We start from the raw sequence: 57,671 nt of genomic DNA on the forward strand, positions 1-57,671 counted from the left end.
CATTTGTGCTGAGTGTATCAGGATCAGATTCTTTGAATGCTTTAGTTGCCGTTAAGGAATCATTAAGGAAAATACCAAAGAAGGGCATTGGCTATGGTATGCTGAAATATTTGACATCGGACTTCCAAAGTAATCTGGTTCCGAGTATTGAGTTCAATTATCTGGGAGATTTCGGAGATAATGTGAGTAACAGCTCTGATTCGTTATTTTCGTATGCCTCAGAGAGTATTGGATCCAGCAGTTCGATAGAAAACAGCAAAGATATTTTGCTTGGGATCTCAGGTATGCTGGTTTCGGGACGTCTTTCGATGAATATTGGTTTTAGCAGCGGATTGTATGATGATACTACGATTCAGGCTCTTGCGGATTCCTACCAAAAGAAACTTACTGTACTTATTGAGAGTTTAAGTTCAGTAAAAGAGAGCCGATTGACGCCATCTGATCTGACCTATAAAGATTTAAGTATAGAGGCCTTATCGAGAATAAATCAGGATGACAGTTTAGAAGATGTTTACAGGTTATCGCCTTTACAGCAGGGTATTTATTATCACTGGCTCTCTGACAGATCCTCACCGATGTATTTCGAGCAGATGTCTTATAGGATAAAAGCCTTTGATCTTACTGTTGATTTGGTAAAAGCGGCGTACGATCAATTAATACTGCGCCATGGAGTCTTGCGAACAGGATTCAGTTATGACTTGGCTGATGAGCCTCTTCAGATAGTAAGAAAGAATGTTCCGAGTACATTTTCCTATAAATGTAAACTGGAGGAATCAGCATTGGAAGATTATGTGGAGCGCATTAAACTGGAGGACCGTGCCTTAGGGTTTGATTTGGAATCTGCATCTCAGATGCGTCTGCTGTTATTGGATTTGGGGAACAATGATTATGAATTCATATGGAGCCACCATCATATTTTGACAGATGGCTGGTGTATGAGTATTCTGATCAAGGATTTTTATCAGATATTGAATTCTCTTTATCAGAACAGGCCACTAGATCTTCCCAAGCCTGTTCTGTATTCCAGCTATATTAAGTGGCTGGACAGTACCGATAATAATGCTTCGATGGTATATTGGCGTGACTACCTGCAAGGGTATAGTAATATTGCAGAGATTCCTTTTAAGCGACAGTTGCTCTCGGAGGATTTTTACTCAGAATCCAGAGAAAGAGTCACCATAGAAGGTGAATTATATAATAAGGTGAATGCCTTGTGTACTCAGACAGGTATTACCCAAAACACCTTTGTTCAGGCAATCTGGGGTTATCTGCTCTCGAGATACAATAATACAACTGATGTTGTTTTTGGTTCAGTTGTATCGGGTAGGCCAGGTGAACTCGAAGGGATAGAGGATATGATCGGCTTGTTTATCAATACAGTTCCTGTGAGGATTCAATATGGTGAAGGGGACCGTGTGGCTGATCTGCTGACAAAAGTTCAAGAGCAGTCCATCTCTGGCAATGCTTACCATTATTCGAATTTATCGGAGGTAAGTTCACAGAGTGAACTAGGTGTCAACCTGATCAATCATATAGTGGTATTTGAGAACTATCCGGTTCAGGATATTATACGGGAGGATGTTCAGAATGCACAGCAGGGCAGAGACCAGGAGTTAAGGATTGAATCCATTGCTGCATTTGAACAGACTAATTTTGATTTTAGCATCATGGCCAATCCGTCTTCTGATTCACTGGATATTGACTTCAAGTACAACAAGAATAAATACGATCCGGAGCTGATGGGTACATTATCAGGTCATGTTTATACTTTAATAGAGCTGTTTACTGCTGATGCCCAGGCTCAATTAACGTCATTGGACTATTTAACAGAAGCGGAAAAGTCACAGCTGTTGTTTGAATTTAATGATACAAAAGTTGATTATCCAACAGATAAAACCATGGTTGATCTGTTTGAGGAGCAGGCTGAAAGAACCCCTGATAATGTAGCTGTTGTATTTGAGGGCAAATCACTGACGTATCGTGAACTTAATGAGAAGTCGAATCAGTTTGCACATTATTTAAGAGAGAATTACAATATCAAACCAAATGAGCGTATAGGAATTAAAATAGACAGGAGTGAGCTGATGATTATTGTCATTTTAGGTATTTTAAAATCTGGAGGAGCTTATGTTCCTATTGATGTAAATTATCCTGATGCCCGTGTAGCTTATATTGAAAAAGACAGTAGCTGTCAAGTAATTATTGATGCTGCAGAATGGTCAAAATTTGAAAATACACACGCTATTTATTCAAAAGAGGATATTGAAAAGGTCAATGTTCCTAGTGATCTCCTTTATGTTATTTATACCTCTGGAACCACAGGTAATCCTAAAGGAGTAATGATTGAGCATAGTTCTTTGATTAATCGATTAGATTGGATGCAGAAGGCTTATAATTTATCCGATAAAGATGTTATTCTTCAAAAAACCAGTTATTCATTTGATGTTTCTGTATGGGAGCTTTTCTGGTGGATATATAATGGTTCTCAATTGTGCATATTAAAACCTGAAGGACACAAAGATCCTAAAGAAATAGTTAATTCTATTGAGAGATTTAAAGTTTCGGTTATTCATTTCGTGCCGTCTATGTTATCTGTGTTTATGCAATATTTGGAAGAGCACAACTTAGAAATAGCTCGATTAAAAAGTTTGAATCAAGTTTTTGTAAGTGGAGAAGCACTAGGTATAGATTTAAACAATAAATTTTTTAGTTATTTTCCTAATACGGCGTTAATGAACCTTTATGGACCAACCGAAGCTACGATTGATGTGACTTCGTTTGAATGTTCAGAAAACAAAACAATTATTCCGATTGGGAAACCGATATCCAATACACATCTTTATATATTGGATGATGCTATGGAGCTTGTTCCAATCGGAGTTCGAGGCAAGCTTTATATTTCAGGTTCAGGACTGGCAAGGGGTTATCTAAACAGGGAAGAACTGACGGCTGAGAAATTTATCAGCAATCCTTTTATAGCTGGTCAGAAAATGTATGATACGGGTGATTTGGTGAGGTGGCTTCCCGATGGGAATATAGATTTTTTAGGCAGGAAAGACAACCAGGTGAAGATCAGGGGTTTTAGGATTGAGCTTGGAGAGATCGAGAGCGTAATTCTGGAGTATTCGGATATAAATCAGGTTGTTGTGGATGCCAGAAACATAAATGATGATAAAGTGCTTGTTGCTTATATAGTATCGGATAATCTGGATAAATCCGAGCTGAGAGCTTATTTGGGAAGTAAACTTCCTGATTATATGATTCCTAGTTTTTTCGTGGAGATTGATGCTGTTCCGCTGACCCATAATGGAAAAATTGATCGTAAAGCATTGCCAAAAGTTTCTGAAAATGATATTATCAAGGCAGACTATACTCCAACAAGACATGAGATAGATCAGAAGCTGATAACGATATGGGAAGATGTCTTAAAGGTTTCTCCAATTGGAATTACTGACAATTTCTTCGAATTAGGAGGTCATTCGTTAAAAATGATGAAAATGCGATATTTAATAAAAACAGAGTTCAATATTTCTTTGCCTTTTGAATTGTTCTTCAGCAATATTGAAGGGATTTCCAATTATATAAAGCTGACACAAAAAAGAGAAACATTAAGTATGCACTCAAAAACATTTGAATTATAAAAAACAATAAATTTCCAATGATAAAAAAGGTTATAAAAATTGCCAAATTAATTGGTAATACACCAGTTTTAAAGCTAGATGATGAGTTTATAGATTTGTACGCTAAATTAGAGTTTAAGAATTTTTCAGGAAGTATAAAAGACAGGGCAGTTAATAATATAATTCATAACGCCATTTTTGAGCAAAAAATAGATATGAACACTACTATAGTAGAGTCAAGTTCTGGAAATTTTGCTATTTCACTCGCACTGCACTGCAAGTTCTTAAATTTAAAATTTATTGCTGTTGTGGATCCAAATATTAATGAAATAAGTTTAAAAACTCTTCAATTATTAGCAACAGAAGTGATAATGATAAAAGATATTGATGAAACCGGCGGGTATCTTTTAAATAGAATTGCAAAAGTAAAGGAAGTTTTAAAACAAACACAAAATTCATTTTGGACTAATCAATATGAAAATGAAAATAATTATAAAAGTTACCGTTTATTAGCCAACGAAATAATTCGTGATTTTGAAGAATTAGATTATTTGTTCGTACCAGTAAGTTCATGCGGAACCATAGTTGGTCTGTCCACTTACTTAAAAAGTAATTTCAAGGACCTTAAAATAATTGGTGTTGATGTTGAAGGATCGATGATATTTTCTGATAAGAAAAAAAGGCGTAATTTATCTGGACTAGGATCCAGTAAGAAAAGCCACTTCAGGATTAATGAACTCATTGATGATTTCATAATTCTTAATCAAAACGAGATCAGTGATGGGTGCACTGAGCTGCTGAATCAGCATGCTTTGTTTGGCGGCGCATCTTCGGGCGCTTGTTATAAAGGAGCACAAAAATATCTTAAGAATAATGATACTGGCTCTATATTTCCCAAAGCAATGATTTTGATTCCTGATTCTGGTGTCTCCTATATTGATAATATTTACAATAAAGAATGGGTCGAAAAGTTTTGTAAAATAGATGAGATGAACTTTGAAAATAATTAATAATTAATAAAAAATAAAGAGTTTATGCTTTACTTAAATACTAAACAATTAACTGCTATAAAACCAGACTGGCATCAGCTTGTAGAATTAATATATAAAACAATTACCATAATGGGAGATGGGGAGTTTGATCAGCCTATTAAACCATATTTGAGATTCGGAGATAAGACCAACAGGATTATTGCTATGCCTGCATTTGTGGGCGGATCAATTAATATGTCAGGAATTAAATGGATTGCCAGCTTTCCTAAAAATTTAAATAAGGGGATGAGCAGGGCTCAATCAGTAACCATTTTAAATGATGTTGAAACAGGTCAGCCAAAGTGTATTGTAAATACAGCATTAATCAGTGAAATTCGTACTGCAGCAGTTTCAGGATTAATTTTAAAAAAATATTTAGAAGAAAAAAGTGAAAAGAAAAAGTTTAGCATAGGAATTATTGGCTTTGGCCAGATCGGCAAAGCTCATCTTGCTATGATCAATCAAATTATGCAAGACAGAATTCTGGAAATAAAACTTTATGATCTCAAGGAGATTCCATGGACAGTAGCTCTAAGTTCAATGAATAATACGGTGAAAATTTGCGATTCATTTGATAAATTGTACGAAAATAGTGATATTATAATCACTACTACGGTATCTGAAAAAAGATATATCAGCAAAAAACCTAAAAAAGGGAGTTTGCATTTAAATGTTTCATTGAGAGATTATCTGCCTAGTTTTAAGAATTTTGTAGATAAAATGATAGTTGATAACTGGGAAGAAGTATGCCGTGAGAACACAGATATTGAGCAAATGTATTTAAATGAAGGATTAATAAAGGAAAAAACATTTAATTTGGTGGATATTTTTTACAAAAATTTGATGCCAAGCATAGCGGAAGATGACGTTATAATGTTTAATCCTATGGGTATGGCAGTTTTTGATATTGCTGTTGGAACTTATTACTATTTGACCGCTTTGGAGAAAAATATTGGAAATTTATTAGACGATTAAGTTTGATTTAAGGCCAATTTGTAGAAATAATAATAATAATAATAATAATAATATAGGTAACAAGTGAATATAAATAAAATAGTTTCTTTATTGCTTGAATTAGAGGAAGATGGTGTAATTATTTTTCTGGAAGAGAATAAATTAAAATATAAAACGGCTGACGATAAGCCTCTAGAAAGTGAAACAATTGATAAAATCAGTATTTATAGAGATGATATTAAATCTTATCTTGAAAGTAAAATCATCTTCCAAAAATCAAATGATTTTTTAGAAAAAATAAATATTCAAACACGGCCTTTAAAGATACCGTTATCCTATTCGCAAGAAAGATTATGGTTTATTGATAAACTTTCCGGCACTGCTAATTACCATTTAAACACGATCTTGCGTATAGATGGTGATTTAGATGTGGCTTTATTTGAAAATGTATTAAGAAAAATTGTCGAGAGGCATGAAGTTTTAAGAACTGTTTTTTATGAAGATGAAGGAATGCCATATCAATTAGTTAAACCATCTAGTGACTGGCATTTAAATTACTCTGAGATACAAGAAGAATCAAATCTTATAAAAATTAAAGAGGAAGAATTAAGAAAACCTTTTGATTTATCTAAGGATTTTATGATCAGGGCTAATTTAATAAAGGTAAAAGAAAGCAGTACACATGTTTTAATTTTAACAATACATCATATTGCTTCTGATGGCTGGTCTATGCCGATTTTTATAAATGAAGTACTAAGTCTGTATCAAAATTTTGAATTTATTTTACCTGATCTGCCTATTCAATATATTGATTACTCTATTTGGCAGAAACAAATTTTATCAGGGGAATTATTAGATAATAAATTAGAATACTGGCAAAATAAACTTAAAGATATTGAACCTTTAAATTTACCAACTGATTTTACAAGACAAAGCATTCAATCTGCTAATGGCAGTAGATTTTCTGTTGTTTTAGATAAAAAATTAACAGCAGAGATTAAAACTTTATCTAAGAATTTTTCTGTTACTCCATTTATAACGATGCTGTCTGCTTTTAATATATTGATGCATAAATACTCTGGAAATTATGATATTTGTATAGGAAGCAGTATTGCAAACAGGAATAATAAAGAAATAGAGCCCTTAATTGGTTTTTTTGCTAATACAGTTGTATTGAGAAGTGATTTGAGCGGTGATATTATTTTTGAAAAGTTACTTCTGCAGGTAAAGAAAACAATGTTAGAAGCTTATGAATATCAAGACGTCCCATTTGAAAAGGTAGTTGAAAAAGTGGTTAAAACACGAGATATGAGTTTTAACCCGTTGTTTCAAATCATGTTTTCATACAACAATAATAACGAGAATGACAATAACAGCAATAATAGCGATAGTGAGTCTATTCAAACTGCTGAACTTAAGATTTTTCATGAACCTTTTGAAAATAACCTTGCTAAATTTGATTTATCATTTGAAATAACAGAAAATGATAGTGAATTCAACATTAATATCGTTTATTGTAGTGATTTATTTTTAAAGGATACAATAAACAGAATAATTGTCAGCTTTGAGCAAATTCTTAGATTTGTTACAAATGACTCAACTCAAAGTATTTCTGATATTGACTGTATAAATTCTGAAGATAAACAGCTTTTGCAGATTGAATTTAATTCTACAGGAGTAGACTTTTCTAATGACAAGACCATTGTTGATTTATTTGAAGATCAGGTTATAAAAACCCCCAATAATATAGCAGTTGTATTTGAGGATATATCCTTAACCTATCAGGATCTCAATGACCAATCCAATCAGTTTGCTCTGTATTTAAGACAAACCTATGACATTCAGGCAGATGACCTTATAGGGATAATGCTCGATAAGAGTGAGTTAACAATTGTAGTAATTTTGGGTATTTTAAAATCAGGAGCAGCGTATGTTCCAATTGATAATAATTATCCGGAAGAGAGGATTTCTTTTATAAAAAAAGATATTAAAAGTAAAGTTATCATTGATGCTGATGAACTGGCTTTATTTTTAAATATTCGTGAAAGTTATTCAAAAAATAATCTTGAGAAGATAAATACCATGCAGAGTCTTGCTTATGTTATTTATACTTCAGGAAGTACTGGTCATCCAAAGGGAGTAATGGTTGAGCATCGTAATAGTGTCAACATGTGTTTAGATCAAATTAAATCTTTTAAGATAACTGAAAAAGATAAAATTATTTGGTTTGCTTCAATTGCTTTTGATGCATCATTTTTTGAAATGACAATGAGTATCAATAGTGGTGCGGCATTATATGTTGTTAATGATGAGATAATTAAAAATAGAGATTATTTTTTTGCATTCTTAAAAGAGAGCGGTTCTACAGTGGTAACTTTGCCTCCAAGTTATCTTGATTTATTTTCAAACGAAGAGATTTCAAGCTCTAAACTAAGATGTATTATAACAGCAGGTGAAGCTGCAAATCCAACTAAGGCTTTATCAATTACAGCGTTAGGGATCGACTATTATAATGCTTATGGTCCAACTGAGTGTGCGGTTTGTGTGTCGATTTACAATGTTTCCAAAAATGATTCAGATAAATCAAATATTCCAATAGGAAAGCCAATATCCAATACTCAAATTTACATCTTGGGTGATTCGATGGAAATGGTTCCGATCGGAGTTCGAGGCAAACTTTATATCTCAGGAGCAGGAGTGGCAAGGGGGTATTTAAACAGGGAAGAACTCACGGCTGAGAAATTCATCAGCAATCCTTTTACAGCTGGTCAGAAAATGTATGATACAGGCGATTTGGCGAGCTGGCTTGCGGATGGTAATATTGAGTTTTTAGGCAGGAAAGACAGCCAGGTGAAGATCAGGGGCTTCAGGATTGAACTTGGAGAGATAGAGAGCGCAATTCTGGAGTATTCGGATGTAAATCAGGTTGTTGTGGATGCGAGAAGTGTCAATAATGTTAAGATGCTGATTGCTTATGTGGTAGCAGATACTCTGGACAAATCACTGTTAAGGTCATTTTTGGAAAGTAAACTTCCGGATTATATGATTCCTGGTTTTTATGTTGAGATTGACAGTATTCCATTGACTTTTAATGGTAAAGTTGACCGCAAGCTGCTGCCAGATGTTGTTGGAGAGGATATTATAAAAAAGGAGTATGTCGGGCCAAGAAATGAGAAGGAGGAGAAATTAATTTCAATATGGCAGGAAGTATTAGGAATTGAAAGAATTGGAATTACCGATAACTTCTTTGAATTAGGAGGACATAGTTTGTTAATTGGTCAAGTAATTAATAGAGCTTATGAACAGTTGGGAATAAAAATGACTTTCAGATCGTTTTTTATGGAACCTACTATTAAAGGCTTGAGTAATGAATTCACGACTGATGAATTTGTTCGAATTCCTAAATCTGTTGAGATGATTTCTTACCCAGTTACAGCATCTCAATCAAGGATATGGATATTAAGTCAATTAGAAGGAGGCTCTTTAGCATATAATATGCCTGCTGCTATTAGATTACAGGGAATAATTGAAGTTAAGAAGTTCGAAGAAAGCTTTAAAGTATTGATTGATCGTCATGAAATTTTAAGGACTTATTTTAAGACAAATTTCGATGGGGAAATTCGTCAGTATATTGTCAATGGGTCAGAGTTAGATTTCAGACTTAGGCACGTAGATTATAGCTTAGCAGAAAATCCGGAGGAATGTGTTGCTGATTATGTAAAAGAGTTTAATCAAGAAGTATTTGATTTGGAGCAGGCTCAACTGATTAGGGGAGTTTTATTTAAATTAAAAGAAAATTCTTATGTTTTTTGCCTGACAATGCATCATATTGTTGGAGACGGCTGGTCTTTACAGTTACTAATATCAGAGATTGTACAAACTTATAACAGCCTTGTTCGGGGTAAAGAAGCTGACCTTCCTGTATTGAATATTCAGTATAAAGATTATGCGGTATGGCTTAATGAAGAATTGAAACATAAAAAACAAGAATCAGAGCAATATTGGTTAAATCAATTTAAAGGGGAACTTCCTGTTTTGAATTTACCAAGTTCTAATGCACGTCCTATAGTGCAGACTTATAATGGCAAAATAATTCGACATGAATTTTCAAAATCATTTTTAGATAAGTTAAAATCATTTTCAAAATCACAGGACGTGACTTTGTTTATGACATTGGTCGCGGGTATCAATGCTATGCTTTACAGGTATTCAGGTCAGGATGATATTATTGTTGGTACACCAGTAGCAGGAAGGGAACATCCAGATTTAGAGAATCAATTGGGTTTATATTTAAATACTTTGGCCATTAGAACCAGGTTCAAAGAGAAAAACAGTCTTTTAGATCTGATAGCATATGAAAAAGAAACTTTATTAAAGGCTTTTGAGCATCAAAATTATCCATTTGATGAATTAGTCGGCAAATTGAACTTAAATAGAGATATGAGCCGTTCAGCATTATTTGATGTTTTGGTAGAGCTTCAGAGTCAGGTTCAGCTTAATAGCATCAGCAGTAATGAAGCGCTTATTGATTTAGACGTAAGCAATTATTCTTTTGAAAATAAGACTTCCCAATTTGATATGAGTTTTACTTTTATTGAGGCAGATGGGATATTTCTGGTAATAGGATATAACACAGATATTTATGATAGTTACTTAATTGATAGAATGTTTCTGCATTTTGAGAATCTGATGAGTGATTTGCTTGATGATCCAGAAAAAGCAATTGAGGAAATAGACTACTTAACAGAGGGGGAGAAGTCACAATTATTATTTGATTTTAATGATACGGCGGTAGATTATCCTAAGGATAAGACTATAGTTGATTTGTTTGAACAACAAGTTACAAGAACGCCTGATCATACAGCGGTTGTATTTGAGAATACCAGCTTGACTTATCGTGAACTTAACCAGAAATCAAATCGGCTTGCTTATTATCTTATAGAAAGCGGAGTCAGTTTAAATTCTCATGTATTTTTTTTCCAGGAAAGAGGTATTGAATATTTAGTTTCTATGCTTGGAGTATGGAAAGCAGGTGGATATTTTACTCCTTTGGACATAAATGCCCCTATTCAAAGGAATAGAGAGGTATTAAAACAAGCAGAAGATTTCTTTATTCTTAGCAGTACTGATTATCAATCGCATCTTGAGGGACTTGGGCCAGATGTATCTGGTGTATTTCTTGAAGCAGCGTATTTGGGGAATTACAGTACAGATAATCTTAATTTAGCTTTAGAAGTTGACTCTTTGGCTTATATTATTTTCACCTCGGGTTCTACGGGTGTTCCAAAAGGAGCGATGGTTGAACATTTAGGAATGGTCAATCATTTATTTGCTAAGATCAATGATTTTAATATTTCTGCTGCGGACAATATAGGACAGACTGCCACTCATATCTTTGATGTCAGCATCTGGCAGTTTATGACCGCTTTATTGGTTGGAGGAAAGACAACTGTTTTAATTGGAGAACAGGCATGGAATCCTCAAAACCTATTTGAGTGTATTGAAAATGAAAATATTACAATAGTGGAGAGTGTGCCTGCACATTTTTCAATTTTATTGGATTTTTTATCAGGTGAATCTCTTTTGCCATCATTAAAAAGTCTTCGCTGTTTGATGATGAACGGGGAGTCACTGCCGGCGGAGTATTGTAAAAAATGGTTTGGTTACTATCCATCGATCAGTATGGCCAATGTATATGGACCAACGGAGTGTTCGGATGATATCACCCATTATCTTTTTGAGAGCTGTTCTGCTGACTGGAAAGGTTCAGTTCCGATAGGAAAACCTATTCAGAACATGAGTATTTATATTTTAGATAATCATTTGAACTTGCTGCCTCATGGCATAGCAGGTGATCTGTATGTTTCGGGAATAGGTGTTGGCCAGGGTTATCTGAATGATATTGAGAAAACACAATTGGCATTTGTGAGCAATCCATTTTTTAGGGAAGGGAGCTTAAATCATAGTGAAAAATTATATAAGACGGGAGATTTAGCCAAATGGGATGCTGATGGTATATTAGAATTTATAGGCAGAAAAGACAATCAGGTTAAAATAAACGGCATACGAATAGAGTTAGGTGAAATAGAAAATGTACTGCACCAGTGTCCGCTGGTAAGCCAAAATGTGTTGTTGATATCTACGGATGAAAATAATAATAAAAACCTGGTAGCCTACATTGTTGCCAATGGATTCTTTTCACCAAAAGAGATTCAGAATTATATGAAAGAATATTTGCCGGAATATATGGTTCCTGGTTTTTATGTTGAGATTGATGCTGTTCCTTTAACACCAAACGGCAAGGTTGACCGCAAGGCTTTGCCGGATGTTTCAGGAGCTGATATTATAAGGAAAGAATATGTTGCTCCCCGTTCCAAAGAGGAGAAGCTCTTGGTGAGTGTCTGGGAGGATGTTCTTAAGCGTGAGAATATCAGTATAAAAGACAGTTTTTATAACCTGGGAGGCGATTCGATAAAAACGATTCAGATCGTATCGCGATTAAAACAACAGGGCTACAGTTTAAAGATCCAGCAGATTCTTCGTGTGCCGGTATTGGAAGATTTGGCTAAACATGTAGAGTTATGCACACGTGATGTCGATCAGTCATTGGTTCTGGGAGAAGTAAAACCTACCCCTATCCAGCATTATTTTTTCAATGATCGAGCCTTTAAGGTTCATAATCATTTCAACCAATCTGTGGTTTTAAAAAGCAGGGAAGCCCTTGATACGCAGCTTATCTCTAAGAGTATTACTGCTCTGCTTGGGCACCATGATGCGCTTCGTATGGTTTATAAATCGGATCAGGGTGTATGGAAGCAATTCAATGAAGGTTTGCCGGAACATGATTTTGCTGTTGATTTTTACGATTTTCAAGATCAGGATAATGCCGAGGATTTAATGGCAGAGAAAGGAGAGGAGCTTCAGTCTGGATTTGATTTAGGGATTGGTCCTTTGTTTAAGGCGGCTCATTTTCGATTACAAGACGGTGACCGTGTGGCATTGATTATTCACCATCTGGTTGTAGACGGAGTTTCATGGCGTATACTGCTGGAGGATTTCACAGCTGTTTATCAGCAATCCCTTTCAGGAGTTAAGCCTAATCTTCCATTGAAGACGGATTCTTTCCAGCGCTGGTCTTCTCTGCAGCAGGAGTATGCATTAAGCGAGAAGCTTCAGGCAGAAAAGCCTTATTGGGAGTCCTTAAACAGTGAAGCTATAGCTGCTTTTCCAATAGATAAAGCAGGGGGTAACTCTAAGGCTGACAGCAGTATTTCCTTTACCCTGGATAAGGATATAACGGAACTTCTGCAGACTCAGATTCATGATGTTTACAGTACAGAGATCAATGATGTTTTATTGACAGGTCTTGGTCTTGCTTTACAGGATGTTTTTGGATTGGATCGAAGTGTAATTAAGGTTGAGGGACATGGAAGAGAGGATATTGTGGAAGATGTAGATATCAGCAGAACGATTGGCTGGTTTACTACAGTTTATCCATTTGTATTGCGTCTTTCGGGTTCAGACTCTTTGAATACTTTGGTTCAGATTAAGGAGTCACTAAGGAAAATACCACAGAAGGGTATTGGCTATGGCATGCTGAAATACCTAACATCGGACTTCCAGAGTAATCTGGTTCCGAGCATTGAGTTCAATTATCTGGGGGATTTCGGGGATAATGCGAGCAACAGTTCAGATTCATTATTTTCCTATAGCTCAGAGTATATCGGCTCAGGCAATTCAGCCTTAAATGAGAGTGAAGTAAAGTTGATTATTTCAGGTATGTTAGTCTCCGGACGTCTTTCGATGAATATTAGTTTTAGCTGTGGATTGTATGATAATACTACGATTCAGAATCTGGCTGATTCCTATCAAAAGAACCTTACTGTACTTATTGAAGATTTAAGTTCAGTAAAAGAGAGCCGATTAACGCCATCTGACTTGACCTATAAAGATTTGAGTATAGGAGATTTATCAAGAATAAACCAGAATAATAATTTAGAGGATGTTTACAGGTTATCGCCTTTACAGCAGGGTATTTATTATCACTGGCTTTCGGATAGATCCTCACCGATGTATTTCGAGCAGATGTCCTACAGAATAAAAGCTTTTGATCTTACTGTTGATTCGGTAAAGTATGCCTATGATCAGTTAATACTGCGCCACGGTGTCTTGCGTACTAGTTTCTCTTATGACTTGGCCGATGAGCCGCTTCAGATAGTAAAAAAGACTGTTCCGAGTACATTTGCCTTTAGACACAAGCCTGAGGATTTATCATTGGAAGATTATGTGGAGCATATCAAACTGGAAGACCGTGCCTTCGGATTTGATTTGGAATTTCCATCACAGATGCGATTGCTGTTATTGGATTTAGGCAATGACGATTATGAATTCATATGGAGCCACCATCATATTTTGACAGACGGCTGGTGTATGAGTATTCTGATCAAGGATTTTTATCAGATACTGAATTCTCTTTATCAGAACAAGCCGCTGGATCTTCCCAAGCCTGTTCTGTACTCCAGCTATATCAAGTGGCTGGACAGTGTAGATAAGAATGCTTCTTTGGCTTACTGGGGTGAATACCTAAAAGGGTATACAGATGCGGCAGAAGTTCCCTTTAAGCGTCAGGATTCAGAACATGATTTTTATTCAGAAGCCAGAGAGACTGTAATAATAGAAGGAGATCTTTTTAATAAAATAAATGAATTGTGTAGCCGAACCGGAATAACGCAAAATACTTTTGTTCAGGCAACTTGGGGTTATCTTCTCTCGAGATACAATAATACAAATGATGTTGTCTTTGGTTCAGTTGTATCGGGCAGGCCTGCAGAGCTCGAAGGAATAGAAGATATGATCGGGCTGTTTATCAATACAGTTCCTGTGAGAATACAATATGGTGAAGGGGAACGTATAGCTGATCTGCTGAGAAAAGTTCAAGAGCAGTACATCTCTGGCAATGCTTACCATTATTCAAATTTATCACAGGTAAGTTCACAGAGTGAACTGGGTGCTAACCTGATAAATCATATAGTAGTATTTGAGAACTATCCGGTTCAGGATATTATACGGGAGGATGTTCAGCAGGCACAGCAGGGCAGAGACCAGGAGTTAAGGATTGAATCCATTGCTGCTTTTGAGCAGACCAATTATGATTTCAATATCATTGCGAGTTCCTCTTCATCATCGTTACGCATAGACTTTAAGTATAATAAAAATAAGTATGATCAGGAGATGATGAGTAAATTGTCAGGCCATGTTTATACTATTGCTGAACAGTTTAGTTCAGATCCGGAGGGTAAATTAAATTCATTAGATTATTTTACAGATTCTGAGAAGTCAGAGTTATTGTTTGATTTTAATGATACAGCGGCAGATTATCCATCAGATAAATCAATAGTTGATCTGTTTGAGGATCAGGTTTTAAGAACTCCTGATAATACAGCTGTTGTCTTTGAGGATAAGGAATTGACTTATAAGGATCTCGATGAAAGATCAAATCAGTTTGCAGCATACTTAATACAAAATTTTGGTATTCAAAATGATGACTTAATAGGTATAAAATTAGAAAAAAGTGAAATTTTAATTGTTTCAATTTTAGGAATTTTAAAAACCGGAGCAGCTTATGTGCCAATTGATCCACATTATCCAGAAGAGAGAATTTCTTATATTAAACAGGACAGCAACAGTAAAGTTGTAATTGATGAAGAAGAATTGGATAAATTTTTCAAAGTCCAAAAGAACTACAGTATAGAGAATAATAATGTAAAAATTAAATCAAGCAATTTGGTATATGTTATGTATACCTCTGGTTCGACAGGTGTTCCCAAAGGAACTATGTTAGAGCATGGCAATATGACTAATTTGATCACTTTTCATAATAAAGAGCTTGAAATACATGCCAGTGACAGAACACTTCAATTTGCAAGTATAAGTTTTGATGCCTCATTTCATGAAATATTTACAACTCTCTTGAGAGGGGGCACTATATATCCAATTGCCGAAATTTTAAAAAGAGATTCGGAGGCTCTTTCGGCTTTTATAAAAAGAAATAATATCAACACTCTTTTTTTACCGACATCGTATTTTAAGTTATTATTGGATGTAGAGTCATTCTATTCTTTAATAAAGTCAAAAATAATAAAGGATATTATTGTTGCCGGAGAACAATTAACTTTAAGTGAGGATGCAGTAGACAAGCTAAGATCAGTAGAAATGAAGCTCCATAATCATTATGGGCCGACCGAAACTCATGTAGTAACTACAATTACGTTAAAAGAGGATTATCTAAGATGCAATCCTTCAATTGGACGTCCAATATCAAATACTCAGATTTACCTGTTAGACGAACAGTTGCAGCCTGTTGCTTTTGGGGTTACCGGAAAGTTGTATATATCGGGATCTGGCGTTGCGCGAGGCTATTTAAATAAGCCTGAGCTGACTTCGGAGAAATTTATAGCCAATCCTTTCATTAAGGGTCTGCGCATGTATGATTCTGGAGATTTAGGAAGATGGCTGTCCGATGGGAATATTGAATTTTTAGGCAGGAAAGATCATCAGGTTAAAGTCAGAGGTTTCCGTATTGAATTAGGAGAGATTGAGAATGTTATTTTACAATATTCAGAATCTTTAAAGCAAGTGGTAGTAGAACTAAAAGAGAATAATCAAGATAAAGCCCTGGTTGCTTATCTGGTCTCAAATGATGTTGTTAATAAATCTGATTTACGAAACTTTTTGCAGGAAAAATTACCGGATTATATGGTTCCTAATTCCTATGTTTCATTGGAAAAATTGCCATTAACTGATCATGGCAAAATAGATCGCAGAGCTCTACCGAATGTTGATGATGCGGATTTTATCAGAAAAGAGTTTGTTGCCCCTAGGAATGAGACAGAAGAGAAACTGGTGTTGATTTGGCAGGATGTATTAGGGATTGAAAGAATTGGAATTACCGATAACTTCTTTGAATTGGGCGGGCACAGCCTGCTGGTTGCACAGGTAATCAACAGGATATACAAACAGCTGGGTAAAGGAATATCGTTTAAGACATTTTTCAGCAGTCCAAGTATTGATGTGTTAAGTAATGAGTTACGTGTCAATAAATTTGTCCCAATACCTAAAGCTCCAGAAATGCCATCATATCCAGTGACGGCTTCCCAAGCAAGGTTATGGATCTTAAGTCAATTAGAAGGCGGTTCTTTAGCGTATAACATAATGGGCGCCGTTACTTTAAAAGGGGAAATACAAGTAAATAAATTTGAAGAATGCTTAAGATTATTGATTGAGCGTTATGAAATTTTGCGAACTTATTTTGGAACAACCTCTGAAGGTATGATTCAACAATATATTATACCTATTGAAGGATTGGATTTCAGACTTAGCCATAAAGATTATAGTTTAGAAGCAGATCCAGATGAGTGTGTTGCTAATTATTTGCAGGACAGTAATCAAGAGTTATTTGATTTGGAACATGGCCCCTTAGTTAGAGGATCATTAATAAAATTAAAAGAAAGTGAATATGTATTTTTCTTATCCATGCATCATATTATAGGGGATGGTTGGTCTGTAGAGTTATTAACATCAGAGATTGTAAAAACTTACAATGGCTTGGTTCAGGGAAAAGAGATTGATCTGCCTGCTTTAAATATCCAGTATAAGGACTATGCAGTATGGATGAGTGAGGAATTGCAGCAAAAAAAGCAGCAAAAATCGGAGCAGTACTGGCTAAATCAATTCAGTGAAGAACTACCTGTTTTAAATTTGCCAAGTTTTAAGGTACGGCCATTGGTAAAAACTTATAATGGAGAGAGAATTGTACATGAATTTTCCAAATCATTCTTGGATAAGTTAAAAGCTTTTTCGAAATCAAACGACGTTACCTTATTTATGACATTGCTATCAGGCATAAATGCCTTGCTTTATAGGTATTCAGGTCAGGATGATATTGTTGTCGGCACTCCGATTGCAGGAAGAGACCATCCGGATCTAGAGAATCAATTAGGTTTGTATTTAAATACTTTAGCTCTTAGGACGAAATTTAAGGAAAATAGTAGCTTTTTAGATTTAATAACAAAACAAAAAGAAAACTTATTACAAGCTTATGAGCATCAAGCTTATCCATTTGATGTACTACTTAGTAAGTTGAATTTAAAAAGAGACTCTAGCCGTTCGGCTGTATTTGATGTTATGGTAGTTTTACAGAATCACGCCCAACTTCATAATATAAATGAAAGAGAGGAGTTTATCAATCTTAAAGTAAGCCAGTACGGGCTTAAGAGCAATACATCTCAATTTGATATGTGTTTTACTTTTGTGGAGAATGAAGACTTGTATCTAGGAATTGAATATAATACAGATATTTATGATTCATTTTTGATAGAAAGAATGTTTTTACATTTTGAGAATCTGATGAGTGAATTGATTGATAATCCGACTGCCAATATCCAAGATGTTGATTATATCACGTTGACAGAGAAAAAGCAGTTGTTGTCTGATTTTAATTCAACAGACACAGCGTATCCAAAGGAAAAAACTATAGTTGACTTATTTGAGGAGCAGGCTGAAAGGACTCCAAATAATATAGCACTGCTATTTGGCGAGACTGAATTGACCTATCATGATCTAAATGAAAGGGCCAATCAGTTTGGTCATTATTTAAGAGAAAATTATAGCATTGAACCAGATGATTTAGTTGGAGTTAAGCTTGATAGAAGTGAGTTAATGATTATTTCAATCTTAGGGATACTGAAATCCGGAGCAGCGTATGTTCCGATAGATCTGAATTATCCGGAACAGCGTATTTCATTTATAGAAAATGACTGTAATTGCAAAGCTGTGATAGATGAGGAAGAAATCATATCTTATAATTTACAAAGATTCAGATTCAAAAAAAATAATTTAGAGAAAATTAACCAAACTTCTGATTTGGCCTATGTAATTTATACTTCAGGAACAACAGGTAATCCTAAGGGAGTGATGGTTGAACATAGGAATGTTGTAAGACTGGTTAAACCCTGTACATATTTCCCGTTGAACGAAAACAACATTCTTTTAAGTACAGGATCAATATCTTTTGACGCAACAATAATTGAATTTTTTGGAACTTTATTAAATGGTTCAAAATTAGTATTGAGCAGTTATAATGATTTACTGGATGTAGCCTTATTAGAAGATATTGCAAAGAAACAGAATGTAGACAGTCTTTGGATGACAGCTTTGCTGTTTAGTAATGTTGTTGAAAACAATATTAATTTCTTTCATGGAATAACTAAATTAATTGTAGGAGGTGATGTAGTATCTCCGATTCATTGTCAAAAATTGTTTGAAAGATATCCAAATATAAAAGTAGTTAACGGATACGGTCCGACAGAAAATACAACATTCACCACAACTTTTGAGATAAAAAATCAAGATTATAGTAGAATTCCAGTTGGTAAGCCAATCTCCAATACACAGATTTATATCTTAGACAGAAATTTAAATCCAGTATCAATAGGAGTTGTTGGTAAAATCTATGTTTCTGGTTTAGGATTGTCAAGAGGATATTTAAATAGACCAGAATTAACAAAGGAGAAATTCCTAAGCAATCCTTTTATTGAAGGAATACGCATGTATGATACAGGAGATTTAGGTTATTGGCTGCCAGATGGCAATATAGAGTTCTTGGGAAGGAAAGACAATCAGGTTAAGATTCGAGGATTCAGAATTGAGCTGGGAGAGATTGAAAGTACGATTTTGCAGTATTCGGAAGATTTAAAACAGGTTGTTGTAGAGGACAGGATAATCAATGGAGATAAAGTGCTGGTTGCCTATTTGCTCTCGGATAATCTGAACAAAATACTGCTCAGAGATTTTCTGGAGAAAAAACTGCCAGATTATATGATTCCGAGTTTTTATGTAGAGTTAGACTTTATTCCTATGACTCCCAATGGAAAAGTTGATCGTAAAGCTTTGCCAGATATTAATGACGGAGATATTATCAGGAAAGAATATATTGCGCCAAGAAATGATATAGAAGAAAAGTTAGTGCTGATATGGGAAGAAGTTTTAAATATTTCTCCAATAGGTGTAACGGATGATTTCTTTGAATTGGGTGGACATAGTTTAAAAGCAATGCAGGTTATTTCAAGGGTTAAAAATGAATTTGCAGTCAGTCTTAAAGTAGAAGAAATTTTTAATACTCCCCAAATTGAATTTATTTCAAAAATTATAGCAAGAAATCTATGGGCTGCAGAGTCAAAAGAAAATATTAATCAGGAAATTAAAATTGTAATATGATATTAGAGCAACTAATAGACGAACTTATTAGCCATAACATTAAATTAAAAATAGAGGGTGACGGTATTGCCATAGAAGGTTCAAAAGAAAATCTAACTTTTGATCTTATTGAAAAAATTAAATTAAATAAAAAAGAACTTTTAGTTTTCTTAGAAAAAATAGATAATCAAAATAATCATAATGCCAAAATTTCATCTATACCGGTTGCTTCCGATTATGAAGTATCTTCTTCGCAGTATCGTTTATGGATCTTAGATCAATTAGAGGAAGGGAATGCAGTTTATAATATTCCATTATTTTATATTTTCGAAGGCAGTTTGGATACAGACTTATTGGAACAGGCTTTTAGACTTTTAATGGAACGTCATGAGATATTAAGGACGGTATTTCAAGAAGATGAAGAAGGAAGAATCCGTCAAGTTGTAAAGAGTATTGATAGTATTGGTTTTAAGATTGAACATATTGATTTATGCAATGTTGAAAATCAAGAAAATGCTGTCAAGACAGCACTTCAGAAAGAAATTATAATGGGGTTTGACTTATCAAAGGGTCCATTATTGCGAGCTAGTCTACTTCAATTAGATAAAAATAAGGCTGTTTTTGCATTTGTTATGCATCATATAATAAGTGATGGCTGGTCGATGGCCATTATGATGGGAGAATTGCTTGCCTTTTACTATGAAAGTAAAAATAAATTAACAAGTACAATAAAACCATTAGAAATTCAGTATAAAGATTATTCTGCATGGCAGCAGGAAAGTTTAAGAAGCGGAGAATTAAAGGAAAGTAAATCCTATTGGCTGGATCAGTTTAGCGGTACTTTGCCGGTCATTGAGATTGCAAATAATAAATCTCGTCCAGCCCTAAAGACCTCTAATGGAGCAATTGTACACAAAAAAATTGGTTCACTTTACTTAAAAGGCATGAAGATGCTGCTTGAAGAACAAAAGGCAACATTATTTATGGGGTTATTGGGTGTTATCAATACATTGCTGTACAAATATTCCAATCAGACAGATATTATTATAGGGAGCCCTATTGCGGGTCGGGAACATCTGGATTTAGAAAATCAAATTGGATTTTATGTCAACACATTGGCGCTGCGTTCTAGGTTTAAAGAAACGGACAATTTTTTAAATCTTTTAAAGATAATAAAGAAGAATACGCTTGATGCTTACACTCATCAAATGTATCCATTTGATGAACTGGTAAAAGATCTGAATTTAACACGTGATATGAGCAGAAATCCATTATTTGATGTAATGGTCGTTCTGCAGAATAATGATACGAGTAAAAATGAAATCAAATCATATATTCAAGAAGATTTAAAAATTACTAGATATGAAAAGGGAGATCATGTAATAAGTAAATTTGATCTGACATTTAATTTTAGTGAAGTAGGAGAAGAATTGTATTTGCTTTTAGAGTACAATAATGACATTTACAGCCATGCTGGAATGAATCGTTTAGTAAATCATCTGGAAGAAGTAATAAAATATGTAATTAATAAACCGGACACTCCTTTAAATAAAATTATTTATTTAAAGGATCATGAAAAAAAGGAACTGTTGCTTGATTTCAATTCAACTTCATTTGATTACCCAAAAGATAAGACAATATTAGATTTATTTGAGCATCAGGTTCTAAAGACTCCTGATAATATAGCAGTTATATTTGAGGACTCGGTATTAAGTTATAAGGATCTAAATGAGCTGTCCAATCAGCTGGCATACTATTTAAGAGATAAATATACTATTGATCCTGAAGATCTGATAGGTTTAAAACTCGAGAGGAGTGAGTTTTTGCTTGTATGCATTTTGGGTATTTTGAAATCCGGAGCAGCATATCTGCCTATTGATGTAAATTATCCGCAGGAGCGTGTGTCTTATATAGAGAAGGATAGTAAGAGCAAATTAATTCTTGATGCAGCTGAGTTGTCCTTATTTTTACAGGCTAAAAATTCTTATTCAAAAGAAAATGCAGAGAGGCTGAGCGGATCTGATAACCTGGCTTATGTTATTTATACCTCTGGTACGACGGGTAATCCAAAAGGGGTTATGGTTGAACATAGCGGCAGTGTTAATATGTCCCTTGCCCAAATCAGGTCATTTGGTATTACGGCAAAAGATAAAATCGTATGGTTTGCCTCTGTAGCTTTTGATGCCTCAATTTCTGAAATGATGATGAGTCTTGCTACAGGTGCTTCGTTGTGTATCGGATCAGACGAGGTACTAAAAAATAAAGATTATTTTCTGAAGTTTTTAAAGGAAACGGGGTCTACAGTTGTCACTCTCCCTCCAAGTTACTTGGAATTATTTTCTGATGAAGAGATTTTAGGCTCGAACCTCAGATGTATTATAACAGCAGGAGAATCAGCAAATCCTGTTAAGGCATCAATGATTTCAGGATTAGGGATTGATTATTTTAATGCATATGGTCCAACTGAATGCTCAGTTTGCACATCGATTTATAAAGTTTCAAAAGATGATGTGTCAAGATCTATTATTCCTATAGGTAAGCCAATAGCTAACACGCAGATTTATATATTGGATGATGCAATGGAATTGGTTCCAATTGGTGTTCCCGGGAAGTTATATATTTCAGGAGCAGGACTGGCAAGAGGATATCTAAACAGGGAAGAGCTCACGGCTGAGAAATTCATCAGCAATCCTTTTATAGCCGATCAGAGAATGTATGATACAGGCGATTTGGCGAGCTGGCTTGCGGATGGTAATATTGAGTTTTTAGGCAGGAAAGACAGCCAGGTGAAGATCAGAGGCTTTAGGATTGAGCTGGGAGAGATCGAGAGCACAATTCTGGAGTATCCGGGTGTAACTCAGGTTGTGGTAGATGCCAGAAATATCAATGAGGATAAAGTACTTGTTGCTTATGTGGTAGCAGATACCCTAGACAAATCACTGTTAAGATCCTTTCTGGAGAGTAAACTTCCTGATTATATGGTTCCTAGTTTTTATGTTGAGATTGATGCTGTTCCTTTAACACCAAACGGAAAGGTTAACCGCAAGGCCCTTCCAGAAGTTTCAGGAGCTGATATTATAAGGAAAGAATATGTTGCTCCCCGTTCCAAAGAGGAGAAGCTGTTGGTGAGTGTCTGGGAGGATGTTCTTAAACGTGATATGATCAGTGTAAAAGACAGTTTTTATAATCTGGGAGGCGATTCGATAAAAACGATTCAGATTGTATCGCGATTAAAACAACAGGGCTACAGTTTAAAGATCCAGCAGATCCTTCGTGTACCGGTGTTGGAGGACTTGGCTAAATATGTAGAGTTAAGCACGCGTGATATCGATCAGTCTGCGGTTTTAGGGGACGTTTCACTAACCCCGATTCAACATTATTTTTTCAATGATAGAGCCTTTAAGGTTCATAATCATTTCAATCAGTCTGTGGTTTTGAAAAGCAGGGAAGCCCTTGATACGCAGATTATCTCTAAAAGTATTACTGCTCTGCTTGGGCACCATGATGCGCTTCGTATGGTTTATAAATCGGATCAGGGTGTATGGAAGCAATTAAATGAAGGTTTGCCGGAACATGATTTTGCTGTTGATTTTTACGATTTTCAGCATCAGGATAATGCAGAGGATTTAATGTCAGAGAAGGGCGGGGAGCTTCAATCGAGTTTTACTTTGGCAGAAGGTCCTTTGTTTAAGGCGGCGCATTTTCGATTAAAAGACGGCGACCGTCTGGCATTGATTATTCACCATTTGATTGTGGACGGAGTTTCATGGCGTATACTTCTGGAGGATTTTACTTCGGCCTATGAAAGTTATTTATCGGGCGTCAGACCTGATCTGCCGCTAAAGACGGATTCTTTTCAGCACTGGTCATCCCTGCAGCAAGAGTATGCGTTAAGTGATAAGCTTCAGACAGAGAAGCCTTACTGGGAGTCCTTAAACAGTGCATCCATTGCATCTTTCCCTGTAGATAAAGCAGCAGGTAGCTCCAAGGCTGACAGTGGGATTTCTTTTACACTGGACAAGGATGTTACCGAACTTCTGCAAACCCAGAGCCATGATGTTTACAGTACAGAGATCAATGATATATTATTGACCGGTCTTGGTCTTGCCCTGAAGGATGTTTTTGGACTGGAGCGAAGTGTGCTTAAGGTTGAGGGTCATGGAAGAGAGGATATTGTGGAAGATACTGATATCAGCAGGACAGTTGGCTGGTTTACGTCAGTTTATCCCTTTGTACTGAGTGTATCAGCATCAGATTCATTGAATACATTAGTGCAGGTTAAGGAGTCATTAAGGAAAATACCCCAGAAAGGTATTGGGTATGGTATGCTGAAATATTTGACACCGGACTTCCAGAGTAATCTGGTTCCGAGCATTGAGTTCAATTATTTGGGAGATTTCGGAGATAATGTGAGTAACAGCTCTGATTCATTATTTTCGTACGGCTCTGAATATATAGGCGAGGGCAGTTCTGTTTTAAATGAAGGCGAAGTATTTTTGACTATTTCAGGCATGCTGGTTTCGGGCTGCCTTTCGATGAATATTGGCTTCAGCAGCGAATTGTATGATGATGCTACGATTCAGGCTCTTGCTGATTCCTACCAAAAGAAGCTTACCCTGCTTATTGAGAGTTTAAGTTCAGTAAAAGAGGTGCGATTGACGCCATCTGACCTGACTTATAAAGAATTAAGTACAGAAGCCTTATCGCTTATCAATCAGGATAACAGTTTAGAGGATGTATATAAACTCTCGCCTCTGCAGCAGGGTATTTACTATCACTGGCTTTCGGACAGATCCTCACCGATGTATTTCGAGCAGATGTCCTATAGGATAAAGGCTTTGGATCTGGATACTGATTTGGTAAAAGAGGCTTATGACCAGTTAATACTGCGCCATGGAGTGCTGCGAACAGGATTTAGTTATGATCTGGCAGATGAGCCTCTTCAGATAGTTAGAAAGACTGTTGCGAGTACATTTTCCTATAAATGCAAGCCGGAGGAATCAGCACTGGAAGAGTATGTGGAGCGCATCAAAGAGGAGGATCGCACCTTAGGGTTCGATTTGGAATCTGCATCTCAGATGCGACTGATGTTATTGGATTTAGGCGATGACAATTATGAATTCATATGGAGCCACCATCATATTTTGACAGACGGCTGGTGTATGAGTATTCTGATTAAGGATTTTTATCAGATATTGAATTCACTTTATCAGAACAAGCCGCTAGATCTTCCTAGGCCTGTTCTGTATTCCAGCTATATTAAGTGGCTGGAGAGTGCTGATAATAATGCTTCGATGGCTTATTGGCGTGACTACCTACAAGGTTATACAGATACGGCAGAAATTCCTTTTAAGCGAATGCTTATAGAAGAAGAGTCCTACTTAGAATCCAGAGAAAGAACCACTATAAAAGGTGAATTATATAATAAGGTGAATACCTTATGTACTCAAACAGGGATAACCCAGAACACCTTTGTTCAGGCAGTCTGGGGTTATCTGCTCTCGAGATACAATAATACAAATGATGTTGTTTTTGGTTCAGTTGTATCGGGCAGGCCCGGTGAACTTGAAGGAATAGAGGATATGATCGGTTTGTTTATCAATACGGTTCCTGTAAGGATTCAGTATGGTGAAGGGGAACGTGTGGCTGATTTGTTGACAAAAGTTCAAGAGCAGTCCATCTCCGGCAATGCGCACCATTATTCAAATTTATCGGAGGTAAGTTCACAGAGTGAACTGGGGGCTAACCTGATCAATCATATTCTGGTATTTGAGAACTATCCTGTTCAGGATATTATCAGGGAAGATGTCCAGCAGGCACAGCAGGACAGAGATCAGGAATTAAGGATTGAATCCATTGCTGCATTTGAACAGACCAATTTTGATTTTAGTATCATGGCGAGTCCGTATTCTGATTCACTACATATTGACTTTAAGTATAACAAGAATAAATACGATCCTGAACTGATGAGTAAGTTATCAGGTCATGTTCATAATTTAATAGAGCTGTTTGCTGGTGATGCTCAGGCTCAATTGAGATCATTGGACTATTTGACCGAATTAGAAAAGGATCAGCTGCTGTTTGAGTTTAATGACACGAAAGCGGATTATCCCACAGATAAAACGATAGTTGACCTCTTTGAGGATCAGGTTTTAAGAACTCCTGATCATACAGCGGTTGTATTTGAGGGCAAATCGATGACGTACCGTGAGCTTAATGAGAAGTCGAATCAATTGGCGAATTATTTACGAGAGACATACCATATCCAGTCCGATGACCTTATAGGGATAAAGTTAGAAAGGAGCGAGCTTATGATTATTACGATTTTAGGTACTTTAAAATCAGGTGGAGCCTATGTTCCTATTGATATCAATTATCCAGTGGAGCGTATTGCATATATTGAAAAGGACAGTAACTGCAAGGTTGTTTTAGATCAGGAGGAAATTATCTCTTTTAATTTAGAAAGGTTCAGATATAGCAAAAGTAATCTTTCAAAGTCTGGTACTCCGAAAGATTTAGCCTATATCATTTATACTTCAGGAACTACCGGCAGCCCAAAAGGGGTAATGATTGAACATCATAGTCTGTTTAATTATCTGCAGTGGTGTTCAGCGTTTTATTTTGAAAAAGAGGAAGAAGGAAATTTTGGGGTATTCAGTTCATTATCTTTTGATTTGACTGTTACCAGTATTTACTTACCCCTTATCAGAGGAAATAAGATTAAAATCATGGGCAATGATTTAAGTTTTGATGAAGTATTGGCGGACTATATTTCAAACGCATCGGACTTGGACAGTATAAAATTAACTCCTTCTCATTTGGAGTTACTGAAAGATGTACAATTAAAGGAAAGTCCAATGCAGAAAATTGTAGTTGGAGGAGAGTCTTTACTTAAGAAGCAGGTAGAGGGAATTTTTCAGCAAAACAGAGCGCTTGCCATTTACAATGAATACGGCCCAACGGAAAGTACAGTTGGATGCATTGTAAAAAGAATTACAGATGAGAATCTGATACCTATTGGAAAACCAATAGCCAACACCCAGATTTATATTCTGGATGATTTACTGGCTCTGGTTCCGACAGGAGTTCCCGGCAAGCTTTATATCTCAGGTGCAGGACTCGCAAGAGGCTATTTGAACAGGGAAGATCTCACGGCTGAGAAATTTATCAGCAATCCTTTTATAGCTGGTCAGAGAATGTATGACACAGGAGATATAGCAAGCTGGCTTGCCGATGGAGATATGGTATTTTTAGGTAGGAAAGATAGCCAGGTGAAGATTAGGGGTTTCAGGATCGAGCTTGGAGAAATCGAGAGTGTAATTCTTGCTTATTCCGATAGCATAAGCCAGGCTATTGTGGAGGCAAAGATAATTAATGAAGATAAAGTCTTAGTCGCCTATTTGATCTCAGAGGGTGTTGATAAATCTGCATTAAGAGATTTTCTGGAGAGCAGGCTTCCGGAATATATGATTCCAAGTTTTTTTGTGGAGCTGGATGTTATTCCCCTCACTCCTAATGGGAAGGCAGACCGTAAGGCTTTGCCTGATGTTTCAGGAGGTGATATTATTCGTAATGAATATATTGCTCCTCGAACTAAAAAGGAGAAAATTCTTGCTACAGTCTGGGGGGATATTCTTAAACGAGAATCTATCAGCATAAAAGACAATTTTTATAATCTGGGAGGAGATTCGATAAAAACTATTCAGATTATTTCGCGTTTAAAACAAAAAGGTTATAGTTTAAAAATCCAGCAAATCCTTCGTTTTTCCGTATTAGAGGAATTAGCTGAGCATATGGAAGCGGGAATACGCAATATCGATCAGTCTGTTGTTTTAGGGGAAGTACCTTTAACTCCTATCCAGTGCTACTTTTTCGAGGATACAAGTTTTAAAGTACACCATCATTATAATCAGTCGGTAGTTTTAAAAAGTAGGGAAGTTCTTGATACGCAGATTTTAGCTATGTGTATTTCTGTTATACTTGAACACCATGATGCCCTTCGTATGGTTTACAAATATGACCAAGGTGTTTTAAAGCAGTCTAATGCGGGTTTACCAGAACATGATTTTGTTGTTGATTTTTATGATTTACGAAACGAGATTGATGCTTCAGCTGTGATGTTGAAAATTGGTGAGGAGCTTCAGTCAGGATTTGATCTTGGGACCGGTCCTTTATTCAAGGCGGCTCATTTTCGATTACAGGATGGTGACCGTATAGCCCTTATCATTCATCATTTAGTAGTAGATGGTGTGTCTTGGCGTATTTTATTGGAGGATTTCTCGGCGGTATATCAGCAATATCTCTCAGGAATCAGCCCGACGCTGCCATTGAAGACAGATTCTTTTCAACTATGGTCTTCTGCTCTGAGTCAGTATGCCCTTAGTGATAAGCTTCAGGCTGAGAAGCCTTATTGGGAATCATTAAGCCTCGAGGAAATACCTATTTTCCCAGTTGATAAGCAAGCCCAAGCAATAAAAACAGATATTGACAGAAGAATTTCCTTTACTCTGGATAAGAATAATACAGAATGTCTTCAAACAGAGATTCATAATGTTTATAATACAGAGATCAATGATGTATTGCTGACAGCTCTAGGTCTTGCCATGAAGGAAGTTTTCGGATTGGAAAGAAGTGTAATAAAGATTGAGGGGCATGGCAGGGAAGATATCATCGAAGACCTTGATGTAAGCAGGACTATTGGTTGGTTTACTACGATTTATCCTTTTGTACTTAATGTTCCTGAGTCAGATTCGCTGACAAATTTGGTATCAGTAAAAGAGTCTTTGAGAAATATACCACAGAAAGGTATCGGTTATGGTGTATTAAAATATTTGACAGCAAATTTTCAAAGTGTTTTAGTCCCGAGTATTGAATTCAACTATCTTGGTGATTTTGGAGATAATGTGAGTAATAGTTCAGATTCGTTGTTTTCTTACGGTTCGGATAATGTCGGATTGGGCAGTTCCGTTTTAAATAAGAATGAAGTTCTGCTGGGGATCTCCGGCATGATTGTCTCAGGACAGTTAACTCTCTCTATTGCCTTTAATACCGATTTATATATTGACAATACAATTCAAAATTTGGCTGACAGTTACAAAGATAACCTAACAAGGCTAATCAATACGCTAAGTTCTTTAAAAGAGGGCGGTTTATTGCCTTCTGCTTTGACTTTAGATCAAGAGTCTCTAAATAAAGACTTAAATTTTGATAACATAGATAAGATAAAATTATCTAAAAAATATAAAAAGAGTTTAGAATGGGCTAATTTTTCCAATTACAGTTTTATTGATGATACAAAACCTAACTTAGTTACAATTCATGAGGGACAGGGATCAATTTTAGGATACAGAACTCTATTTGAAGAGTTAAAAAATCACTATAATATTTGGATTTTTGATTTTGATAAAAATATTTTTTCACCCACGGCTATTATCCATAATCAAATTCCTTTCATGTATGCTGAAGAAATTAGAATTTTATTTGAGGGATATGACAACGTGACTTTATTAGGATTTAGTTATGGAGGTTATCTGGGTTATTTAATGACAAATTATTTGGAGGAGAAAAACTTTAAAATTGATAGATTGTATATGATAGATACTGACAGCTATATTAATCCTAATTTTGAAGTTGATAATTGTAAGGAATATTTCACAGATGACAGAAAATTATCAATAGAGAATGAAAAAAGATTACTGAACGATATGTGTCCTCAAATCGATTTAGACGACTTGTCAGAAATTAACGATATTGACTTATTTTATACCATGTTTAAGGAAAAAATTAAAACAGGTCATTATGAGTATAAAGTTCCTCAAATGTGGAATTCATTCTTTTCAACTTATTATTCTGAAATTGACTTATTCCAATGTCTTGAAAAAATTAATCAAATTAGGACTATAGGTTTAGATTTGCCAAAACCACCGCGAGTTTCTGTTTATAAAACAGATATTATCTATTTTAAAGCAAAAGAATCAGATATAATAAATGAAGAGTTTTGGTACCATTTAACTGAATCTTCTTTTGAAGTTATAGAAATCTCAGGAACTCACTTAACATTGATGCAAAGGCCTAATATAAATTGTATTATAGAATACATCAAAAGCAATGCTATTAAATGAAATCATTAATATGGTACCATTTAGAATTTATCCTTAAAAATAACAGATTAACAAACTAAATAAAAAAATGAATAATTATAATAATGTAAAAGTTATAGCTTTTCCCTTTGCAGGAGGAAGCATGTATTCTTTTCAAAATTTTTTAAAAAGTAATTCTAATTTTGTGGTTATCGAGTATCCTGGAAGAGGAAATCGAATCAATGAGAGTTTAATTGATGATATTACTTTATTAGTGAATAATTTAATGCCAGAGATTATCCGTGAGATTGAATTATGTAAGGATTATATTATTTACGGGCATAGTATGGGGGGGCTTATTGGATATTTAGTATGCCATGAACTAAAGAAGATTGGAATAAAAAGTCCTTTAAAATTGGTTATTAGCGGAAGAAATCCCCCTTCTATTGAGCGTGATAGAAAAATATCTCATTTATCAAATGATGAATTTTGGGAAGAGGTAATAAAAATCGGAGGAATCTCTGAAGAGGTTCAGAGCTATCCTGAATTAATGGAGTTTTATATGCCGATTTTAAAAGCCGATTTTAAAACCATTGAAAATTATATATATGAAGAAGCTGAAAAAATAGATTTGCCTATAGACGTATTTTATGGTACCTGTGAGGAGATAAAAGATGAGGAAATAATACAATGGAAAAATCAAAGTTTATCAGAAGTCACAATTAAAGCAATGGAGGGAGATCATTTTTTTATATACAGTAACGAAATGTTTTTTATAAATTATTTTAAGAATATCAACTCTCATATATTGAAATCGAATGCTTAAAATCTCTATTAAGAATTTCCTCTTTCTAGTATTGTATTCCATTCCTAAATACCATACTCAGCTTTGGAATTGTCTATATAATCAATAATATAATTTCTAGCGGAAAGAATTTTTCAACTGATTACATGGGTTTTGTCATTGTATCAATTGTTATAAGTAGTTGTGATTAAATAGCCGACACTCTTGTCTATCTTTGTCAGATGTTAAAAAGTCACATTCTCACTGATAGTCAAAAGTTAGAATTAACGACTGTCTATGATAGTTCATCAAAAGCTCATCGATGTCAATGTATTCTATTGATTGATGAAGGTTTGAGTGTTAAAAAAGTATCAATAAGGTTAATACAAATATGGTAAAATGGGCAGTTCAATTTGGGCTGCCTTTTTACATTTATAGGAGTATGCTTTATGGTTTTAAAAAAAACTTTTCAATACCCGAAAGTCCGTAATTTTTATGTGAAAAGTCCGTAATCTTAATGTCAATGTGACCGCTATTTTCGTGCAAAAAATATTTAATGATTAAATGTATGTATTAATTTTGAATGATTTAAAGGGAAATTTAGGTTTTGTTATTGACTTAAAATCAAATGAAACATCATGTCATTTGTTTAAACACATGTGTGATAGATGGTTGTAAAATAAGAGTTGTTGGTTATTTATTAGTTACTATTGTTTTTTTTTTATTGAATAAAGATTTTAAAATTTCCGTGTAAGCAAATTACCATTCAGAACATATAAACTCAATTAAAATTTTATAGCTAATAGTCTTTTTATGTAGCTAGGCTTTTTATATAGTAACATTCAACTTTTTTGTAATTTATATGATTGGAAATATGATGATTAATGTTGAATGAATAAAAACGATAATAAAGAGTAAAGGAGTATTACAGGTAATTAATAAATTTATTGAGAATAACGAAAGGCAGTAAATATTCTTTTCAAAAATTTTCTCAAAAATTTTCAATTTTTATTGTTATAGAATACCCGGGGAGGGCTATGAGAATTATGGAAATGAGGATAAGTGATATTGACTTAATTATAGAAGATTTACTTTCAAAAGTTCTGGAAGAAATAAATTCATGTGAGGCGTATATTATTTATGGACATAGTATGAGGAGCCTTAATCGGATATTTAATTTTCCACAAACTAAAAAAAATAGATATAAGAAAGCCATTAAAATTAGTTGTAGGCGGGAGAAAAGCCTCTCAATTAAAAGAAAAAAAATATTATCCCACGTACCAGATAATCTGTTTTGGGAAGAAGTTATAAAAATGGGAGGTATTCCAGATGAATCTCAGAATCATCCTGAATTAATTGAGTTCTACATACCGATCTTGAAAGTCGATTTTAAAGCAATAGTATAATAAAAGAAAAGTTGAACATACCTTATAGAAAATCAAGTAATAGAATGGGAAAATGAAAGTTCTCGCGAGGTTAAAATAAAATCGTTAGAAGGAAATCATTTTTTTATATTTAATAATGAAGATTTTTTTATTAACTATTTTAAAAAGTTAAATATGAATCTAAATCTACCAATAAACTGATGCTTAAAATATCAATTAAAAACATTATTCATTTATTATTATATGCAATACCAAATACTCTTTTAAGTTTTGGAATTGTCTATATAATCAATAACGTAATGGCTGGAAACGAAGCTTTTTTAAAAAGCTATATGAGTATCGTGTTTATTGCGATACTTGTTTATACTTATCTACTAAATGTTACATTTCAAAAAAAATTAAATAAATTTTCATTTAATTTATTATATGAGAATGAAAAGAAAATTTTTAAACAAATACTAAACGCCTCTCTGCAGAAGCTTGAGCAATATGGTCCGCAGAGATTTTACACGGTTGTTGAAGATATAAGAACTTTTTCATTATTACCTTATACAATAACGCATACTGTTAATTCATTATTAATGCTAATGCTTTGTTTGGTATATATGTTTACACTTTCAGTATTTTCCGCATTAATTGTAATTGGTCTCATTATAGTAGTTGGAGGATGTTATTTTTTTGTAATGAATGCAATGTCAAAAAAAGTAAATGAATTAAGGAAGTATAATGAAGATTATTATAAATATGTAAATGATGTTATAAGAGGGTTCAAAGAACTTAAAATAAGTTTTTTTAAAAGAGATAACCTTATGAATAAATTCATGATTCCAAATAGAAATCAAGCAATGGACTTAGATTTTAAAATTAATTATGTTTTTTTATCAATTAATTTAATAAGTCAATATGGTCTATATTTTGTTGTTGCAGTAGTTCTATTTATACTTCCTGAATATGGATTATTATCAAGAGCGGATGTTATTGCTTACGTAGTTATCATTTTATTCATATCTGGACCAATAAATAATATTATCAACTTGCAACAATTGTATACTAGATTTATAGTGGCAAATTCTAGGATTTCAAATTTTATTAAGGATTTTGAAATTGTCGATGATATATTTAATTCAAAATTAAAAAAGGAGGATGATTTTCAATCGTTGAGTTTTGAAAACATTTCGTTTGCTTATCAGAATGAAAACAAAGAATTGTCATCATTTGCTTTAGGTCCAATAAAATTAGAAATAAAACAAGGCGAAACTATATTTATTGTAGGAGGTAATGGTTCGGGGAAAAGCACCTTTATAAATATCCTTACAGGACTATACAAGCTTACAGGAGGGAATGTAGTAATGAACGGAAAAGAAAAAATAGATGTTACAGAAATGATGCAAAATTTAATAGCAGCAGTATTTACGGATAACCACCTATTCTCTCATAACTATGAAGATTATAGACTTGAAAATAATGAAGAATATACTGAGTTGTTAAAAACAATGCAATTAAACGAAGTTGTTGAAGATGATAAAGAAGTATCAGCAAGAAGAAAATTTTCAAAAGGTCAAAGTAAACGTATGTCTCTGATTTTTGCATTGCTAGAAAAAAAACCTGTATTGGTCCTTGATGAATGGGCTGCAGATCAAGATCCTCATTTTAGAAAATACTTCTACGAACAATTATTACCAAAACTTAAAAGTGAAGGAAAGACAATTATTGCTGTAACCCACGATGATGCATATTTTCATCTAGCAGATAGAATTATAAAATTTGATTATGGAAATGTTGTTAAAGATATTAGAACGACTAGTAAAGTAGAGCTAACCGAAAATCTTTGGGTATAACACTTTTCTATTCAAAGTAAATTTTCAATTAAAGATTCTTACAATTTTCAAATAAATAAAGATTGTAATGAGTCTTATAATCATTTTATTAATAAGAAAGATGAATCTCACACTTCCTCAACAAGATGTCTATTTTGAACAGCTTATGTATCCTGAAGATCCTATTTATAACATAGGGGCAAAAATAATAATCAAAGGAACTATAGTTTATGAAGTATTGAATGAGGCATACATACAGCTCATCAATCAACACGATACTTATAGAAGTATTCTAAACCAATTTGATGATGGGATAACAATACAAACGATTAAAGAGCATATATCATCATTAGAGTATGTCAATTTTTCATCAAGTAATAATGCAGATGATGAAGCAGATGAATTTATGCAAACAATGTTTCAAACCCCTTTTCAATTAAGTGAAAAAAAAATATTACACAGGTTCATTCTAATAAAAGTAAAAGAGGAATTTCATTATTTGTTTTCTGTATACCATCATATTATTACAGATGGTTGGGGAACTTCATTGATGTTTCAACGATTGGTAAAAAACTATAATGAACTCTCAGAATTAGGGAAAATAACTACAGTTTATCCTTTTACTTATAAGGACTTTATTAAAGACGATCAGGAGTATTTTATATCGCATAATTATGAAGACGATAAGATATATTGGAAGACAAAATTTCAACAACTTCCTGAAAGATTATTTGAAAAAATTAAGCAAAAAAATAAACCAAATAAGAGTAGAAGGAAAGTAATAATAGTCAAGCGATCAGTTTATAACCAATTGGAACAAATAAGTGAAGATTTAGGGGCTACAACATTTCATGTGATTTTAGGCGTATTATATCTTTATTTTGGCAGGAAACATCAAAATAAAGATTTTGCAATAGGCCTTCCAGTATTAAATAGAGGGAAATCGGTATTCAAAAAAACAGTGGGATTGTTCATGGGAGTGTCGCCATTGCGAATTCAATTTAAGTTTGAAGATAATTTTGAGGACTTGGTAAAAAACATCAAGCAACAATTACGACAAGATTATCGTCATCAACGATTTCCCTTAGGGAAGCTTATTAAAGAACTGGATTTATTTCATGAAAAAGACAGACTCTTTAATATCACATTATCTTATGAAAAACAAAACTATGCGGATCATTTTGCCAATACTGAGACAAAAGTAATCCCATTGTCACATCAATCGGAACGTGTAGCTTTGGCTATTTACATTCGAGAATTTGATGAATCGGAAGATGTTAAAATTGACTTTGATTATAATATCAATTATTTCAATGAATCAGACATTACTAAAGTGGTAACTCATTTTGAAACATTACTTTCTGCCGTAATTGTTGACGCCCAGGAATCACTTTCAAAATATCAATATATTACAGAAACGGAAAGACAAGAATTATTAAATAGCTTCAATAAAACACAATTCAGTTATATTGATGATGCTACTGTAATAAATCTTTTTAATGAGCAAGTAAGCAAAAATCCTGATAGAATAGCATTAGTAGATGAGCAAATAGAGTATACTTACATCGAGCTGGATATATTATCAAACAAAATAGCAGGTCATTTACAAAAAACAAATAAGGAGCAGCACTCAGCTACGGTCGCGGTTTTAATGGATCGTTCGGCTAATCTTGTTACTACTTTATTGGGAATATTAAAATCAGGCGGTGCTTATATCCCGTTAGATCCCTCTTTTCCAAAAGATCGTTTAGAATATATTATTCAACATAGTGAAGTACAGCAAATTATCTCAACCCAAAATCTAAAACACAATCTAAACTTAAATTGTGAAATTATAGATATTGAAGTTATATTAAATGAAGAAGCTAATTTAGAACAAATTGAATTAAAAAAATTATCATCTGATGCCACGGCTTATATCATATATACTTCAGGATCTACCGGTAATCCTAAGGGAGTAGCTATAAGTCACAGATCATTATTGAATTTTTTAATTAGTATACAGCATCAACCCAAAATAGAAAAACAGGATTATTTATTTTCAGTTACAACACAATCTTTTGACATATCAATACTTGAATTTTTCACACCATTAATTTCAGGGGCCACCTTATATATTGCAAGTCAGGAACTTTTATCAGATCCTTTGGGCATCATCGTAAAGATAGAGGAACTAAAACCTACCATAATTCAAGCGACACCCAGTTTTTACCAAATGCTTTACAATGCTGGATGGAAAGGAAATAAAGCAATAAAAATTTTATGCGGAGGTGATCTGTTAAGTGAAACATTGGCCGAAAAATTATTAGGAACTAACGCTGAACTATGGAATATGTATGGGCCAACAGAAACAACAATTTGGTCTAGCTGTAAAAAAATAACTCAAGCCAAAGAAGCTTCAAATATTGGTAATCCTATTCACAACACTGAGTTTTACATTCTAGATGAATGTATGCAACTTCTACCTATTGGTAGTGTTGGGACTATTTACATTGGTGGTGACGGATTAGCTCAAGGATATTTTAAAAATGAAGAATTGACCAATGAAAAATTCATTCGAAGCTCATTTAATGAAAATAAGAAAATATACAATACAGGAGACTTAGGAAGATGGAATGAAAAAGGAGAAATAGAATTTCTAGGACGTAATGACAATCAGGTAAAAATTAGAGGGTATCGCATAGAACTTGGAGAAATAGAAAGTAAGCTAAATCAAATAGAAAACATTAAAGATTCTATAGTAATAGCTCAGAAAAGTGCAGAACAAGAAGCAGTGTTAATTGCCTATGTAATTATGGAAACAAGAGAGTTTAATAATCTTGCTATCATCAATACTTTGAGAAGAGAATTGCCTGAATATATGATTCCCAATACCATAATACCTTTGGATGAATTCCCATTAACACCTAATAAAAAAGTTGATAGAAAGGCACTGTCATTACTTAAAATAGGCATTGAGAAAATAATATCTTCCTATGAAGAACCAACTACAGAAATAGAAATTAGCCTCTGTAATTACTATAAAGAGGTATTAGGAATAAAGGCAGAAATCGGCGTTACGGATAACTTTTTTACACTTGGCGGTCACTCATTAAATGCTGTGAAATTAATAAACCACATAAATGAACAATTACATTATAAGATAACCCTAAAAGATGTTTTTGACTATCCGACTATACAAACACTTTCAAAATATCTTGTGAAAAAAGAAGCCAAGCAAAATACTAGCATTATGCCTGTAGAAGGACGTTTGTATTATGAAATTACTCCTTCTCAGTACAGTATATGGTTAGCATCACAGGTAGAAGAAAAATCAATAGCTTACAATATGTCGGCAGTATTCAAAATACATGGTCAAATCAATAAATCTGTTTTAGATCAAGTATTTCTGGAATTACAAAAAAAATATGAAATATTGAGAACTAATTTTATTGAAATAGGAGGTATTCCAAATCAAAAAATTTCTCCTCAAGAAAAAATGCATTTATCAATTGATGAATTCTTCTATGAAGAAAAAGAAATGATAAAGTCTATCAAATGTTATGTAAATAAAGCATTTGAATTGGAAAATGATACTCTTTTAAGAGTCGCATTATTTCATCAAAAAAACGGACATTCTTATTTGGGGTTCTGTACGCACCACATCTTTATGGACGGATGGTCTTTAGAAATTTTAATAAAAGAGGTTGTAAACAAATACAAGGAAATAGAGAAACAAGAAGGTTTAAATGATCACAAATTGAAGTTTCAATTCAAGGATTATGTTGCATGGCATCAAGAGCAACAAAAAAACTCCAATGAAAAAAATCTAAAGTTCTGGAAAACATACCTTGAAGGATATTCTTGGAAAAACAGTATACCTTTTGATAATGAATGCTATGAAGAGAAGCATATAGGAGCTGATCATGATTTTGTATATCAATCCGTTAAATTTTCGGAATTAAATGAATTTGCTCAGAAACAAAATATATCGCTTCATACACTGTTAGTTAGCACATTTACTATACTCATACACAAAATGTATGGAAAAGAAGATTTTTGTGTAGGAACAGTTAATTCTGGGAGAACACACTCAGTATTGCATAATCAGTTAGGAATGTTTGTAAAAACCTTGCCTCTAAGAAACCTTATAAATTCAGAACATACCTTTATAGAGATACTTAAGGAAACTCACCGAAATATGTTAATGATTGATGAGCATCAAGATCTTCCTGAAACGATACAAAATTCATTACGATTAGATGTACTGTTGGTATTGCAAAACCCATCGTTTAACTATACCTACATTAATGTAAACGAAAATTTGCATTTGCAAATATCGCCTATGAATACATCTTACAGCAGACTTCCTATGTTAATCACCTTTGCGGTAAATGAAGGAAAAGTATCAGGAACCATAAGTTATAACACTATAAATTATGAAGCAGAAACAATAGAGCTAATTAAACTAAAATATGAAAAATTGCTTGGAGAAATTGTGAAAAACTCAAACAAATCTTTAAACTCAATGGATATAAAGTTAGATATTGAAAAGGAAAGAACGATTGACATAGATTTCAATTTTTAAACTTAAAAATCTATCTAAAAAACATATCTAAAAAACATACCCATGAAATTAAAAATCACAATTATTACTATTACCTTTTTATTTATAACCTTTCTAGGAAACATAAATGCACAAAGTGTAACTTTTAAAAAAAGTACTGCTTTTCTTCCGCAATTTCAAAAATCAGATGCAAAAAAAATTATTTGGGGATATCTTAATGTCCCCGAAACATGGGGTGTAAATGATGGCAAAACAATAAAAATTGCAGTAACCATATTAAAAAAGAGTTCAAATATAAAAGATTCAAATGCAGTAGTCTTTTTACAAGGAGGTCCAGGGGCAAGTGGTATTGAAAATATATGGTCATGGTTAGAACATCCACTTCGAAAAAATAATGATATTGTTTTATTTGATGTCCGCGGAACAGGATATTCCCAGCCAAGGCTATCCGAGGACCTAGGGAAAAAATTTTTAGAAATTTTAGCGAAGAACCAATCTGAAGAAGAAGATGAAAAACAAAAAACAAATGCTACGATGTCATGTAAGCAAGACCTTATCAACAGAGGAATCAACATTGATGCATATAATAGTCTCGCTGTTGCAAAAGATCTTCATGCATTAAAGTCAGCGTTAAACTATAAAAGCTGGAATGTATATGGGGTATCATACGGGACATACATGGCACAAGTATATGCAAATAATTATGCGGGAGATATAAAATCATTACTATTAGACTCCGCTATCTATGATATTTCAACATATTATGTAGATAATACTGCTAATTATATGAATAGTTTGTACAAAGTATTTAAAATCTGTAAAAGTAAAAAGATATACGATGAGCAATATCCTAATTTAGAGAAAATATACTATAAAGTAATTGCTGATTTAGAGAAAAATCCCCTAACAGTATCTGTAGATAAATCACTGATCTCTTCTGGTAAATTTACATACAATGCTGAAGACTTTAAAGTTGCTATTCAACAAGCTTTATATAATAAGCAGTTAGTAGAAATTATTCCTTTGTTAATTTATCAGTTTCATGAAAGAAAAGGTGAATCACTAGGGAACTTGGTAAGCGCTTTTTCAAATTTGTTGGGGATGGATTACGGTGTATATTATTGTATGAGCTGTAATGAGACTCTTCCTAATAATGATTTTTCAAAATATCAACAAAATGCATCACAATTTAAGGGATTAAATGGAGGAATTTCATTCTATAAATCTGATTTTAAAGTATGTGATGCTTGGAATAGTAATCGTGCAGAAGCTACAAAAAAGCATTACAATCTTTCTAATCTATCTTCGGCTACATATCCAGTATTAGTTTTTTCAGGTGAATTTGACCCAATCACACCACTAGTTAACGGAAAAAAAGTAGCAGAAAGATTCGATAAGGCCTATTGTATTGAAGCGAAGACCTATGGACATGTTCCTAGTTTTACAAAAATAGGGTATGAGGTTGCAGAAAAGTTTATCGATGATCCTAAACAAAGAATTGATATTGATGTGTTTAATAAATCCAAGAAAATTAAACTTGTCACAGGGGTTATTATTAACAAAGGGGTCTCTAAAATAGGTAAAAGCATCAGTGAACTAGATCCTATTTTTTTATTCCCTTTAGTAATAGCTTTGGGATTAATGCTTGGATTCATTTTTATGTACCTTGTAAAGTTAATAAAAAACAGATACACTACTGTTCAAGATAAAATAGTAAGAATTTGTGTAACGATTACTTCTATTGTTGGATTGGTACTTTTTGGATGTTTGCTTATGGCAATAATTAAAGTTTCAGAACAAAACTTCTTTGTTTTAGCATTTGGGCTACCAGAAAGCTTCAACTATGTATTTTTATTAGTATTTGTCTTTTTTGTGTTCTTGATTTTAACTCTGCTGTATTACATCCTTACCATAAAAAAAACCAATGAGAGAAGTGTCATTTTCTCGGTAATTTTTTCAAACATACTATTAGCAACATATTTGCTTTATTGGGGGATTATATAAAACATTAATAGTATTAATAGCCTGTTTTATTTGAATTACAAAGAAAATATATAAAATTAAATATAAATAAAAAAGCACTTTTTTATGATAGAAAATATCACTGAAGAATATACAATCCTTTCAGAAAAATTTTTAGAATTTAAAAACAACAATGATGTTCCTGCAAGAATTAACACCAATGATGATTCGGTTCCTGACGTATTTAAAAACTATAAATTTCCTGTAAGTGGATGGCCGACACTAATTAACAAACAAATGACTGATGAGTTAACAGTATTATCAGTAAAAATTCCAAAATTATTAAAACAAATACCCTCTTTGTATTTTAATGATGATATTAATAAACTAGCTGACTTTTATTTCGGAGGAGATGAAACGTTGACAGAATTTGCAATGATATGTCATAAAAAAGATATTGAAATAGGTTGTAGATTAGATCTGACTTTTACTGAAGATGGATTTAAAGTTTTAGAAGCCAATATAGGATCTTCAATAGGAGGATGGCAAATACAAAGTTTTGAATCTCTTATAAGGAATAATCATCCGGAATTAATAAATAAAGACAAAGTTTGTAATTATAAGGGAAGGAATACATTACAGATATATATGAAATTCCTTATTGAACAAATAAATAAGCAGGTTGGCGAAAATAGTATCATTAACATATTTATGGAGATGAGCGGTATAGAAGATGAATTTGAAAAACAACAAAGTTTAATTTTTTTTGATGATCTATTTAAGCAAGAACTTGCAAATTACGGGGTAAAAGGAGGAGCGTATACAGGAGATATAAATTCATTAGTATTGGTAGATGGAAATTTATGTCTTGGCGATAAAATTATACAAGGTTTAATAATTTTAACAATGGATATGAATGTTACGCCAGCAATATTTAGAGCTTTTATGATGGATAAAATATATCTTCCAGATCATCTTGGACTTAAGATGCTCGGTGATAAACGAAACTTATCCATTTTGTTGGAATTAGCACAGGCTGAAAAATTTTCACCAGAAGAAAATGTATTAATACTTAAAAATATCCCATGGACTTCGTTTATCGAAAATAAAAAAGTCTTTTTCAAAGACAAAGAATATAGTCTTCCCTACTTATTAAAAACATATAAAGATAAATTTGTGATAAAGGTTGCAATAGGATCTCAGGGGAAGGATGTTTTTATTGGTAAATTTTCAAGTGGAAAGGAATGGGAAGAAGCTATAGAAATAGCATTGAAAAACAATGCATTTATTGCTCAGGAATTTAGTGATTCATTAGACTTTTTAGCACCTAACGGACAAAATGAATGGACATCGCATAAACTTATTTGGGGCGCATTTGGTTTTGGTGATTGCTATGGAGGTGTTTGGGTAAGAATGTCAGAAGAAAGAACGGATGTAGGTGTTATAAACTCTGCAACAGGTGCCGTTGAGGCAATAGTGTTTGAGATTGCTAATTAATGCTAAAGACAAAATACTTATACAAAAATGACTCAAATTTTATACTCATACATTTCTGAAGAAAATCATAATTACCTTATACAAAAATACCTAAATGAATTCCCAGATGATTTTAAAAAAAAAGTATTAGCCTATAGAAAATGGCAAGATGGTCAATTATCCTTATTAGGTAGATTACTTTTGAACCATGGTTTACAAAAAATGGGTAAAAAACACGAAAAAAAAAATCTTAACTACACTTCTTATAATAAACCGTTCCTAAATGATATCAATACTAAATTTAATATATCACATTCAGGTGAAATAGTAGTTTGTGTTCTATCGGACATGAATGATATTGGGATAGATATTGAAATAATTCACGAAATAAACATTGAAGATTTTGAGTCACAAATGACAAAAAGTGAATGGAATAATATGACGCTCATGGGTGATAGAAAAACGGCTTTTTTTGATTATTGGACACAAAAAGAAGCTGTTGTCAAAGCAGATGGAAAAGGACTTTCCATTCCTCTAAAATCCTTTGAAGTAACTAACCGTTATGCCAAAATAAATGATGAAGATTTTTTTCTTAAAGAAATTTTTTTAGATGAAAAATATAAATGTCATTTGGCTTTTAAAGATAAGATAGATGTAATGATTGTTGGTCCTAACATAGTTATGATTCATGAATTATAGTTATTTGTTGATAAGCTTTTTACAGAACACTAGCTTAATACCTCGCTACAGGTATTTTATTTCACACCCAGTACGGGCGCACCAGTTATGGCGTTATATAGGCACCAAAAAGAGTTTCTTTACAAGTTGAGAGGGGTTGTGTACGCTGCGCTCATGATATAAGAGTGGGTACTTCAATATTGTTCGAAAAGCAAGAAGAAAGTTCATCCTATATAACTTTTGAAACATTAATTTAATTCTAGGAATATATTGACCGAAAATAATAAATTAGCTATATTTTGAGAACATTATACGCTAGTTTTTAATAAAAATATCAGAAAAAAATACAATTAAACTTTTTAGCTTAATTAATAATTAATTCGTTACTTTGTAAGTACAAAAGATTTAATATGGATAAAAGTCAAATTGAAAGTTACAATAGAAAAGGTTTTTTAGTTGTCGAAAAAATGTTTACGCTAGAAGAAGTGATTAAGTGTAAGAATGAAATTTCTTACTTTTATGATAATAAGAATTTGCCAAATGTTATATGTGAAGATAAAAAAATACGGTCTATATTCGCCCCTCACATGCATTCTAAAATTTACTCGGATCTTTACAAGGATCCAAGATTATTAAATATAAGTTTGAAACTGGTAAAAGAAAATTTATATTTATATCAATACAAATTAAATCTTAAAGAGCCCTTTTTAGGAAAATGGTGGGAATGGCATCAGGATTATCCTTACTGGTACTTAGATGATGGAGTAAGTAATCCGGATATGATTTCTGCAATGATTTATTTAGACGATACGAAATCCTTTCAAGGGCCTCTAATGGTTATTCCGGGGTCGCATACAGCAGGAATAGCAAAATTTAAGGTGAAAGATATTGTTGATGAAAATAATTTGTTAAATTCACTCGGTTCTAACTTAAAATTCACTGTTGATAATGGTATTGTGAAAGAATATGCAGATCAAAATGGTATTGAAGTTTTAGAATTTAAAGCTGGATCAGTTATTTTTTTTCACCCGAATTTGTTTCATGCTTCTATAGGTAATCTTTCTCCTTACGATAGAGATACTATTATAATAACCTACAACAGTATTAAAAATTTACCAATTTCAGAAAAAAAGAGACCTGATTATATTTGTTCTACAGATTACAGTATTTTGACTGAAAGTAACGAATTGTATAGTTTGTAATTTGTTAGAGCAAAGTATTGTGAAGGTTGATATATTAGAAAAGGAATATTATTCATTATAGAATTAATATATTGCAGAAAAACAAGTTTAAAATATTTTTCGCTTCTGCTTAAATATTTTAAACTTGTTTAATTATATAACTTTAGTGTCTTGATTTGGAATATTTAATTTTTACAATATTAAAACGAAATATTCTTTTTAATGATTACAGAGGAAATGATTTAATGAAATTGTTTCTGTTGAATTCCAATAATTTGAATGCTTTTATTTTTTAATACTGCTTCTTTGTACCGTTGTAATTTTCTATGTTGCTTAAAATTATTTCATTAAATATGGTGCTTATCTCATAAGTGCGGTAGGCTGTTTTTTCTAAGGCTTTCATAATACTGTATTTTGGCGTTACTGATTTTAAAATTGGCATATAGGATTAAAAAGTAAGATCATCGGAATTGTCCAATTCATTGGAATTGGCTGTGTTTTCAGTTGGTTGCAGTTTTTTGGCAAAGACCAAAATTTTAAGTCTACCGGTATGAAAGGTCAGATCGCCCAGAACCCTGCCGTCTCAGTCCGATATGTCCGAAAAGCTTAACGAGTGCCCCTTTTTTGTATCAATCAGCTGGTTTTGCATTTAGCCAATACGAACATCGATATAGGTTACGATTTCCTTAAAGTACCTGCTTACTTTGGTTTTATAGCTGTTGTTGGTGGCATCTTTTGTGGTACCTCCTAGTAATTTCCATGATTCTAAATTTTAGTGAATATTTTTTTAGTTTCTTTCTCCCTGCCCTTTGGGAAAACTATTTTTCAAAAGAAAAAACAGAAAAAAGAAAGCAAGAAATCAGTGGTTTAAGGATGTAAAGAGCTATAAGTCCCGAAGGGTGGCGAATGCAATGTAGCCATTATGCGCTTGCAACATTCTTAAACCACTATCTTAGCTGCCCTTTTAATCTGTTTTTGATGTTCTTTTTTATAATTTGTGAAGAATTGTCGTTGGTAAAATATTAGGTTGTTGTTTCTATTTAAGATCATAATGTAAAGGATGTAGTGTACATTCCTAAAGCTAAAAAAAGGGAGCTGTCTGAAAAGTTTTTGTTTTTCAATAACAATTTTGTTAGGATATTTTATGGTTTTGTTTATTTGTACAAGTCTATTTTTGATTATTTCTTCACCACCAAATAAACCAGCCCCGGATCATTCAGCAATCTTTCCATTTCCGAGTGAATAATATCCTGAATATCCTGTTTTATCTGCAGATAATTTCGCTGGACCATAGCATTATCCAGCTTGCGAATAACGCCAATATCAACATAATTTTCCTGTTCTTTTTTCAATGCTCCATGGTCATTCACAATTTCACAATGAAAAGTCTTCAACTCAATTTTACAATCAGGATCATCAGCAACCATACCGACAAACTCGCCTGAACTTAAAGACGAAATTTTGGAAGGAGGCACAGCAGATTCCAATTGTTTGGAACGACTGATTGAAGTGTCTCCACTATTTATAGAAAGACTTTCTCTGTCTTGCATAATTTTGCCAAATCGCTCCGAAAGTTGCTTCGCAGTATCCCCAGTAACCTGACCACTGACGATATTTCCGGTAATGTTCATAATCACGTCTGCCTGTTCACGTCCGTAATCCTTGCGCAGCTGACTGAAGTCTTGAATTCCTAGACAAGTTGCTACTTTATTGCTTCGTGCAGTAGCAATAAGACTATCCATATTGTTGAGGTAGATTGTCGGAAACTCATCAAATATCAGGCTGCTTTTTTGCTTGCCTTTTTGGTTCACTTGCTTTACCAAACGGTTTACATACAAGGATAATACTGCGCCATATATTTGTATTTTTTGTGGGTTGTTACCCATGCAAACAATCTTAGGTTCTTCCGGATTATTGATGTCCAATGTAAAATCATTGCCTGATAAAACGTAATACAATTGAGGAGAGGAAAGTCTTGCCATTGCAATTTTAGCGGAAGCAATCTGACCTTCTAATTGTTCCATTACATCGTTGAGGTAGGCATTGACAAAAGGATTAATCAATACCTCAATTTCCTTCTCGGTTCGTAGTAACGTAAAGAGACTATCGTAGTCAGCCTGCATGAGTTCTATAACATGTGGTAGCGTACAAAATCCACCATCTTTATACTTTTTCAAGTACCATATTATAGCAGAAAGAAAGTTAATAGGCGATTCCACAAAGAAATCGCCTTGTCGTTTAATCCATTCTCGGTTTAACCCTAACAAAATAGTTCGAGCAGATTCGGATGCATCTGTAATATCCGTCATGGCTGAGGGTTCTAACGGATTGCAGCGATGTGTTCGGGTTAGGTCATCAAAATTGATAACATAAAACTGTGGTGCTTTGGGATACAAATGTTTGTATTTGAGCCACGTATTATAGGCAATTTTAGAAAGGTCATCGAACTTGAAATCATAGACAAACATCGTAAACCCTTTACGGATGTGTTGGGTAATCACGTGTCGGATTACAAAATACGATTTACCAGAACCAGGAGTACCCAAGACCATCAATGCCCGAAAGGGATTAATAATGTTTATCCAGCTGTTGCGAATTTTGTCTTTCAAGTAATAGCGGGCAGGTAGATTAATGGAAAATTCATTTTCCAAAAGCCTTTCTTCCTGCGGAAAAGTTTCATTTTCTTTGTTGAAAATATCCTTGTGGTTGAGTCGGTTTTTTATAATACGGGATAGTAGGGTACCACCTGAAAGCATTAGAAGATAGCCAACAGAAGTGATAGCCATGTAGGTAATTGCTGTCTGTACAACTTCAATTTTTAAGTATAATGAAAGACAGCTGATAAAATAAATCAGTATGCCTGTAATAATATAGGCAAAGGCTGTTTTGTAATTTAGCTTTTCATCTTTACGCCCTTTTGCACCAATTAAGGAAATCACTAAAAATCCCAAGGCAAAGAGTTTGGATTTATGAAAATTACTGAACAATCCGGTATTGTGGATATTGCCTAAAATGGTATCGCTGAATCCGCTAACTAGATGCCACTCCCGAAAAGCTGCATAGCAGTAATAATAAAAGTGAATTCCTAAAATAACGATACTGATGAGCCTTGTCATGTCGAGTATCTTCCTTAATGCTTGTTCGTTTTCTCCCGTTTGCATAGCCATAATTTTAGTTTTTATTGATTGTCAGATTGTCCTTTTCTTTTTTTCTTTTTCCGTTTTTTCTTAAGCTGGTTCGGGACGTAATTCGCAGCCTGTTCGGATTGGGTAAGTATATCCGATAGTTGTCCAATTGCGGTATTTGAATCAACATATTTATTCTTTTGGAACACATCGTCAAACGAAGCTTTATCGCTTATTTGATTTGGTGTTTTAGATTTAGGCTCCATTGATTTCTCAATAGTTGAACCCGATATTTTTTGGCCTGGCACTGTGATTAATCCGCAACGTTCTTGAATAGCTTTGGCACTGTATTGTTTACCCAACGTACTACCATTAAAAACACATTTTGTAGTATGGTCAACATAGGTAATTCCATACAGTATCCCTTCTTCACTTTTTCTTAAAACGGTATTAATTCCTTCCTTTTGCAATAGTTGTACCAATTCTGCAAGCGATGGTTTCTTTCCTAAAAATGCAAGATCAATTGCATTTTTGATCCTGTTCTTGTGGGAGTCCAGACTGGTCTTATTTGAAGTAAACTTTTCCTCTAAAAATTTCAAGGTAGGTTTGTTGTAAAAATCGCTGGCTTTGATTGGAACTCCAATTGGTTTGCCGCTTTCATCCAATATTCGGTACACCAATCCTTTTGCTTTAAATATCCTTGAATTTTCACTACCACGGTCAGCAAGAACATTGTACTGTTGCAACACTGCATTTAGTTCTGCAAGGCTTACATATTTATATGAAGAAAGCACTCCGTTAAGCACATTTACAATTGCCTTTTTGGACTGAATTTTTCCGTATTGAACCTTTCCCGTAGCAATGGGTTGAAGTTCAATATTCAGTTTGTTTTTGCGTCCTTCTGCCACTACAAGCCCAAACGATTTTTCGATTTCTTTCCGTGCGATTTCAGATTGGTTTCTACCAATATTCTGCATATCGATTCTACTTCCGTCAGCCTTTACTTTTATGGATACTAAATGAATGTGTGGATGTCCTGAATCGTGATGCTGATATACTAAATAAGGTTGTTCCCCGAAGCCTATTTTCTCCATATAAGTATCGGCTATGTCCATCAATTTCTCTTTCGAATGATTTTCTGACGGATCAAAATTCAATGAGATGTGCACGCTGTTTCGTTTTACATTGTCATTCAATTTCAACTGTTTCAGAAACCTGTTCAGTTTCATGGTACCGTTCATTTTATCTACATCAATTGGATAATTTCCTTCACCTATACACTCTGCCACAGCCTGTTTTACCTTGTTCTCATTATAGTTGAAAATGCTGTGAATAGAATGTCCTGTCTTTATGATTGCAACCATTTTTCAGCCATTTTTCGGATGTAATTTTTGATTTCTTCCACCTTATTTAAAAGGATTTTTTTCTCCAGTTCAGAGCTTATGATCCACACTTTAAATTCAGGAATTTGGTCGAGGGTGTGTAACTTTTTTACGGCTTGGTTGAAGTTATTTCCTAAGGCACTCAGTTCTGCTCGCAGCCGTATAATCTCCGCCATAAATTCGTCAAGAGATTGGTTGCGGTAATTGGTCGTAATAGGTTTATCGAATAGGTGTTTGCGAATGTAGTCGCTCAGCTTACGGGAAGTACTGGCTTTCCATTTACGCTCAATTTTTACATATTCTTTGGGTGTAAACCGTAACCCAACAATACGTGTCCTGTTTGAATTTTCTCTTTCCATCATTTCTCATCTTCATTGTTATCAAACTCTTTTTGTTCTTTCAGTGTCACTGCTAACGAGTCCCGAGTATAGAGCAGCCAGAATCGGTTGTTTAACAACTGGACATCTGGCCGATTGCAGGAACATGGCAATCTTCCTGCTACTTTAAACGTCTATTAGACTTTTCAGTATTTCTGAAATGTTCAAAAATCAATTTTTCATTTATATAATCTTCTAATAGTGTTATTTTGAAGATTAGATGTAAAACACTATTCCAGTCAGGCAAAACCTTAATGATTTTAAAAATGGATTCTATCGCTGTTTCAATAATCAAGGAAAGTGCACACTGCATACCATTTAGCACCATTGTAATTGGGCAGCAATAAAGCCAATTACCCCACACAATTTCCACCAAAGGAAGTGCTCTTTCCAAACAATAAATCAATTTTAAAACAACAAAGTCCTGACTTTTTAGGAAGGTTTTTGTTGTTCGTTTTAAAGGTAACAGCAGTCAATAAATACTTAGAAATAAAGCCATTCCAGAACTTGATATTTACCTTGAATTGTCTTTTTATAAACCACTTTATTTTAAACATTGATTGTAAATTTCATACTCTTGGGAATCCTTTTATAACCAATCCTTGCTATACATTTTATAATCCGATTCAAAGCACATTGTTTTAACCCTGTCTATCTATAATCCTATCGTTCATCATTGATATCAGATACGAAGTTAAGCAAGCGGTTTGGATCTTACCTATCATAGACATATTATGTCCATGATAGGTAAGCAATGACTTTATACCTTTGTAAAATAAATTATTAATTAAAACCGTGAAGATTATGCTGACAACAAATGATGTGGCCAAGGTTTTTGATACTATATTGAGTATCCCTGGTATGAATGAGGTAGTGAAGATTGATTTGAAAATTTCACGAAAAAATGTGCTGTTATTGAATCATGTTATTGAACGTGGATTATCAGCTAAAGAGGACGATAAATCATCGATTCTATTGACGAGTGTTCCTCAAGAAAATCTTCAGGAATTAAAACTCTTTGGAGATGAATGTTTGCAAAAAGCTGGACTTATAGAACTCAGTGAAAAATTAAAGACATTGAGCGAGACTGGGAAGTAACGTAGCTCTAAAAAAATGTAGAAACGAACGGATGCCAATAGGTAAATACTGTTTATTGGCATCTTTTTTAGTAATCCATTTTACCTCAATGAGACTGTTTTTTGTTTTTTAACTAAAATTGAATGTTTTTGAAAAATCTTGGCACGTTTTCGGTAACAAGTTGTCAAGTAGACTGTTGTAGTTTTGTTTCGTTCTAATTCCAAATAATTAAATCGCCAGTAAAATATTTTACTTTTTAGATTTAGTGGAGCTAGATAAGATGTTGAAAATTATTGACTTGTGTAATAGTAAAGTTGGAAATCAGTATATGAAATTTCAATATAGATTATATACAATTTGATGTTTGATAATTGTCTAAACTTAAACTTCAGAAAACATGAAATTGAATGGAACTATTAAGAGTATAATTGTTGAAACAATTTGTCTGTTGTACGCCTTGCTTTTTATGTATGCAGCAGCTAGCAAATTGTTAGATTTTGAAAACTTTCAAGTCCAGTTAGGGCAGTCTCCATTGTTAAGTGCTTTTGCTTGGTGGGTATCTCGATTCGTGCCTATAATAGAATTAGGAATAGTGGTATTACTGAGTGTCCCAAAGTGGCGTTATTTTGGTCTTTTTGCTTCGTTGGGGTTGATGGGCATGTTTACGAGTTATATTTTTATTGTATTGCATTTTAGTTCTTTTGTACCTTGTTCTTGTGGAGGTATATTAGAGAAAATGAGTTGGAATACACATCTTGTTTTTAATATTGTATTTGTAGTATTGGCCGTCTTAGCATTGGTATGGCAAAAGCAAGTTAATGATGAAAATACCCGATGCTATATAAAATCACCCCTTATTAAAAGTATTCCCATTACTATACTGTCTAGTATTGTCATTATGATTGTTTTGTTTCTGTCTTCTGAGGATATTATGCAGCATCAAAACCCTTTTATTAGACGGTATATCAGACGTTCGATAACGCTAGTCCATTCGACAGATTTAAAATTCAATTCGTATTATTTTTCAGGATGTGATAAGGATCGTATTTATTTGGGTAATTACACAGATCCTTTGCATATTCTCTCTATAGATCGTTCTTTTAAATCTCAAAAAGTAATCACAATTGACCTTAAGAATAAGAGCCTCCCTTTTCGTTTAGTTACCATTTTAATCAGAGGAAAATACTTTTATTTAATGGATGGGAGTTTACCCTGTATCTATCGAGGACGTACTCAGGATTGGAAAATAACAGAGGAATTAAAAGGTATTCCTAATTTTACAATAGCTGAACCTATCGATAGTGCTAGTGTTGTTTTTCGGAACAATACAGGAGTAAATGCAGCGCATGTACTTGGGGTCTTTAGCTCGAATACATCTCCTAAAGTTCATTATGCACCATCCCTTTTGCAAAAACAAATTGATGGGATATTTGATACCGACGGGATGTTGCACTTTAATAGTGAATTGGGTAGAATGGTGTATGTTTATTTCTATCGGAATGAGATTATTCTAGCGGATAAAAATGGGAGATTAGATCGCAGGGAACACACCATAGACACCGTATCACATGCTAAAATTAAAGTGGCTTATTTGAAAGGGGGTACTCAGCGAAAAATGGCAGCCCCACCACTTATTGTCAACGCTATTACTGCTACAAAAAACAACCTTTTATTTGTTGAATCTAAGGTGCCAGGCTTGTATGAGAATGATCCCATGTGGAAGCATGCGGCTATTATTGATGTCTATAATCTAAAAACGAATTCTTACGTTTTGAGCTTTCCCATTTTTGGAACCGAAGATAATACCCTTAAATCTATGTTTGTTACGAATGACCATTTATATGTTATTATTGGCACGCAACTAATGATGTATGAATTGAAAGGAAGTTTAAAAAAAGAAATGATAATTAGAACAGATACTAGTTCTAATTTATAAAAATATACCGGCCAGTGTCAGGAAAAAAGATCGAAAACCTGTAGAAAAAAGTAGATCAAGTTTAAATTTAATTTTAATACTTTTTATTATGAAAACAGCATTTTTTAAATCGACGATGCCCTTTGCAGTTGTTGCAATAATGGGGATTTCAGGAGCTTTTTTAACCACTTCTATGCAAAGTGCTTCTAATGTAGCTGCTCCTAAAACAGGTTATATAGCAGGTGCGCAAGGTCCCTGTAGTGTTCCTGTAAGTTGCAATACCACTCCAGGCCAAATTTGTCTAGCAAATGGGGTACAGGCTTTTGGTAAAGCAAACAACTGTAGTGAGGTTTTATATCGTCCATAAAGTAATTGTTTGACGATATGAAAAGGCAATGCAGTTCCGAAATGGGACTGCATTGTTTTTTTGTTTTTATAGATAAAATAATTACTTTACGCCTTCGCTAATCCATAACGCTGGAGATTCTTTTTTAAGATAATAATCAAACCATTCTTGTACTCTATGGCTGAGATCTAACTGATTGTTTGGCTTGAGCAAGACGTGTTTTTCATCTGGATAAAGTAGCATGATTTGCTTTTTTCCAAGTCGGCGTAAAGCCATATAAAATTCTACACTCTGATGCCAATCCACATGTCGATCTTCTTTACCTGTCCATATAAGTATAGGGGTTTTAATATTGGCTGCATTGGCAACAGGTGAACTTTTGGCGTAAAGCAAAGGATCTTCAAAAGGGGTTTTTCCTATTCTCCATTGCTCACTTTGAAAGCGGTACATGTCAGGTCTTCCGGTATCCCATCCAACATTCAGATATAAACTGGAAAGATCTGTTATTCCCGCTCCGGCAACCACTGCAGAAAAGAGATTGGTTTGTGTAATCATAAAAGCACTTTCGTATCCTCCGAAAGAATGCCCTACCAATCCAATTTTCGCGGGATCAACTAAACCACTTGCAATAATTTCGTTGGTTGCAGACACCGTACAATCCACGACATCGCTTCCAATGGTTCCTTGATCATATTCAATATCAGGACATAGAAAAAAGTAACCATTCAGAGTAAAAACGGTTCGATTGTATCCATCGTCCATAAAGGAAGTTGGATTGTTATACCAATGAATTCTATCGGATTTCTTTTCATAAGTATTTACGATCATAGGGTACTTTTTGGCAGGATCATAATTCGCAGGGTAATATAAAACGGCTTTTAGTTCCTTTCCTTTGGAATTACGAAAAGGTATCAGCTTTGCAGTTCCCCACTGGTATTTTGACTGCTGTGGATTACTCTCGGAAAATGATTTTGGTGCGGTGCCATTTTTTTGAAACATCAAGCGCGGGGAGAGATCAAATTTTTGTTCCTGATAGATGTAAGAGTGTTCCTTTTGGATATAATGCATTTGGTCAATGTAACGATCTCCATAGACAATTGGTTTCTCGCCAGTATCATTTTTCCATTTGAAATAGCCTGTTTTTTCATCGAATCCTGCAGCATGTAAAATCAGATCTCCATCCAGATTAATGGTATAACTTTTCCACCCATCAAAATTGGCTGTTAAATGCTCATAATCGGATAACGTAGCGATTCTAAATGTAATTTGTTTTTCACGTCCATTAGTAAGCTTTTTAAAACTCGTTCCATCGGGTTTTATGGCCCACAAATCATATTGGTCGTAAAGAATTAATTCGTTGTCATTTTTACTCCAGCCCGCATTTCCATAAGCACTGTCTCCATCAAGAATATACCATTTCCCAAAGAAAGGAGTGTTTATTTGTTTGGTTACATTCGTATGTGTTTTATGTGCAATATCATAAACATACCAATTATTATCACTAAAATAAGCAATAAATTTTCCGGAAGGAGAGGGTAATAAATATTCAAAAAAGGGAATATGTTTGCGAAGTAAAATTTCTTTTTTACCTGTGTTCAAGTCCATAATATAAAAATCCCGTGGTCCGTCGTACTCGAATTGAGGCTCGTACTCCTTAGGGTTGGATAAAATGGCATATTTCTGATTACCGGTTAGCATTACTTTTGGGAACTCTGGGGATGAAATTTGGGTAATGCTTTTGAGTATTGGATGCCATACCGCTAGAGTAACATGTTCGCTGTACTGGTTGTTTATTTTTTCAAAAGGATAGATCCATTTTGCGTTTCCGTTCCAGATTTCCACATCGCTTTCGGGTTCTTTTGGGTTGGCTGTTTGGACAGGGCTGAGACCAAAAAAGACGCTGCGCATATCTGCAGATATAGTCAATGGATAAACCATTTCTTTATCGAATACTGTAGTATCAGGAAAATCACTTTGGGTTTTGGGATTCAGCTCAAATAAGGTCGTGTTGTCTAGAGTATAGTAGTAAAGCCTAGCGTCCTTTGAATCTGAATTGGAGAAACTATAAAAAGCCACTGCTTTTCCCATTTCCTGCCAAGCAAAATGTTGAAATGGACTAAGATTTCTTTCAATGATCCAACTTATTGTTTGCTTATTTCCTAGAGGTAGCAAGCCTATTGAATGTTTTTGATTGGTTGCAGTGGTAAAGAGAATTTCCTTCTTACTAGGACTCATTGTAAACTGTTGGACATCATTAATGGTATCCGTAACTTTAGTACGTAGGTTTACAATTTTTAAAATATGTTCTGCTTCAGATAGGAATATAAGTTGGTTTGTTTCTGAGGAATAATCGCACTGATTAACAGAAGTAAATAACTCTTGTTTTCCTGTTGTTAAATTTAAGAGGTGTAATCCCATAGCGTCACTACAAACAAAATTATCATTTCCAGCGAATAGTGAGTTACTACAAGACGGAAAATTATATTTTTTTTGGGTAGTGGTATTAGACACAAACAAAGTATCTATACCCTTTTCGTATTCCATCTTATAACTGGTCCATTTCCCATTTGAGGAGACTTTATCATGACGTAGTTCCCCCCATAGATGATAATCGGATTCCGTTAACTGTTTTTTTTGCACCACCTGCCCCCAAAGGGAACAGGTTACTAATGGCAAAATAAAAAATGAAAATAAAACGAGTTTTAGATTCACATGAGAAAGCTCCCATTTTTTATTTCTCTTTCGAGAACTATTTAGAATTTTCATGATCGGTGTTTTTAGTAACCACTATTTTGTGGACGTAGGTTAGGATTGACACTTAATTCATTCTGAGGTATTGGAAATAGCACATCGGTTGCACTCCATCCTGTTTTTGTGGAGGATAAAACAGCATTGATTTGTCCAGAGCGTTTCAGATCAAAAAAGCGATGTCCATATTCCGTAAATAATTCCCATCTTCTTTCCTGCAGTATGGCGTCCAGAATTTCTTGTTGCGTGCTTGCAGTGGTTTCATCCAATCCCGCACGTTCTCTTATTTTGTTCAGATCTTCTTTAGCCCCGATGAGGTCACCTTGTTGTGCTCTTGCTTCGGCTCTTATCAGATACTGCTCCGCTAAACGCAAGACTATCGAAAATTCTAAAGAGGTAGCGGTATAATCGAAATTTTTGTATTTAAAGGGATGATACCACGTATTAGTTCCGTCGGTAATAGCGGCTGTCCAGTTGCTCTTGCGTAAGTCAGCTGCAGAAAATGAGTTCATAAGATTATCGGTTAATGCCACCAAGGGAGGAGGACCCGCAAAGAAGATAAAAGCAGCAGCCTCATCTGTATTTTTGCCCGCTGTTGCGGGTTGTAGTTGCCAAATGGTTTCTTTTGAATTTTTAAGAAAAACAGCATTAATGTTGGTTTCCAGAGCATAGAGATTTGTGGCATTTAGAACTGCTGAAGCGGCATTGGCTGACTCTGCCCAAGCTCCACTGTAGAGATAAACCCGTGCCAAAAGTGCTTTAGCCACGAATTGGTTCAAACGGATTCGTTCTGGGGTACCATACTCTTGACTGAGCAAATTTATGGCTGAATCTAGATCTGTGATAACGAGTGCATAGATTTCGTGGACTGTGATTTTCTTTACTACATTATTGCTTTGGTACTCCGTTGTCATGATATAGGGAATATCCCCAAAAAGAGTTGTGAGATAAAAATGGACTAATGCTCTAATAAACAAAGCTTCTCCTATGAGTTGATTTTTTTCTTTGGTACTTAGTTTAGTGCTTAGCTGCACTCCTTCAATCACTGCGTTGGCAGCATAGATTTGGTTGTAACTGATATTCCAATAGTCCGTAATTGAGGCATTGGCAGGAAGCAGTCTATTGAAATAAAAAGGTAAGGCAGGATTGTCTGGACTTCCATAAGAAGTCAATTCATCGGTATAGTTGCCCAACATATTGGAAAGTCCCGAAGCAGTTCCAGTCAAAAGACCTTGATCTCTGAGTTTTGCATAAATATCGGTCAAGGCAGCATCCGCAGTGGCATAGTCATCAAAAACGGCGGCATTGGTTAGTTGTGATTTTGGAAGATCGACTTCTACAAAAGAATCACAGGAAGTTGTGCAAAGTACTATCGAAGCCAATAGAAATAGCAACAAGAAGTAGCGCATAAAAATAGGTTTAAGAGATATTGTTTTCATGATGTACAATTAAAAAGTGAGTTGTATTCCGGCAGTTATGATCTTAAGCGGGGGTAAGTACCCAGAACTTATAAATTCGGGATCTCCATCTTTGTATTTGGTAAAAGTCAGTAGGTTTTGACTCTGTAAAATAATCTTACACTGCGTGTTTTTGGTAGTCAGCGGAAGATCGTACGACAATGCAATGTTTTTAAGGCGAATAAAAGAGGCGTCGGTTATTCCGCCAGTACTTTGAGTGTATTGGTAATCGGCTGTAACTGCTGCATTGTTGTATCCTGTAGTATAGATTTGCTGTGTTGCGTTGTCTCCGGGTTGTTGCCAAGTATCAATCATTCGTATCGGTTGATTGGACATTTGACCTGGGAATCCTATGGAATAACTGTGATTTTGCTGTTTTACAAATTGAAAGAGAAAGTCCAACTTCCAATGTTTGTAGGTCAGTTGATTTTGTATTCCTCCAAAATATTGTGGATTAAGGTCAGCAACGGTCTGTTTATCTTCAGGAAAAGAAATAGCACCGTCGCCATTGATGTCGGCAAATTGATAGATCCCTGTTTGAGGATCGACACCGGTGTATTGATAGAGCAGTTCTATATTCAGTGGTTCACCAATGCGATATTTTTGATTGTATGGAGAAGTTTCCAAACCCGGAAAACGCAAGAGTTTATTCTTGGCAAGTGTCAGATTCAGGTTCGTTGTCCAGTTAAAGTTTGTGGTATTAAAATTAACCGTACGCAATGTGAACTCCCAACCAGTATTCTCTACCGTTGCATCGAGGTTGGCTTGCAATGTCTGAAACCCTGTTGTACCTGCCAAAGGCACTCCTACAAGTTGATTCGAAGAATGATTTTGATACCAAGCCGCAGTTAGAAATATTCGATCTTGTAAGAAGCCCGTTTCTATGGCTGCTTCCAGTTTCTTATTAACTTCCCATCCAAAGTTGGGATTAAAGAGTCTGGAGGGCTGTAATCCCACATTGGAACCATAAAGAACGCCTGATGAAGTATAAGTGTTTAAGAATTGATAATCCCCAATCTGATCATTACCAGTGGTTCCATAGCTACCACGCAGTTTTCCAAAACTAAGCCAGGTGTTTTCATTTAGGAAATTTTCTTTAGAAAACAACCAAGCCATTCCTATGGCACCAAAATTGGCAAACTGCTTCCCTGGACCAAACCGACTCGAACCATCACGTCTTCCAGTAAAATTCAAAAGATAACGGTCGTCCCAATTGTAATTGATTCTTCCAAAAAAGGCTTGATATTTGTATATTGCATTGTCGCTATAGAGCACCCGAACCGTAGTGGCTGAGGCTAAATCATAAAGGAGACTGTTGGAACTAAAACCGTTTGCAAATTGGTAAAGTCGGTTCGTGTTTTGATTTTGAAAAGTGCCACCGACGAGCACTCCAATTTTTCCCATTCCCCATTCTTTTTCCCAATTGATTTGAGGTTCTACAATCCATGACTGTCTATTGGTAGTATTGACGTATAGGC

At 34.3% G+C, this 57,671-nt stretch carries 23 protein-coding genes (1 of these 23 running past the window's edge); 16 read left to right on the forward strand and 7 right to left on the reverse strand.

Annotation, left to right across the window (positions count from 1 at the left end; all coding sequences use genetic code 11):
* Positions 1-32 precede the first annotated feature (32 nt).
* From FNW52_RS16750 to FNW52_RS16810, 13 genes are all read left to right on the forward strand, one after another.
* Positions 33-3,641, forward strand: coding sequence for a non-ribosomal peptide synthetase (locus tag FNW52_RS16750; protein WP_221933408.1), 3,609 nt, complete (start codon positions 33-35; stop codon positions 3,639-3,641).
* Positions 3,642-3,658: 17 nt separating this feature from the next.
* The gene (locus FNW52_RS16755) at positions 3,659-4,630 is read left to right on the forward strand and encodes a pyridoxal-phosphate dependent enzyme (RefSeq protein ID WP_143378631.1); all 972 of its coding nucleotides are present in this window, start codon (positions 3,659-3,661) and stop codon (positions 4,628-4,630) included.
* Positions 4,631-4,654: 24 nt separating this feature from the next.
* Positions 4,655-5,626, forward strand: a complete 972-nt coding sequence (locus FNW52_RS16760) for a 2,3-diaminopropionate biosynthesis protein SbnB (protein WP_143378632.1) — start codon at positions 4,655-4,657, stop codon at positions 5,624-5,626.
* A gap of 63 nt (positions 5,627-5,689) precedes the next feature.
* Entirely contained in the window at positions 5,690-19,879 is a 14,190-nt protein-coding gene (locus FNW52_RS16765) for a non-ribosomal peptide synthetase (RefSeq protein ID WP_143378633.1), read from the forward strand.
* On the forward strand, positions 19,876-29,979 hold the full coding sequence (locus FNW52_RS16770; protein WP_143378634.1) for a non-ribosomal peptide synthetase: 10,104 nt from the start codon (positions 19,876-19,878) through the stop codon (positions 29,977-29,979). Before FNW52_RS16765 ends, FNW52_RS16770 begins: the two co-directional genes overlap by 4 nt.
* A 67-nt stretch (positions 29,980-30,046) precedes the next feature.
* Positions 30,047-30,763, forward strand: coding sequence for a thioesterase II family protein (locus FNW52_RS16775; RefSeq protein WP_143378635.1), 717 nt, complete (start codon positions 30,047-30,049; stop codon positions 30,761-30,763).
* A 905-nt stretch (positions 30,764-31,668) separates the two neighbouring features.
* Positions 31,669-32,127 carry a thioesterase II family protein gene (locus FNW52_RS16780; RefSeq protein WP_185966020.1) on the forward strand — a complete coding sequence of 153 codons (459 nt, stop codon included), beginning with the start codon at positions 31,669-31,671 and terminating at the stop codon, positions 32,125-32,127.
* A gap of 179 nt (positions 32,128-32,306) precedes the next feature.
* Positions 32,307-33,944, forward strand: coding sequence for a cyclic peptide export ABC transporter (locus FNW52_RS16785; protein ID WP_143378637.1), 1,638 nt, complete (start codon positions 32,307-32,309; stop codon positions 33,942-33,944).
* A 67-nt stretch (positions 33,945-34,011) separates the two neighbouring features.
* Positions 34,012-38,490 carry an amino acid adenylation domain-containing protein gene (locus FNW52_RS16790; protein WP_255515629.1) on the forward strand — a complete coding sequence of 1,493 codons (4,479 nt, stop codon included), beginning with the start codon at positions 34,012-34,014 and terminating at the stop codon, positions 38,488-38,490.
* Between the two features lie 42 nt (positions 38,491-38,532).
* Positions 38,533-40,473, forward strand: coding sequence for an alpha/beta fold hydrolase (locus FNW52_RS16795; protein WP_143378639.1), 1,941 nt, complete (start codon positions 38,533-38,535; stop codon positions 40,471-40,473).
* An 84-nt stretch (positions 40,474-40,557) separates the two neighbouring features.
* A complete protein-coding gene (locus tag FNW52_RS16800; protein WP_143378640.1) occupies positions 40,558-41,928 on the forward strand; it encodes a hypothetical protein in 1,371 nt (456 codons plus the stop codon).
* Positions 41,929-41,955: 27 nt separating this feature from the next.
* Complete coding sequence (locus tag FNW52_RS16805; RefSeq protein WP_143378641.1) at positions 41,956-42,606, forward strand: 4'-phosphopantetheinyl transferase superfamily protein; 651 nt, start codon at positions 41,956-41,958, stop codon at positions 42,604-42,606.
* Between the two features lie 389 nt (positions 42,607-42,995).
* Entirely contained in the window at positions 42,996-43,787 is a 792-nt protein-coding gene (locus FNW52_RS16810) for a phytanoyl-CoA dioxygenase family protein (protein ID WP_143378642.1), read from the forward strand.
* 1,157 nt (positions 43,788-44,944) lie between these two features.
* Here FNW52_RS16810 and mobC read toward each other — a convergent pair.
* The 4 genes from mobC to FNW52_RS16830 form a co-directional block, all read right to left on the reverse strand.
* Positions 44,945-46,927 carry a conjugal transfer protein MobC gene (gene mobC / locus FNW52_RS16815; RefSeq protein ID WP_143378677.1) on the reverse strand — a complete coding sequence of 661 codons (1,983 nt, stop codon included), beginning with the start codon at positions 46,925-46,927 and terminating at the stop codon, positions 44,945-44,947.
* A 17-nt stretch (positions 46,928-46,944) separates the two neighbouring features.
* A complete protein-coding gene (locus FNW52_RS16820) occupies positions 46,945-48,255 on the reverse strand; it encodes a relaxase/mobilization nuclease domain-containing protein (protein WP_143378643.1) in 1,311 nt (436 codons plus the stop codon).
* A complete protein-coding gene (locus tag FNW52_RS16825; RefSeq protein WP_143378644.1) occupies positions 48,240-48,635 on the reverse strand; it encodes a plasmid mobilization relaxosome protein MobC in 396 nt (131 codons plus the stop codon). The genes FNW52_RS16820 and FNW52_RS16825 overlap by 16 nt, the downstream gene beginning before the upstream one ends.
* A 136-nt stretch (positions 48,636-48,771) precedes the next feature.
* Positions 48,772-49,044: a hypothetical protein gene (locus tag FNW52_RS16830; RefSeq protein ID WP_143378645.1), complete on the reverse strand. Its 273-nt coding sequence runs from the start codon at positions 49,042-49,044 to the stop codon at positions 48,772-48,774.
* 410 nt (positions 49,045-49,454) lie between these two features.
* Here FNW52_RS16830 and FNW52_RS16835 point away from each other — a divergent pair, with 410 nt between their 5' ends.
* The 3 genes from FNW52_RS16835 (at position 49,455) to FNW52_RS16845 (ending at position 52,009) form a co-directional block, all read left to right on the forward strand.
* Complete coding sequence (locus tag FNW52_RS16835) at positions 49,455-49,748, forward strand: hypothetical protein (protein ID WP_143378646.1); 294 nt, start codon at positions 49,455-49,457, stop codon at positions 49,746-49,748.
* Between the two features lie 376 nt (positions 49,749-50,124).
* Complete coding sequence (locus FNW52_RS16840) at positions 50,125-51,663, forward strand: MauE/DoxX family redox-associated membrane protein (RefSeq protein ID WP_143378647.1); 1,539 nt, start codon at positions 50,125-50,127, stop codon at positions 51,661-51,663.
* An 88-nt stretch (positions 51,664-51,751) separates the two neighbouring features.
* Positions 51,752-52,009: a hypothetical protein gene (locus tag FNW52_RS16845; RefSeq protein WP_143378648.1), complete on the forward strand. Its 258-nt coding sequence runs from the start codon at positions 51,752-51,754 to the stop codon at positions 52,007-52,009.
* Between the two features lie 81 nt (positions 52,010-52,090).
* Here the strand turns inward: FNW52_RS16845 and FNW52_RS16850 are convergent, their stop codons facing one another.
* The 3 genes in view from FNW52_RS16850 to FNW52_RS16860 are tightly spaced (at most 11 nt apart) and all read right to left on the reverse strand, a layout consistent with a single transcriptional unit that may run on beyond the window.
* Positions 52,091-54,754 (reverse strand): prolyl oligopeptidase family serine peptidase, encoded by a 2,664-nt coding sequence (locus tag FNW52_RS16850; protein WP_143378649.1) that lies wholly within the window; start codon positions 54,752-54,754, stop codon positions 52,091-52,093.
* 11 nt (positions 54,755-54,765) lie between these two features.
* Positions 54,766-56,175, reverse strand: a complete 1,410-nt coding sequence (locus FNW52_RS16855; protein WP_255515630.1) for a RagB/SusD family nutrient uptake outer membrane protein — start codon at positions 56,173-56,175, stop codon at positions 54,766-54,768.
* 9 nt (positions 56,176-56,184) lie between these two features.
* Positions 56,185-57,671, reverse strand: partial view of a SusC/RagA family TonB-linked outer membrane protein gene (locus FNW52_RS16860; protein WP_143378650.1) — the 3' end only. Its footprint extends 1,537 nt past the window's final position; the window shows 1,487 of its 3,024 coding nt (coding positions 1,538-3,024); its start codon lies off the right edge, out of view; its stop codon occupies positions 56,185-56,187.

The organism is Flavobacterium sp. ZT3R18 (assembly GCF_007097385.1).
In the GTDB taxonomy this organism is placed as follows: domain Bacteria; phylum Bacteroidota; class Bacteroidia; order Flavobacteriales; family Flavobacteriaceae; genus Flavobacterium.

Coding starts and splice junctions, on each gene's coding strand:
- FNW52_RS16755 (WP_143378631.1), top strand. CDS start 3,659: ATGATAAAAAAGGTTATAAAAATTGCCAAATTAATTGGTAATACACCA.
- FNW52_RS16760 (WP_143378632.1), top strand. CDS start 4,655: ATGCTTTACTTAAATACTAAACAATTAACTGCTATAAAACCAGACTGG.
- FNW52_RS16770 (WP_143378634.1), top strand. CDS start 19,876: ATGATATTAGAGCAACTAATAGACGAACTTATTAGCCATAACATTAAA.
- FNW52_RS16775 (WP_143378635.1), top strand. CDS start 30,047: ATGAATAATTATAATAATGTAAAAGTTATAGCTTTTCCCTTTGCAGGA.
- FNW52_RS16785 (WP_143378637.1), top strand. CDS start 32,307: ATGCTTAAAATATCAATTAAAAACATTATTCATTTATTATTATATGCA.
- FNW52_RS16790 (WP_255515629.1), top strand. CDS start 34,012: ATGAGTCTTATAATCATTTTATTAATAAGAAAGATGAATCTCACACTT.
- FNW52_RS16795 (WP_143378639.1), top strand. CDS start 38,533: ATGAAATTAAAAATCACAATTATTACTATTACCTTTTTATTTATAACC.
- FNW52_RS16800 (WP_143378640.1), top strand. CDS start 40,558: ATGATAGAAAATATCACTGAAGAATATACAATCCTTTCAGAAAAATTT.
- FNW52_RS16805 (WP_143378641.1), top strand. CDS start 41,956: ATGACTCAAATTTTATACTCATACATTTCTGAAGAAAATCATAATTAC.
- FNW52_RS16810 (WP_143378642.1), top strand. CDS start 42,996: ATGGATAAAAGTCAAATTGAAAGTTACAATAGAAAAGGTTTTTTAGTT.
- mobC (WP_143378677.1), bottom strand. CDS start 46,927: ATGCAAACGGGAGAAAACGAACAAGCATTAAGGAAGATACTCGACATG.
- FNW52_RS16820 (WP_143378643.1), bottom strand. CDS start 48,255: ATGGTTGCAATCATAAAGACAGGACATTCTATTCACAGCATTTTCAAC.
- FNW52_RS16825 (WP_143378644.1), bottom strand. CDS start 48,635: ATGATGGAAAGAGAAAATTCAAACAGGACACGTATTGTTGGGTTACGG.
- FNW52_RS16835 (WP_143378646.1), top strand. CDS start 49,455: ATGCTGACAACAAATGATGTGGCCAAGGTTTTTGATACTATATTGAGT.
- FNW52_RS16840 (WP_143378647.1), top strand. CDS start 50,125: ATGAAATTGAATGGAACTATTAAGAGTATAATTGTTGAAACAATTTGT.
- FNW52_RS16845 (WP_143378648.1), top strand. CDS start 51,752: ATGAAAACAGCATTTTTTAAATCGACGATGCCCTTTGCAGTTGTTGCA.
- FNW52_RS16850 (WP_143378649.1), bottom strand. CDS start 54,754: ATGAAAATTCTAAATAGTTCTCGAAAGAGAAATAAAAAATGGGAGCTT.
- FNW52_RS16855 (WP_255515630.1), bottom strand. CDS start 56,175: ATGAAAACAATATCTCTTAAACCTATTTTTATGCGCTACTTCTTGTTG.